The organism is Enterococcus sp. C46 (assembly GCF_040887565.1).
GTDB lineage: Bacteria > Bacillota > Bacilli > Lactobacillales > Enterococcaceae > Enterococcus_B > Enterococcus_B lactis.
Genome location: NZ_JBFOGA010000005.1, coordinates 56,229 through 113,899, shown reverse-complemented (window position 1 = coordinate 113,899; position 57,671 = coordinate 56,229). Strand labels below are relative to the sequence as shown.

52 protein-coding genes and 2 pseudogenes (2 of these 54 cut by a window edge) are annotated in these 57,671 nt (G+C 38.4%); 13 read left to right on the top strand and 41 right to left on the bottom strand.

The genetic code is table 11. The features are described 5' to 3' along the window. The 6 genes from AB3I27_RS09280 to AB3I27_RS09255 form a co-directional block, all read right to left on the bottom strand. A protein-coding gene (locus tag AB3I27_RS09280; RefSeq protein ID WP_368022981.1) for an alpha/beta hydrolase crosses the window boundary here: on the bottom strand, positions 1-758 show its 5' portion. It extends 190 nt beyond the left edge of the window; the window shows 758 of its 948 coding nt (coding positions 1-758); the start codon lies at positions 756-758; the stop codon falls past the left edge of the window. 172 nt (positions 759-930) lie between these two features. Beyond that, positions 931-2,175, bottom strand: a complete 1,245-nt coding sequence (glyA, locus tag AB3I27_RS09275; protein WP_002310116.1) for a serine hydroxymethyltransferase — start codon at positions 2,173-2,175, stop codon at positions 931-933. Between the two features lie 165 nt (positions 2,176-2,340). After that, complete coding sequence (locus AB3I27_RS09270; protein WP_002320384.1) at positions 2,341-3,366, bottom strand: L-threonylcarbamoyladenylate synthase; 1,026 nt, start codon at positions 3,364-3,366, stop codon at positions 2,341-2,343. Positions 3,367-3,559: 193 nt separating this feature from the next. Next, positions 3,560-4,399 (bottom strand): peptide chain release factor N(5)-glutamine methyltransferase, encoded by an 840-nt coding sequence (prmC, locus tag AB3I27_RS09265; protein WP_002310113.1) that lies wholly within the window; start codon positions 4,397-4,399, stop codon positions 3,560-3,562. After that, a complete protein-coding gene (prfA, locus tag AB3I27_RS09260) occupies positions 4,392-5,465 on the bottom strand; it encodes a peptide chain release factor 1 (RefSeq protein WP_002291519.1) in 1,074 nt (357 codons plus the stop codon). The genes prmC and prfA overlap by 8 nt, the downstream gene beginning before the upstream one ends. Before the next feature lie 2 nt (positions 5,466-5,467). After that, positions 5,468-6,052: a thymidine kinase gene (locus AB3I27_RS09255; RefSeq protein ID WP_002291517.1), complete on the bottom strand. Its 585-nt coding sequence runs from the start codon at positions 6,050-6,052 to the stop codon at positions 5,468-5,470. 319 nt (positions 6,053-6,371) lie between these two features. Between AB3I27_RS09255 and AB3I27_RS09250 the strand changes: the two genes are divergently transcribed. Further along, positions 6,372-6,974, top strand: coding sequence for a class I SAM-dependent methyltransferase (locus AB3I27_RS09250; protein ID WP_002314093.1), 603 nt, complete (start codon positions 6,372-6,374; stop codon positions 6,972-6,974). Positions 6,975-7,095: 121 nt separating this feature from the next. On the opposite strand, the gene lepB is transcribed toward AB3I27_RS09250, so the two are convergent. The 4 genes from lepB to AB3I27_RS09230 all read right to left on the bottom strand — a co-directional run bounded on the left by lepB (position 7,096) and on the right by AB3I27_RS09230 (position 9,944). Further along, entirely contained in the window at positions 7,096-7,665 is a 570-nt protein-coding gene (gene lepB, locus AB3I27_RS09245) for a signal peptidase I (protein ID WP_002316795.1), read from the bottom strand. Between the two features lie 173 nt (positions 7,666-7,838). Beyond that, entirely contained in the window at positions 7,839-8,606 is a 768-nt protein-coding gene (locus AB3I27_RS09240) for a DUF6681 family protein (RefSeq protein ID WP_002310109.1), read from the bottom strand. Beyond that, positions 8,603-9,082, bottom strand: coding sequence for a hypothetical protein (locus AB3I27_RS09235; RefSeq protein ID WP_002310106.1), 480 nt, complete (start codon positions 9,080-9,082; stop codon positions 8,603-8,605). Before AB3I27_RS09235 ends, AB3I27_RS09240 begins: the two co-directional genes overlap by 4 nt. 124 nt (positions 9,083-9,206) lie before the next feature. Then, positions 9,207-9,944 carry an epoxyqueuosine reductase QueH gene (locus AB3I27_RS09230; RefSeq protein WP_002310105.1) on the bottom strand — a complete coding sequence of 246 codons (738 nt, stop codon included), beginning with the start codon at positions 9,942-9,944 and terminating at the stop codon, positions 9,207-9,209. A gap of 160 nt (positions 9,945-10,104) precedes the next feature. On the opposite strand from AB3I27_RS09230, the gene AB3I27_RS09225 reads away from it, so the two are divergent. The 3 genes from AB3I27_RS09225 to AB3I27_RS09215 all read left to right on the top strand — a co-directional run bounded on the left by AB3I27_RS09225 (position 10,105) and on the right by AB3I27_RS09215 (position 13,771). Next, positions 10,105-11,505 carry a TrkH family potassium uptake protein gene (locus AB3I27_RS09225; protein WP_104760290.1) on the top strand — a complete coding sequence of 467 codons (1,401 nt, stop codon included), beginning with the start codon at positions 10,105-10,107 and terminating at the stop codon, positions 11,503-11,505. A gap of 222 nt (positions 11,506-11,727) precedes the next feature. Next, the gene (locus AB3I27_RS09220) at positions 11,728-13,080 is read left to right on the top strand and encodes a Mur ligase family protein (RefSeq protein WP_002314095.1); all 1,353 of its coding nucleotides are present in this window, start codon (positions 11,728-11,730) and stop codon (positions 13,078-13,080) included. Further along, positions 13,073-13,771 carry a type 1 glutamine amidotransferase gene (locus AB3I27_RS09215; protein WP_002310101.1) on the top strand — a complete coding sequence of 233 codons (699 nt, stop codon included), beginning with the start codon at positions 13,073-13,075 and terminating at the stop codon, positions 13,769-13,771. The genes AB3I27_RS09220 and AB3I27_RS09215 overlap by 8 nt, the downstream gene beginning before the upstream one ends. A 61-nt stretch (positions 13,772-13,832) precedes the next feature. Here the strand turns inward: AB3I27_RS09215 and AB3I27_RS09210 are convergent, their stop codons facing one another. From AB3I27_RS09210 to AB3I27_RS09200, 3 genes are read right to left on the bottom strand one after another with little or no spacing between them, the layout of a single operon-like run. Continuing rightward, the gene (locus AB3I27_RS09210; RefSeq protein WP_002343994.1) at positions 13,833-14,984 is read right to left on the bottom strand and encodes a mannitol-1-phosphate 5-dehydrogenase; all 1,152 of its coding nucleotides are present in this window, start codon (positions 14,982-14,984) and stop codon (positions 13,833-13,835) included. A gap of 12 nt (positions 14,985-14,996) precedes the next feature. After that, entirely contained in the window at positions 14,997-15,434 is a 438-nt protein-coding gene (locus AB3I27_RS09205) for a PTS sugar transporter subunit IIA (protein WP_002291499.1), read from the bottom strand. 14 nt (positions 15,435-15,448) lie between these two features. Then, positions 15,449-17,215: a PTS mannitol-specific transporter subunit IIBC gene (locus AB3I27_RS09200; RefSeq protein ID WP_002343993.1), complete on the bottom strand. Its 1,767-nt coding sequence runs from the start codon at positions 17,213-17,215 to the stop codon at positions 15,449-15,451. Between the two features lie 263 nt (positions 17,216-17,478). Between AB3I27_RS09200 and AB3I27_RS09195 the strand changes: the two genes are divergently transcribed. Next, on the top strand, positions 17,479-18,156 hold the full coding sequence (locus AB3I27_RS09195; protein ID WP_104760289.1) for an ABC transporter ATP-binding protein: 678 nt from the start codon (positions 17,479-17,481) through the stop codon (positions 18,154-18,156). Between the two features lie 2 nt (positions 18,157-18,158). After that, positions 18,159-19,285: pseudogene (locus AB3I27_RS09190) on the top strand (ABC transporter permease). Positions 19,286-19,394: 109 nt separating this feature from the next. Here the strand turns inward: AB3I27_RS09190 and AB3I27_RS09185 are convergent. From AB3I27_RS09185 to AB3I27_RS09145, 9 genes are all read right to left on the bottom strand, one after another. Then, positions 19,395-19,835, bottom strand: a complete 441-nt coding sequence (locus AB3I27_RS09185) for a PTS sugar transporter subunit IIA (protein WP_002287254.1) — start codon at positions 19,833-19,835, stop codon at positions 19,395-19,397. A 10-nt stretch (positions 19,836-19,845) separates the two neighbouring features. Beyond that, complete coding sequence (locus AB3I27_RS09180) at positions 19,846-21,879, bottom strand: BglG family transcription antiterminator (RefSeq protein WP_104760288.1); 2,034 nt, start codon at positions 21,877-21,879, stop codon at positions 19,846-19,848. 1 nt (position 21,880) lies between these two features. Then, on the bottom strand, positions 21,881-23,584 hold the full coding sequence (locus tag AB3I27_RS09175; protein WP_002320382.1) for a PTS transporter subunit EIIC: 1,704 nt from the start codon (positions 23,582-23,584) through the stop codon (positions 21,881-21,883). A 92-nt stretch (positions 23,585-23,676) separates the two neighbouring features. Then, positions 23,677-24,627 carry a mannose-6-phosphate isomerase, class I gene (gene manA / locus AB3I27_RS09170; protein ID WP_002314101.1) on the bottom strand — a complete coding sequence of 317 codons (951 nt, stop codon included), beginning with the start codon at positions 24,625-24,627 and terminating at the stop codon, positions 23,677-23,679. A 38-nt stretch (positions 24,628-24,665) separates the two neighbouring features. After that, complete coding sequence (locus AB3I27_RS09165) at positions 24,666-25,691, bottom strand: serine hydrolase (protein ID WP_002310087.1); 1,026 nt, start codon at positions 25,689-25,691, stop codon at positions 24,666-24,668. Between the two features lie 207 nt (positions 25,692-25,898). Then, positions 25,899-26,768, bottom strand: coding sequence for a VOC family protein (locus AB3I27_RS09160; protein WP_002310085.1), 870 nt, complete (start codon positions 26,766-26,768; stop codon positions 25,899-25,901). Between the two features lie 204 nt (positions 26,769-26,972). After that, the gene (locus tag AB3I27_RS09155; protein ID WP_002314102.1) at positions 26,973-28,865 is read right to left on the bottom strand and encodes an ABC transporter ATP-binding protein; all 1,893 of its coding nucleotides are present in this window, start codon (positions 28,863-28,865) and stop codon (positions 26,973-26,975) included. Next, positions 28,862-30,589 (bottom strand): ABC transporter ATP-binding protein, encoded by a 1,728-nt coding sequence (locus tag AB3I27_RS09150; protein WP_002314103.1) that lies wholly within the window; start codon positions 30,587-30,589, stop codon positions 28,862-28,864. The genes AB3I27_RS09155 and AB3I27_RS09150 overlap by 4 nt, the downstream gene beginning before the upstream one ends. A 15-nt stretch (positions 30,590-30,604) precedes the next feature. After that, positions 30,605-31,255: a TetR/AcrR family transcriptional regulator gene (locus AB3I27_RS09145; RefSeq protein ID WP_002310082.1), complete on the bottom strand. Its 651-nt coding sequence runs from the start codon at positions 31,253-31,255 to the stop codon at positions 30,605-30,607. Between the two features lie 204 nt (positions 31,256-31,459). Here AB3I27_RS09145 and AB3I27_RS09140 point away from each other — a divergent pair, with 204 nt between their 5' ends. Together AB3I27_RS09140 and AB3I27_RS09135 are read left to right on the top strand one after the other, a co-directional pair. Beyond that, positions 31,460-31,756 carry a rhodanese-like domain-containing protein gene (locus tag AB3I27_RS09140; RefSeq protein WP_002291478.1) on the top strand — a complete coding sequence of 99 codons (297 nt, stop codon included), beginning with the start codon at positions 31,460-31,462 and terminating at the stop codon, positions 31,754-31,756. A 189-nt stretch (positions 31,757-31,945) separates the two neighbouring features. Continuing rightward, entirely contained in the window at positions 31,946-32,566 is a 621-nt protein-coding gene (locus tag AB3I27_RS09135) for an NAD(P)H-dependent oxidoreductase (RefSeq protein WP_002310081.1), read from the top strand. Between the two features lie 88 nt (positions 32,567-32,654). On the opposite strand, the gene AB3I27_RS09130 is transcribed toward AB3I27_RS09135, so the two are convergent. Both AB3I27_RS09130 and AB3I27_RS09125 read right to left on the bottom strand, forming a co-directional pair. Further along, the gene (locus AB3I27_RS09130) at positions 32,655-33,821 is read right to left on the bottom strand and encodes an AI-2E family transporter (protein ID WP_002291475.1); all 1,167 of its coding nucleotides are present in this window, start codon (positions 33,819-33,821) and stop codon (positions 32,655-32,657) included. Between the two features lie 11 nt (positions 33,822-33,832). Beyond that, positions 33,833-34,186, bottom strand: a complete 354-nt coding sequence (locus tag AB3I27_RS09125; RefSeq protein ID WP_002291472.1) for a PTS glucitol/sorbitol transporter subunit IIA — start codon at positions 34,184-34,186, stop codon at positions 33,833-33,835. Between the two features lie 127 nt (positions 34,187-34,313). Here AB3I27_RS09125 and AB3I27_RS09120 point away from each other — a divergent pair, with 127 nt between their 5' ends. Then, positions 34,314-35,336 (top strand): lactonase family protein, encoded by a 1,023-nt coding sequence (locus tag AB3I27_RS09120; RefSeq protein ID WP_002310080.1) that lies wholly within the window; start codon positions 34,314-34,316, stop codon positions 35,334-35,336. 18 nt (positions 35,337-35,354) lie between these two features. Beyond that, on the top strand, positions 35,355-35,516 hold the full coding sequence (locus AB3I27_RS09115; RefSeq protein WP_002310079.1) for a hypothetical protein: 162 nt from the start codon (positions 35,355-35,357) through the stop codon (positions 35,514-35,516). Between the two features lie 256 nt (positions 35,517-35,772). Here AB3I27_RS09115 and AB3I27_RS09110 read toward each other — a convergent pair whose 3' ends face one another. Both AB3I27_RS09110 and AB3I27_RS09105 read right to left on the bottom strand, forming a co-directional pair. Then, positions 35,773-36,207: a hypothetical protein gene (locus AB3I27_RS09110; RefSeq protein WP_002310078.1), complete on the bottom strand. Its 435-nt coding sequence runs from the start codon at positions 36,205-36,207 to the stop codon at positions 35,773-35,775. A 109-nt stretch (positions 36,208-36,316) separates the two neighbouring features. After that, a complete protein-coding gene (locus tag AB3I27_RS09105) occupies positions 36,317-38,176 on the bottom strand; it encodes an LTA synthase family protein (protein WP_104760287.1) in 1,860 nt (619 codons plus the stop codon). Between AB3I27_RS09105 and AB3I27_RS09100 the strand changes: the two genes are divergently transcribed. Next, a complete protein-coding gene (locus AB3I27_RS09100) occupies positions 38,177-38,299 on the top strand; it encodes a hypothetical protein (RefSeq protein ID WP_002316803.1) in 123 nt (40 codons plus the stop codon). On the opposite strand, the gene AB3I27_RS09095 is transcribed toward AB3I27_RS09100, so the two are convergent. The 4 genes from AB3I27_RS09095 to AB3I27_RS09080 form a co-directional block, all read right to left on the bottom strand. Further along, positions 38,294-39,454, bottom strand: a complete 1,161-nt coding sequence (locus AB3I27_RS09095; RefSeq protein WP_002310075.1) for an NAD(P)-dependent oxidoreductase — start codon at positions 39,452-39,454, stop codon at positions 38,294-38,296. The two genes, AB3I27_RS09100 and AB3I27_RS09095, sit on opposite strands and share 6 nt — an antisense overlap. Before the next feature lie 306 nt (positions 39,455-39,760). Then, a complete protein-coding gene (gene araA / locus AB3I27_RS09090) occupies positions 39,761-41,185 on the bottom strand; it encodes an L-arabinose isomerase (protein ID WP_002291462.1) in 1,425 nt (474 codons plus the stop codon). Between the two features lie 15 nt (positions 41,186-41,200). After that, positions 41,201-41,899 carry an L-ribulose-5-phosphate 4-epimerase gene (locus AB3I27_RS09085; RefSeq protein ID WP_002320379.1) on the bottom strand — a complete coding sequence of 233 codons (699 nt, stop codon included), beginning with the start codon at positions 41,897-41,899 and terminating at the stop codon, positions 41,201-41,203. Further along, a complete protein-coding gene (locus tag AB3I27_RS09080) occupies positions 41,856-43,517 on the bottom strand; it encodes an FGGY-family carbohydrate kinase (protein WP_325908086.1) in 1,662 nt (553 codons plus the stop codon). Before AB3I27_RS09080 ends, AB3I27_RS09085 begins: the two co-directional genes overlap by 44 nt. Before the next feature lie 216 nt (positions 43,518-43,733). Here AB3I27_RS09080 and AB3I27_RS09075 point away from each other — a divergent pair. Continuing rightward, positions 43,734-44,477 (top strand): annotated as a pseudogene (locus tag AB3I27_RS09075) (MFS transporter); the annotation flags it as partial. Between the two features lie 158 nt (positions 44,478-44,635). Here AB3I27_RS09075 and AB3I27_RS09070 read toward each other — a convergent pair. From AB3I27_RS09070 to AB3I27_RS09035, 8 genes are all read right to left on the bottom strand, one after another. Beyond that, on the bottom strand, positions 44,636-45,715 hold the full coding sequence (locus AB3I27_RS09070; protein ID WP_002310067.1) for a GntR family transcriptional regulator: 1,080 nt from the start codon (positions 45,713-45,715) through the stop codon (positions 44,636-44,638). 85 nt (positions 45,716-45,800) lie between these two features. Further along, positions 45,801-46,760: a family 43 glycosylhydrolase gene (locus tag AB3I27_RS09065; RefSeq protein WP_025478093.1), complete on the bottom strand. Its 960-nt coding sequence runs from the start codon at positions 46,758-46,760 to the stop codon at positions 45,801-45,803. An 11-nt stretch (positions 46,761-46,771) separates the two neighbouring features. Then, the gene (locus AB3I27_RS09060; RefSeq protein WP_171025442.1) at positions 46,772-48,283 is read right to left on the bottom strand and encodes an alpha-N-arabinofuranosidase; all 1,512 of its coding nucleotides are present in this window, start codon (positions 48,281-48,283) and stop codon (positions 46,772-46,774) included. A 21-nt stretch (positions 48,284-48,304) separates the two neighbouring features. Beyond that, the gene (locus tag AB3I27_RS09055) at positions 48,305-48,868 is read right to left on the bottom strand and encodes a YesL family protein (protein ID WP_002316806.1); all 564 of its coding nucleotides are present in this window, start codon (positions 48,866-48,868) and stop codon (positions 48,305-48,307) included. A gap of 5 nt (positions 48,869-48,873) precedes the next feature. After that, on the bottom strand, positions 48,874-49,737 hold the full coding sequence (locus tag AB3I27_RS09050) for a carbohydrate ABC transporter permease (protein WP_002310062.1): 864 nt from the start codon (positions 49,735-49,737) through the stop codon (positions 48,874-48,876). Positions 49,738-49,750: 13 nt separating this feature from the next. Next, the gene (locus tag AB3I27_RS09045) at positions 49,751-50,647 is read right to left on the bottom strand and encodes a carbohydrate ABC transporter permease (RefSeq protein ID WP_002335207.1); all 897 of its coding nucleotides are present in this window, start codon (positions 50,645-50,647) and stop codon (positions 49,751-49,753) included. Positions 50,648-50,821: 174 nt separating this feature from the next. Then, entirely contained in the window at positions 50,822-52,111 is a 1,290-nt protein-coding gene (locus AB3I27_RS09040; protein WP_002310059.1) for an ABC transporter substrate-binding protein, read from the bottom strand. Then, positions 52,083-53,600, bottom strand: a complete 1,518-nt coding sequence (locus tag AB3I27_RS09035) for an alpha-N-arabinofuranosidase (RefSeq protein WP_222896921.1) — start codon at positions 53,598-53,600, stop codon at positions 52,083-52,085. The genes AB3I27_RS09040 and AB3I27_RS09035 overlap by 29 nt, the downstream gene beginning before the upstream one ends. Positions 53,601-53,796: 196 nt before the next feature. Here AB3I27_RS09035 and AB3I27_RS09030 point away from each other — a divergent pair, with 196 nt between their 5' ends. Beyond that, a complete protein-coding gene (locus AB3I27_RS09030; RefSeq protein WP_002310057.1) occupies positions 53,797-54,687 on the top strand; it encodes a transcriptional regulator in 891 nt (296 codons plus the stop codon). 74 nt (positions 54,688-54,761) lie between these two features. On the opposite strand, the gene nadE is transcribed toward AB3I27_RS09030, so the two are convergent. The 3 genes from nadE to AB3I27_RS09015 form a co-directional block, all read right to left on the bottom strand. After that, on the bottom strand, positions 54,762-55,586 hold the full coding sequence (nadE, locus tag AB3I27_RS09025; RefSeq protein ID WP_002310056.1) for an ammonia-dependent NAD(+) synthetase: 825 nt from the start codon (positions 55,584-55,586) through the stop codon (positions 54,762-54,764). Between the two features lie 11 nt (positions 55,587-55,597). Beyond that, positions 55,598-57,070: a nicotinate phosphoribosyltransferase gene (locus AB3I27_RS09020; RefSeq protein ID WP_002314112.1), complete on the bottom strand. Its 1,473-nt coding sequence runs from the start codon at positions 57,068-57,070 to the stop codon at positions 55,598-55,600. A 308-nt stretch (positions 57,071-57,378) separates the two neighbouring features. Next, a protein-coding gene (locus AB3I27_RS09015) for a DUF916 and DUF3324 domain-containing protein (protein ID WP_002310054.1) crosses the window boundary here: on the bottom strand, positions 57,379-57,671 show its 3' portion. It continues 736 nt past the right edge of the window; 293 of the gene's 1,029 nt are visible here — the last part of the coding sequence; its start codon lies off the right edge, out of view; its stop codon occupies positions 57,379-57,381.

Genomic DNA, 57,671 nt, shown 5'->3' with positions numbered 1-57,671 from the left:
CCTGTCAAAATCATTGCCGGAGGTAGATCTTTTAGTTCATTCAGTTCTGCTCTCAAAGGCGAAGCTGTGATCTCAGCACGCTCTTCCTCATTCGTCGTGTATTGATCCCAAAACCATCTCATTCCTTCTCTTGTCAAAAAATAGTTTTCTCCGAATTCATGATAGGAATCTGTATCAAAATCAGCGTTGGTAACTGGATAATACAGCAATTGTTTAGATATTGGGAGCCCTTTTCGTTCTTTTGTTAAGATCGTCATGACTGTAGCCATGTTACCACCAACTGAATCTCCTGCAACGATTAGATTCTCGAGATCCAGATTTTTTGACTTGGCTAATTTATTCAGCTGTTGCAACACAGCATAATTTTGTTCAATTGCTATTGGATATTTCGCTTCAGGTGATCGACTATATTCTGGAAAGACAACGACAGAATTCGTGCGGACCGAAAGTTCTCTGATCAATTTATCATGGGTTTGAGTACTGCCAAAGACCCAACCAGCTCCATGGATATAAAAAATAACTGGTAATTTATCTATATTTCCTTCCGGTCGTACAAAACGAATATTGATTTTTCCCCATTCGCCAGTATCTACCATCAAGTCTTCAATATCAACGGAATATTTGTTCACAGGTGATTCTTGTACTTCTTCCAGTAATGCTCTTCCTTCTTCCGGTGCTAGTTCATAGATTCGCGTATGAGGTGCATTTGCATCACTGAATGCTATGGCTTCCTTTTCTAACGAGATACGATCAGTCATGACTTTTCCTCCCTGAGATTTAATGTGAAGACTAAAATTACACCTCATATACTAGAGAGCATCATCAATATTGTCAAAGAATCCGTTTTCCATAAAAAAATAAAATAGAAAAAAACAGAAAAGTCCGGTATTGAACTTTTCTGTATTATTGTATTATATGGAATTTAAATTTTTATTTTTTATGCAATGGAAATTTTTCAGTTAATTCGCGTACACCTGTTTTGACTTCGTCTAATTGAGCATTGTCGCCTTTTGCTTGTAATGCTTTAACAACTAATTCAGCCACTTTTACAGCATCTTCTTCTTTAAGCCCGCGAGTAGTGATTGCTGGTGTACCGATTCGGATGCCGCTTGTTTTGAATGGACTTAGCGTTTCAAAAGGAATCGAGTTTTTATTTACCGTGATATTCACACTGTCCAAAATACTCTCTGCTTCTTTTCCATTTATACCTAACTCACGAACATCGATCAGCATCAGATGATTATCTGTCGCTCCTGAAATGACTCTTGTTCCGATTGCTTGATTGAATACTTTGACCATTGCTTTTGCATTGGCAATGATTTGTTCACTATATTCTTTAAATGCAGGATCTAGTGCTTCTTTGAATGCCGCTGCCTTCCCAGCAATCACATGCTCTAGAGGTCCGCCTTGAATACCAGGGAAGACCGCACTATTGATTTTTTTCGCTAATGTTTCATCGTTTGTCAAAATCATGCCGCCTCGAGGTCCGCGCAATGTTTTGTGAGTGGTAGTCGTTGTGATATCTGCATAAGGAACTGGATTAGGATGAAGTCCTGCTGCTACTAATCCTGCGATATGTGCCATATCTACCATCAGTTTTGCGCCTACTTCATCTGCGATTTCTCTGAATTTCGCAAAGTCGATCGTTCGTCCGTAAGCACTGGCACCTGCTACAATCAATTTTGGTTGATGTTTTCTAGCTAAAATACGTACCACATTATAATCAATAACTTCTGTTGTCGGATCAACACCGTAAGCAACAAAGTGATAGGTTTTGCCACTGAAGTTGACTGGTGATCCATGTGTTAGATGTCCGCCTGCGGAAAGATCCATTCCTAAGATCGTGTCCCCTGGTTCTACCAAAGCGAGATAAGCAGCCGTGTTGGCTTGAGAGCCGGAGTGAGGTTGGACGTTCGCAAATTTCGCTCCGAATAATTCTTTTGCACGGTCAATCGCTAAATTTTCAACGATGTCGACAAATTCACATCCTCCATAATAGCGATGCCCTGGATAACCTTCTGCGTATTTATTTGTCAAAATACTTCCTTGCGCAGCCATCACTGCTTCGGAGACAAAGTTTTCAGAGGCAATCAGCTCCAAATTATGTTCTTGTCTTTCTTCTTCTTTGGCGATCGCAGCCCAAAGATCAGGGTCAAACGTTTTGTAATCTACCACAAACAACAGCTCCTTTTTATTTTCCTACAATTTTATTTTTCCCATCAAAAACAAATTGCCAAATATTCGTATCTCTTCTATTTACACTTCGTTTTTCGTTCACTGATAGAAGATTTACTTGATAGCATTGTATCATACTAAAAGAATGCGGCAATAACCAATTGATCATTTTTCAAAATAATTTTGTCCAGCTGCTTTTTTCAAGCGATTCATATAAGCATTCCCCAATCCAGTTTCTGGATATACTTGTACAAAAATCAAATCTAACCCAAGTGTTGGTTCATCTAATCCTCTTAGACCTGCAAACAATCCTTTAGCCGCCGCTTCTACTGAGTTGTCGTTATACATATAAACAGCTGCAGTATCTGTCCGCACTTGATCCGAAATTTCGGGGCTTGCTATGACACCTACACGGATCTTCTTATTTTTTGCCCATTGAACTGCAGTTGACCAATCGCCCTCTCTGACCATCAGAACACGTGTATCGGGTGAGTAGTGCTTGTATTTCATCCCAGGCGCTTTTGGTGTTTCATTTTCTTTTACAAGATGCTGATCAATAGCAACAGGAGATTCGATGACTGCTTCGATTTGTTCTTTCGTTACTGCACCTGGTCGTAAGATCATAGGCATGGCTGTTGGATCACTTAAATCAAGAACAGTGGATTCTACTCCAATTCGCGTAGCTCCATCATCAATGATCCCGGTAATTTTTCCTTGTAGATCATGGAATACATGATCTGCAGTTGTCGGACTTGGTTTTCCCGACGTATTTGCACTTGGACCGACAAGCGGAACCCCTGAAAGTTCGATTACTTCTAGTGTTTTTTTGTTATCCGGCATACGAAATGCAGCTGTGGATAATCCTCCTGTTACAACTGAGGGCAAGGTATCTTTTTTGATTTTAAATATCAAAGTTAGTGGTCCAGGCCAGAAGTTCTTCACAATCTTCTCTGTTTCTGGATGAAAGTTGTCCACATACTCTTTTACTTGTTCAAAAGAGGCGACATGGACGATCAATGGATTGTCTTGAGGTCTTCCTTTTACAGAAAACACTTTCTTGACAGTATTTGGCAATAGAGCATTGGCGCCCAATCCATACACTGTTTCAGTAGGAAAAGCAACAAGTTCTCCTGCTTTCAGTGCTTTGGCTGCCTCTTTTAATTCAGTTTCATCATAACGTTTCGTTTCCACAGTTTATCCACAACCCCTTTTTCATACGTTCTTGTTTTATCCAACTTTATCCTCAAGTTTTCCACTGACTGTGGATCATTCGTTTGTCAATAGTGGATAAACTTGTTGATAAGCCAAAAAGTCGTTTACATCCTTGTCAAATTAGTGTTTTTTTATAATAAAAAAACAAATAAAAATTTTTTCATCCACAGCTTCAACTGTAGACTTGGATCATTCGTTCATTACCAAAAAGATCCTTTTTTATCGCCACTTTTTTATCTGGAAATGCTTGCTGGAATATTTTTTTTACTGCTTCACCTTGGCGAAATCCGATTTCTAAAAAAATCTTTCCATTTGGTTTTAGTACGCTTGGTGCTTCAACTGCTATTTTTTCATAAACAGCTAATCCATCGTTCTCCGCAAAAAGGGCCATCTTAGGTTCGAATGACCGGACACTTTCATCCATCAGTTCCCATTCATTCCGACTGATGTACGGCGGATTAGAAATAATCACATCAAATCGCCGATCCTGTACTGGTTCCAATGTATTCCCATGGTAAAAACTGATTTTCGTTCCTTCGTGCTGAGCATTTTCTTTCGCGACTTCTAATGCTTCTTCAGAAAGATCTACGGCAGATACATGCCAATTTTTTCTTGCTGCTTTCAAACTAATAGCAATCGCCCCAGTCCCTGTCCCGATATCTATCACTTCCAATGGTACATCAGGCGTCTCGTCTAAACACCACTCCACTAACTCTTCTGTTTCTGGTCGAGGAATCAGTGTTGCTTCGGTTACCTTCAACCGATGATCATAAAAATCTGCATATCCTAGCAAATACTGAGGCGGATGATCTGCAAGCAGAAGTCGCAGATCTGTTTCGATCAACTGTTGTTCTTCTTCTGAAATCTCTTCGTTCATATGAAGGAGCCAATCAAGTTTTTTCCATTGTTTTCGTTCCAAAAATAAAAATTGGATACTGTATGCTTCTTTTCCATGATCCTCTAAAAAAGAAGAAGCCCGTGACAGGACTTCTCGATAGGTCATTTTACCCATTTTGCATAGCTTCCAGTTTTGATGTTTGATCATACATGATCAATGCATCAACGATTTCATCCAATTTCCCTGCTAAAATCTGATCTAATTTTTGGATAGTTAATCCGATACGGTGATCAGTCACGCGATTTTGTGGGAAATTATACGTCCGAATCCGTTCTGAACGATCCCCAGTTCCGACTGCTGATTTTCGATTGGCATCATATTCACTTTGTGCTTCTTGTTGGATCTTATCATACACACGAGCACGCAAGATCTTCATTGCTTTTTCACGGTTCTTGATCTGAGAACGTTCATCCTGCATAGCAACGACGATCCCTGTTGGTAAGTGAGTCAAACGTACCGCAGATGCTGTTTTATTGACGTGCTGTCCGCCAGCACCTGAAGCATGATAGATATCTGTGCGGATATCTTTGTCTTCGATATCGATCTCTACTTCTTCAGCTTCTGGCATCACGACAACTGTCGCTGTGGAAGTATGGATACGCCCTTGCGATTCAGTTGAAGGAACACGTTGGACACGATGTGCACCACTTTCATATTTTAATTTCGAATAAACATTCTCTCCGGTAATCATCATAATCACTTCTTTGTATCCACCGATCCCGGTAACATTTGCTTCCATCACTTCTGTTTTCCAACCTTGTGCTTCAGCATACTTTTGGTACATATTGAAAAGATCACCCGCGAATAAGGCTGCTTCGTCTCCACCTGCTGCTCCGCGGATTTCCATGATGATATTTTTATCGTCATTTGGATCTTTTGGTAAAAGCAAGATCTTGATTTTTTCTTCTAAGACTTCTTTTTCTTTTTTTAACTCAGATAATTCTTCTTTTGCTAGTTCAGCCATTTCATCATCCAGTTTTTCACCAAGCAGTTCTTCTGTATCGGTGATCCCTTGTACTACTTCTTTATAACGACGATAAACTTCGACTGTTTCGCGCGTGTTTGCTTCTTCTTTTGAAAGCTGCATAAAGCGCTTTGTATCAGAAATCACTTCTGGGTCACTTAAAAGTTCTCCAAGCTCTTCATAACGGTCTTCAATTGATTGTAATTGATCGTACATGCTTATTCTCCTTCTGTAATCATTGATGGATGAAAGTAATGTTTTCGACAAACGGGGTAATAAGCTTCATTTCCGCCAATTTGCACTTGATCGCCTTCATAAACAGGTTTCCCATCAATATAATGTAAATTCATGATTGCTTTTTTGTGGCAGAACCAACAGATCGTTTTCATTTCTTCAATCTTGTCTGCGTAAAGCAATAAATATTTTGATCCTTCAAATAACTCGTTTCGAAAATCATTTTTCAAACCAAACGCCATAACCGGAATATCCAATTCATCCACGATTCTCGTAAAAGCAATGACATGTTTCTTTTTTAAGAACTGCGCTTCATCGATCAGCACACAATAGGGTTTGCTTTCCATGTTCTGAATCACGTCAAATACGTCTGTTTCTTCAAATATCGGCATTGCTTCACGTTTCAGTCCGATTCGGCTTGAAACAACGCCTAAACCATCTCTCGTATCAATACCGCTTGTCATCAAGACAACTGGTTTATTTTGTTCTTCATAATTATGTGCGACTTTTAGGATCTCGATTGTCTTGCCGCTATTCATTGCGCCATACTTAAAAAATAGTTGTGCCATGCTCTTTTCACCTTCCAGTTTGTTCCTATGGTATTATACTTGATTTTCAACATTTTTTACAGTGAGAATTTTCATCAAGCACAGATTATCGTTCAAATCCCTTGCTTACTTTTGTTCCAATTTTTTGACAAGAACTAAATAAGGCGATCCATTTATCTTATCTTTCTAGAAAAATTTCTGTCCTTGAAAATTCTTAGGATTTATAAAAATAAGTACATCTGCTAAATACTTTCTTTTTGAATTGAGTATAGCATGTTTTCTTTCTTTTCACGTGCTATAATAAGTTAAAATTCCAAAGTTTTATGTAAGGAGCTATTTGATGACAAAAAATATTTTTGATTCCATCGCTAATCATTATGATTCCCCTGACCGTCAAGCATTAGCCAAGATTATTCGCGAAGAACTAACAACTTATCTACCGCGCGACAGCCACCAAAAAGTCCTGCTGGATTACGGAGGCGGAACTGGGCTTGTGAGTTTACCGCTTGCGGAAAGATTCAAAGAACTGATCATTGCCGATGCTTCAGAAACTATGTTGAAAATGGTAGAAGAAAAGATCCAAGCAGCAGATCTGAAAAATGTCCGAACGATCCACGCTGATGCTTCTGTCGAATTTCCTGCTATCCAAGCAGATGTGATCCTTCTATCACTCGTACTTTTGCACATTCCTGATACGAAGACTATTCTCATGAAACTTTTCGAACTTTTAGCTCCTGGCGGTCAACTGATTATTGTAGATTTTGACAAGAATGAACAAATCAGTCATCCGAAAGTCCATAATGGCTTTATCCAAGAAGAATTGAACGATCGATTGAAAAAAACTGGCTTTGTCTCTACTGCTAGTCATACTTTTCATCGTGGAGAAAAGCTATTTATGAACAAAAACGCTTCGCTTTTCCTATCCATCAGCCAAAAAGCTTAAAAAGAAGCTGTGACAAAAATATGTCACAGCTTCTTTTTTCGTTTAAACGGTGTTCCAAAAGCAGTTTCTTATTTCTTGAAGCTGACCACTTCTGTCACAACCTCTTCTTTTTATTTTTTCATCAAATGATTTTGATTTCGGAAAGAGGCCAGTAGCGGAAAACAACTTTGCCTTGGATCATATCTTTGTCGACTAACCCAAACATTCGGCTGTCTTTTGAAATCAAACGGTTATCACCCAGAACAAGATACTTTCCTTTTGGCACAGTATATTCAAAATCGCTCGTAAAGGTAGAGGCACTTTCTGCTTGTGCTTGGAACCCTGAACTATAAGCATACTCTCCTTGTAACTTATCTTCTGAAAATTCTTTTTTGAACTTATCTAGATAAGGCTCATCATACTTTTTGCCATTAATGGTCAACTGGTCATTTTCCATCTTAACTGTGTCCCCAGGCATACCAATGATTCGTTTAACGATCATTCGTTCTTCATCCCCTGGTTCCTTCGTAGTAATGATGTCCATTCGTTCATAGTTCGAGATTTTAGATGAAATCAGTCGTTGTCCATCACTTAATGTAGGGTCCATCGAATGTCCGTTTACAGTGACTGGTGTAAACACGTACACTCTAGCTAATAAAATAGCCGCTAATACAAGGATCAGAATCCCCCAATTTTTCAAAAATTCTTTCACAGCTTACCTCCTACTTATATTTCCTCGTTATTTATTACATTTTTTTACGATATTTCATTGTACTCTCTTTATTCTACAATGTTTATAAATGAAAGGAAAGAATAAGTGACGTGTTCGTTCTATTTTTCTCGTTATATAAAAAAGGGGCATGACAAAAGTCATGTCACATCCCCTTATGAATGTCTTCTTCTTTGGCTCCGACTATAAACAACTTGTTCTTCTTGTGATTGTGCTTTTTTTGCAATTAATTTCAGGCGATAAGGCTCATGATAACGCAACCCGTCTTTTACAAAATCACCGCCAACGATGAACAATCCGACAGGTTCTAATGTGTCTTCTGTTGAGCTCAGCCGAATGGTCCCTACTTTTTCCATGTCCGAGTAGCTTCGTCCAATATTTAGAACATACTCTTTCTCTCCTGTTTTCTTGACATAGTAATAAGGATACAACGTATTTCTATCGACAAGAAATCCATCCATGCGACCGAGTTCATTTATTTTGATCTCACCATTTCCAATCAAGTACCGCATATTCTCGGCTAATTTCAATTGGTAATCTTCGTCATAAGAAACCATGACCTCTTGTGTATTCACTTTATCGATCGAATTTCCATTATTGATTGTTTCTTCTGTCTGGATGTTGAACGCTTCATCAGGCAAATACTTCACAAAAAGCTGTGTGACATCGGCTTTCGTGTTTTTATCTAAAAAGTAATAAAATACATTTAAAACAGTAAAATAAACAAGCACTAGAAATGCAAGTCCATATAAGAAAAATTGAAGATAGTTTTGGTTTTGCCAAAGTCCATAAACAATTCTCAATAAATAAAGCGTGGGGATCACACTTAAAATCGTATATCCACGGTTAAGATATTTAGGACTGATGTCTAAATAGCCAAGGAATTTATGCACCCCATTGATAAGGTCTAGTAAAAATGTCATTGAGAATCACCTGCTTGTTGGTTATACGTTTGGGTATTTCCTGAATCTTGGTTTTGCTGTGCTGTACGTGCTGCATCATCATTTTGCGTGTTATCATCTACAGTCGTACTGCTTGGTATCGTTTCGGAGCTAGCACTTGTATCCGGACTTGTACTTGGATTGGTTGAATCCGATGAAGTGCCATCTGGTACCGTATTGCTTGTTTCGCTTGAGCTGTCAGTTGTATATGTCTCATCATACGACGAACTAGTTGTTGTGTCGTCCCATGTACTTGTCGTAGTGGTTTCATTCAAACTTTCCGTTGTTGTTGGTTCAGATGTCGAGACTGAAGTAGTTGGTGTTGTTTCTTCTACAGTACTAGAACTTGAACTGGGTGCACGGTAGCTGGAACTATTCACAATACCTGTAGTAGTCGCGACAATCGTCGAGATTGTTAATACAGCGATTGGCTTCAAAATAGGTGCTACTTTTCGCATCTTATCTCTTCCTTCATTGAAATTTATTCTTGTTTTCTTACTTTACTACGGACAAATTATACAGTCTACCTTATTTCTACCATAAATTCTTTATTTTTTTCTTACGTTTTTCCGAAAGATTTCTTTAATTTTCATCAAAAACTACGGTCGATGTTTTTAAGTAAGCTTTTGCTTCCCGATTGATTTCTTTCAGATCACATCCTTGCTGCTTGGCAGCGAACACGCAACCACAATAACATTGGCGATAGATATCATACTCTTTGCACATTTGCAAAGAGCGTTCATAGCCTTTGTTTTTCTTGAAATCACTTGGCAAATATTGTGTCCCGTAAATCTTTTGGATATCCATTCCGATTTGATTGATCAAGGCTGCATTTTTCTTTGGTGAGATCGTCAGGGCACTTCCAAAGTAATCGTATCCTAGTTCTTGCGCTTTTTGCGCAACAAGATCTAATCGCATATTGAAGCATGCACTGCAGCGAGCACCACCTTCTTTTTCGTCTTCAAGATGGTTTGTTAAAACCATTTTGGTGAATTCACTTGGACGGTATTCATCAACAATCAGCGCTACATGATGGTCAGTTTTCTCATTAAATTGGTCTACAAATCGTTTTTGTTCATGTAACCTCCGCAAATACTCACTTTTAGGATGGATATTCGAATTTGAAAAAAATAACGTGATATCTGCATATTGAGACATGAATTCCAACGTGTGCGTACTGCAAGGAGCACAGCATGTATGTATTAATATCTTAGGCTTTACTTCTTCTTTCTCCCATTGCATGATCATTTTTTTTAGAACTGTATCATAATTTATTTTTTGATTTTTCATTTTTTCTACGATTTGTTGGGCATTGATCAATTTGTTATTCCTCCTCCTTCTTTTTTCTAGGATTTGCTTTATTATAAGCCATTTCTATTTTAATCGAAAGCTGTATTGTTATCTGTTCAATAATTTCTTTGAGTATTCCTGATTCCCCTTGTATACTGGTAGAAACGACTATTGTCAGGAGGATAGTACTGTGCATGTTGATTTATTCTTTCGAAGGCTGCAACGGCGAGGACAGAAGTTTGCTGCTAATCATTTCTCATCGATCCAAATCATCGTTTTTTATTATATATTGATGACGGTCTTATCACTCGTTCTATTTTATCTGCCGATTTTTCGCGAACCAGATAGCCATGTTTCTTTTGTGGACATGCTGTTCATGGCAATCAGTACAGTGAGCGTGACTGGACTATCGACTTTTGATCTCAATTCTGTGTTCAATGATAACGGCATTATACTGCTGGAAATATTATTTCAAGTTGGTGGTTTGGGGATCATGATGATTTCTACTGCTTTTGTCATTTTTTCTAAACGACGAATCACATTGAAACAGCGGCAGCTGATCATGACGGATATGAATCAACCGCGTTTGTCTGGTATCGTCCGACTGATCCGGATTACTTTTGCTATTTTAATCTGGTTTCAATTACTTTTTGGGACATTCTTTTCTATTTATTTTTATTACAGAGGCTATTTTGATCGTTGGCGTGATGCCGTTTTTTACGGTTTTTATCAGGCGATATCGGCTGTCACGAACTCTGGATTTGACGTCACTGGGGATTCCATCAAGCCCTTTGCACATGACTATTTTTTCTTAATCCTAATCATGTTTTTGATTTTTGTCGGCGGAATTGGTTTTCCTGTATTGATGGAGTGTCGGGAGTGGCTATTATATAAACGTTCCAGTGCAAAGCTTCCATTTCGTTTTTCCTTGTTTACCAAATTGGCTGTGTTGGCTTTTGTCATCTTGTTTGTTTCGGGAACTATCTTAATTTATCTATTGGAAAAGGACCATTTATTCCAAGATTCCAGTATGAGTGTCAAATGGATCAATTCGATGTTTTATTCGATTACGACTCGTAATGCCGGTCTCCAGATTCACGATTTGGGTGATTTTCAGATTACGACACTGATCATTTTTTCTTTACTGATGTTTATCGGATGCAGTCCTAGTTCTGTAGGAGGCGGGATTCGAACAACTACTGTAGCAATCATCGGTTTGTATCTATACTCCTTCCTCAAGAGTGAAGATAATATCAATATTTTTGGACGGAGAATCGATCAAGATGATGTGCGAAAGTCAGTCGTTGTCTTTATGCTTTCTCTTGGTATGTGTTTCTTTTGTATCGTTTTTTTATCTGCTACAGAGGAACAAACACTGATCTCGATCATCGTCGAAGTAACTTCTGCTTTTGGAACAACTGGTTTGTCCTTAGGGATTACCGGCGACTTGTCTGTTGTAGGGAAAATCACGATTGCTGCCCTGATGTTTATTGGGCGGATTGGAATGCTGTATACATTGATGCTGTTCGTACCAAAAGAAACCCGAGATCTGGGCTATGAATATCCAAGTGAGAAAATCATTATTGGTTAATAATGAAAAGACCGATGAAGAGTAATAATAAAATCACACCAGCTTGAAACAATCATTTTGTTTCAAGCTGTTTTTTTTTAAATCATGCGGTTTTCTCCGATTTCATGCACTTTCAGCCGTAACTTTTTCTTAAGAATAAGAAAAGCAATTTAACCTTTTTTTCAACATATGGTATGATTAGTTGAATTTATTCGTCAGCAAATCGTTTTTGGAGGTTACATAATGGGAATACGCAGTCATTTTGCGATTGCAGTTGGGAAAACGTCGCAATGGGCATTAAAAACTTTTTTTAAAGGCGGATCAAGTTTACCAGGTAAACTAGCGCTGAAAGTCGATCCACTTATATTGGATAGCTTGGCAAAAGACTACCAAGTCGTCGTTGTTACCGGAACAAACGGTAAAACATTGACTACCGCTTTAACAGTCAATATTTTGCGCCAGCAATTCGATGAAGTTCTAACCAACCCTACTGGTGCGAATATGGTACAGGGAATTGTATCGACTTTCTTGCAGGCAAAACCAAAAAAAGGACAGAAAAAATTTGCTGTCCTAGAAATAGATGAAGCAAGTTTGAGCAAAGTCACAGAATATATGAAACCAGAACTATTTTTATTTACAAATATTTTCCGTGATCAAATGGATCGGTATGGAGAAATTTATACGACCTATAAAATGATTGTAGACGGTGCCGCAAAGTCACCAAATGCAACGATTATCAGTAACGGTGATTCACCGATCTTCAATTCGATCGAAACAGTTAATCCTAGAAAATATTATGGCTTTGACCATGAAGAAGATCGTGAACAAATGGCGCATTACAATACAGACGGTGTCTTGTGTCCGAATTGTCATCACATCCTGCATTATAAAATGATCACTTATGCAAACTTAGGAAAATATTACTGTCCAAATTGTGACTTCAAACGTCCTGAACTGGATTACCGATTGACTGATATGGTACGGATGGACAATGTTTCAGCAGATTTTGTGATTGATGGTCATGAATATGGAATCGAAGTTGGTGGTATGTATAACGTCTACAACGCTTTAGCAGCTACTGCAGTGGCGGAGTACTTCAATGTCGATCCTGATAAAATCAAACAAGGTTTAGGATATGACGAGAAAGTGTTCGGCCGACAAGAAGTCATCAATATCAATGGAAAGAAATGTACATTAGTACTTGTCAAAAATCCTGTAGGCATCAATCAAGTAATCGATATGATTGGTCTAGCTCCTTATCCATTTTCTTTAGTAGCTTTATTGAATGCCAATTACGCAGATGGAATCGATGTCAGCTGGATTTGGGATGGTAATTTTGAAAACTTTGCCGATATGGATATCCCAGCCGTTATTTCTGGAGGAGATCGTCATACAGATATGACTTTACGTCTGAAAGTTGCCGGGATTCCAGAAAATAAATTGACAGAAACAAAAGAATTACCAGAAGTAATCGAAAAAATCAAAGAATTGCCAACTGAACATGTCTATATCTTAGCTACTTACACTGCTGTATTGCAGCTACGTAAAGAACTAGCGGCTCAAGGATTTATCAAAGGAGGAATGAATCATGGCTAATTATGAACTCAATATCGCCCACCTTTATGGAAATTTGATGAACACATATGGTGATAACGGAAACCTTTTGATGTTGAAATATGTAGCAGAAAAAATGGGGGTTTCTTGCCATACGGAGATCGTTAGTATACATGAACCTTTTGATGCTAATAAATATGACTTGGTTTTCTTTGGCGGTGGTCAAGACTTTGAGCAACTGATCATTTCAAAAGACATCCAGAAAAAGAAAGATTCTTTGATCAACTATATCGAAAATGATGGTGTCATGTTAGCCATTTGCGGTGGTTATCAATTGCTGGGTCACTACTACATGGGAGCCAACGGAGAAAAGATCCAAGGTATCAGTGCCCTGGATCACTACACATTAAGTCAGGAAAACAACCGGTTTATCGGTGACATTGTCATCCATAATGAAGAATTCAATGAAACTTATTATGGATTTGAAAACCACAATGGTCGGACTTTCTTAGGTAAAGGTGAACGGCCTTTGGGGAAAGTGGTACAAGGTCAAGGGAACAATGGGGAAGATCAATCCGAAGGTGTCATTTACCGAAATGTCTTCGGTTCTTATTTCCACGGACCTATCCTTGCAAGAAATGAGAAATTAGCAGCTCGCTTGATTCGCCTAGCTTTAGAACAACGTTACGGTGAAGAGTTGGACCTGCCCTATCTTGAAGGACAAACAGCCTAGTTATTCGAAAAAGGGGAATGTGACAAAAGTTGCGTCACATTCCCCTTTTTCGTATCCTATTTTAAGCGACTTGCTTGGCATAACGGTTCACGTTTTGCTTGATATTCCCGATTGTTTTCGGATCATTGATTCCTGTGACTTCTTGGATCAATTGTTCTAAGTTTTCATGGATCTTCATTTCATGCAGTTGACGGCTTTGTTCATCTTCAGGATCATAATAATTAAAAATAATACCCATTGTTGCCGTCAAATGTGGACAAGTCAAGTTATGTTCTTGCAGTTCTCTCATTGGCCGTGTAAACCGTTCTTGATAACCTAACTTACGTAATGGTGTCCGAGCGACACGTGTGATCGCATCAGAGATATATTTGTTTTGGAAACGATGGATGATTTTTTCAATATACGCATGATGCTGCTCTGAATCAAACCCCCATTTGGCAATCAGCAAACTTCCTGTTTCCTGCAGAACTGATTTTAATTGTGCTACAACTAACGCATCTTGCATTGCTTCATCAATGGTCTGGTAACCTAACAAGGCACCTGTATAAGCGACAGTCGCATGACCAGTATTGACACTAAATAGTTTGCGTTCGATATATGGTTCTAGATCATCTACATATAAAACCCCTTTTAATTGGATTTCTTTATTTTTTCTTTGGCTATCGTCAATGACCCATTCCTTGAAAGGTTCTACTTGGACGAATAAAGGATCTTCATGGTGTTGTAATGGGACGATTCGATCGACTGCTGCATTTGGAAAGCCGATATATTTGTCAGTAAATGATGTTTCTGGAAGATATTTATACACTTCTTTTTCTAGAAATGCTGAACCACCAATCATGTTTTCACAGGCAATGACATCTAAAGGTGTTGCTTTTCCTTCCATTTCTCTTGCTTGGATACCTTTTGCAATCAACTCGGCAATAAAAGGTAAGATATTCGGGCCAATGGCGGTAGTGACTAAATCTGCTTCAGCGATTTCTTGGATTACTTTTTCTGGATTTGTTTGATTGTTGATTCCTTTGACATTTTTCACAGTGATTCTTTCTTTTGATTCATCTGCTAATTCGATTTCGTATTCTTTTCTTTCATTTAAAGCATCAATGATCGTGTGATTCACATCTACGAAAGTAATCTCAAATCCATTAGTTGCCAAAATTTCTCCAATAAATCCTCGACCGATATTTCCTGCACCAAAATGTACTGCTCTCATTTTTCTCTCTCCTTAAGCAATTGCTAGATTTTCCGTTACTTCTTCTTTGCTGAGCGCGTCTGCTAGTTGGACAACATTGTCCATATCACTGCAATAAAGTGCGATTTGCTGTACAAGTTGCAGATGCTCATCGCCGACTCCTGCTATACCGAACAAAACAGTCGCAATCTTTTCTTCTTCTTCCGTACCAAAATTGACACCGTCTGGCACCTGTACGACACAAATGCCGGATTTTTTCACATATTTTTTTGCTTCATCTGTTCCATGAGGAATCGCGATAAAATTCCCCATGTAAACAGATAACATGTTGTCTCTTTCTACCATGGCATCGATATATTCCTCATCAACGCATCCTGCTTCTACAAGCTTTTGACCGCAATAGCGGATCGCTTCTTCTTTGGTTTTAAATGATCGATTGAGTTCGATCATGTCGAATGGCAAACTTTGCATGCTGTTTTCCTCCCTTAAGCTGTCTGTTTCAAATATTGTGCAATTGATTCAAATTTTTGTGGGTTGACCATGCTATTAACCGATAAATGAATGGATTGCGGTGCAGCCATCTGTGCTTTTTCTGCTAAACTTTCTTTGGCTACGATCAGTGAATCAGGCTCCCCTTTTAACTCCTGGATGTTGACTTTTCGTAACGGGATAGTTAAATGGTTCTTGTCTAATATATCTTTGAGCACAGTCATTCCCATTGTTGCTGATCCCGAACGATCATCGTGGACAAGTAGAATCTCTTTGATTTGTTTGATGTTTGCTGAAAGAAACTCTTCTGTTGGCTCGTTCTTAGTTTCAGAAGTTGATGGTTCCTGTTTGCTGCTCAATTCTTGAATGATTTCATCATATCGAGGTGAATTCAAAAAGTTTTCTACTGAAACAAAACGCGCGTTCGGTGCTTTTTGTTTTGCTCTTTCTTGTAGTTCGACCTGAGTAACGATCAATGTATTCGAGTCATCTGTCAGTTGGCTGATTGCTTGGTTAGTCACCGTTTGAGGCAAGTCTGCTTCCTGTACTTTTTTTCTCAAAATCGAAGCGCCCATCGCACTTGATCCCATCCCTGCATCACAAGCAAAAATGATTTTTTGTACGCCAGATAGCGCAGTTCCTTGAGGAATACCTTGGGAACCTTTAGATGCTTGTTTAGCTACTTTTGTCTCTTGCACAGACTTTTCAAAGTCTTCATTTGTATCTTTCGCATCCGCTTTCAAAATCACTGCAGAAATACCGAATGAAACAGCTGCGGCAACAATCACGCCCAAAATAACAGGAAGGTAAGAATTGAACGGTGTCATCGCTAGAATCGCAATGATTGATCCTGGAGAAGCTGGCGCTCTTAGTCCAGCATCCATCAATTGGAAAATGAAACTTCCTGACATTCCTCCGCCTATAACTGATAAGAATAATAACGGTTTCATCATGACGTAAGGAAAATAGATTTCATGGATCCCACCTAAAAAGTGGATGATCATAGCACCTGGTGCTGAAGATTTTGCTGCTCCTTTGCCAAACAAAGTAAAAGCAAGTAATACGCCAAGTCCTGGACCAGGATTTGCTTCAAGCAAGAATAGAATAGATTTTCCTGCATCTGCTACTTGTTCAGTTCCTAATGGTGTCAAAATCCCATGATTGATTGCATTATTCAAAAATAAGATTTTTGCTGGTTCAATAAAAATACTTGTCAATGGAATCAAATGGGCAGATAAAATGATCTCTACACCTTTTGCCATTGCTTGAGTCAATGTATCGACAACTGGACCAATCGCAGAAAAACCTAATAACGCTAATCCAAAACCGATAAGACCTGCTGAAAAATTATTGACCAACATTTCAAAACCGGATTTGATCCGTTTTTGGAACAGCTGATCAAATTTCTTGATAGCATATCCACCAAGAGGTCCCATGATCATCGCACCTAGCATCATTGGAATATCTGTTCCGACAATCACACCCATCGTTGCAATTGCTCCCACAACTGATCCGCGGTCACCAGCAATTACTTTTCCGCCAGTATAGCCGATCAATAAAGGAATCAGATAAGTTAGCATCGGGCTTACCATGGTAGCGAAAGCTTCATTTGGCAAATACCCATCTGGGATAAATAAAGCCGTTAACACACCCCAAGCAATCAGTGCTCCAATGTTTGGCATGACCATGCTTGATAAGGTACTGCCTAATTTTTGTACCCTCGCTTTTAGCGAAATGTTGTTTTTGGGAATCATCCGTTCCATTTTGTCTCTTCCTCTCTCCTTTTGATACTCTAATTGTATCCGCTTACCAAAAAGAGAAATAGTCGTACTTTGGCACGAAACTTTGTGCCAAAGGTTTGAGGATATCAGCAAAATAAAAAAATTTTGGGATCAGCAAACTTTACTTTTAAATAAACATGTTATTTTAACTTTTTTATAATATGTAAATAATAACTTTTGTCAGCATTTTATTTGGATGCTTTTTGTTTTATTATGATATTAAAATTTATATTGGAGACCTATCTATGACATTACTGATCAAAAACATGAACATGAAACGTGGTAAAAAACGTGTGATTCGACAATTGGATCTTTTAGTAGAATCAGGAGAAGTAGCTGCTTTGATTGCCCCGAACGGATTTGGCAAAACAACTTTGCTGAATGGCATTGCCCAACTGCTGCCAACAACTTATGATCAATTGTCCCTTCACAACATCTCTCCTACTGCTTATACAGATTATCGCCGGTCTTTCTTTTTTCTAGAATCAACGAATCAGTTATCCGACTATCTAACGGCTGTTGATTATTTGACTTTGATCAAATACTATTGGCAGAGCAAAGTAGAATGCCAAACTGTTTTCCAACGATTGAAGATGACTGAGTACCTTACTTTGCCGATTGGAAAAATGTCTCTAGGAATGAAACAACATGTCTTGCTTGCTGCTTACTTGATCAGTGATTCATCTGTCATGTTATTCGATGAACCGTTGAACGGGTTAGACCCAGGAAGTATTGATATCTTGAATAGGCTGATCAGACAATGGCAGGAAGAGGGGAAGACGATTCTTCTTTCTTCCCACGCTATCGCGAATATCCAATCGTTTTGTTCTAAAGCATGTTTTCTAAAAAATGGAGAAATCGTCACAGAATCCTCAAATATGGAAGAGATTTTAGCTATTTATCGTCAATTGTATGAGGTGTAACTATGACTTTATTTACATTTGAACGCAATCTCTTACTAAAAAACAAAGTAAACTTTTTATTCCCTCTATTGTTGATCGTGCTCTTTGCATTCCCACTTTTTTTGATCATGAACTTGCTTATACAGAATTCGATGAACTGAATCATAACTATGAAGAGACGCAACGTTTGATTGAAACGTTGAAAGAAGATGAGAATGAGAAAGAATTTGTGGAAAGTTTAGAGAAAAGCAACAAACTGATCGAAGCAATTTTACGTGCAAAAAACACAGGGAATGTCCAGGAAATGGTCGAAGCAACTTATCATTATGAAAAAGATATACTGGGCCGGCTGATTTCTGGTCAAAGACAAGGACTTCCAATCATTGAACAACAAAAACGTGTAGAGTTGCTCCGTTATATGAAAGAACATCAGATCCAAAGATATTCAATTTTTGACTTGCCAGCGCACCTCCCTTTAGCGAATTACTACGAAAATATTTTTTCAGGAATGATTTCTAGTTTTTTGATTTTATGTATAACCGCCTTGTTTCTTTCCTCGATCATCTCTTATGAAAAAAGAAAGCAGGTAATCTCTCTAGTCAATCTATTACCGGATAGTATGGTAAAGAAACATAGCATCCGTTTCACCGTTTATTATGGTGCAGCTATGCTAAGTCTCGTGATTCCATTTTTGTTCGTCTCTATACTAGTAGTAATCAAAAATGGTTTGGGCGACTTCCGTTATCCTGTAGGAACGATCATTGGTCAGGAGATACGAATCCTTCCGATGTATGCATATCTTTTCCAGAGTTTTCTGTTCTTGTTGTTGTGGGTGTTCTTTTTAAGTACGATCAGTTTTCTTCTATCTGCTTTATTTGAACATTCTCTAGTCAATCTTTTAGGTACACTTCTTTGTCTTTTCTTAGCAGAGTATCGCTTGTTTTCTTCGATTGGATGGATAGAATCAATCAGTCATTACTTGCCAACTTCTTATGTTGATTTTCAAAATGTGATCGTAGGAGGAGATATTTTCTCTCCACTAGCTTCAGAACAGGTTACTTTCATGAATGGTATCTTGACACTTGGTACATGGAGTATTGTTCTATTATTCATAGGTATGTGCGCTATCTATATAAAAAAGAGTTATTAAAACACAAAAATAATAGGAGCGGTGACAAAAATCTTGTCACCGTCTCCTATTTTTCACTTGGTTGAAGTTATTACTTGATGCAAGGCATCTTTTTTACTGAGAACATTGGTTATATATGTCCATGTTCAAAAATCATTTGGACTTCTTCAATGGTTTCCGCATCACTGAGTGCCATTACTTGGTCGATGTCTGAACAAAAAAAGGCTAAATCTTGTAGCACAGCTAACTGATGTTCTTTTTTTAAAGCCACTACAAATAAGAGTGTCGCGATTTTTGGTTCCTCTTTTGTTCCAAAGTCCACACCATCAGGTACTTGGACTAAATAGATCCCTTCTTCTACTACTTCTTCATCTTTGTCAGTCCCATGTGGCAAGGCTACGAAATTCCCGATATAGACACTCGCTTTTTCTTGTCTTTCGATCATTGATTGGATATATGCCGGTTTGATTCCCCCTTGTTGGGTCATCCACTGGCCGATCTCGGTCAACGCTTCTTTCCAATTTTGATAGGATTGATCGAGCAATATTTTTTCTGCTGGTAGCTGGATCATCTTTTCACCCTCATTTCTTTATTTCTTCAATCAGGATTTTCGCTAACAATTGATAAACGATTTCTTTATTTCCTGAGCGGAAGATCTCGGTGTTCAAATCGTTCATGATGATTGCTCCACTGATCTTTCCTAAAAGAATCCCGTCTTTTTCTTGGATTGGCGAAGGCGCCAGCATAACTAACATACGGGACAAATCGACTGGCTGTCTATCCATCCCGTCAATTGTCAACGGTTGTTTCAAATTGAAAATACAAAAGATCGGTTTAGAAACCAATGAGCTGGATGTATGGAATAACCCCATATTTGTATGAGGAATTCCGATAGGTGCTTGTCCATATCGCTTAAGCAGTCGGCGATGAACCACCTCTTCATCTGTTACTAGTCCTTCAGGAAAATAAGGAAATAAACTGCGAATCGTTTCAGAGACCGTATTAGGATTATCTAGTTCTTGAATAAAGAAACGATCAAGTAATTGATTGATTTGCTCCATGAAATGCATCGTTTCCTCATAAGTATCTTCTAGCATCCACTCGTTATTGCTGTTATACGTATTCTTTTGCCTTTTTTTCTTCTCAATATGCGAAAAAGCTTCTTTTAGCTGCTTGACTTCATCTTCTAGCAGTAGCGGGGAGACTAAAATATATTTTCCATCATATCCTGGTAGAATAGATGTAGAAATAACAATATCATATTCTTCTTGTAAATCAATTTTTTTCAAATCAGCGATCCGATAGAAATGAATCTGTTGAATGAAAGGAAAATACCGTTTCAAACGCAGTTCCAACATGCTAGTAGAAGCTAAGCCGCTTGGTGAGAATCCTGCGATACTGATATCGCTTTCTTTCGGGCTTCTTTCCAATGAATTTGCAAAATGAAGGACCATATATGCGATCTCTTCTTCTGATAATTTCTTTTCTTGAAAAATCCGCTCTACTGCTTTGCGGATTGCATTGGCAATTTCCTCATATTGAACCATGATTTTTTCTAAAATCGGATTAGTCAGTGTCTCTTCTTGTAAAACGGCTCTTGAAAACACACCAGACAAATGGGTCAAAAGCATTTTGTACAAGGTTTCATCTTCATAAAAATGGACATTCGTCTCTTCACTTACTTCTTGAATCAGTTGTTTTACTAAATAAGCAAGCTGTGTATCGAACGTTTCTTCAAAGAAATTCTGATCAAATGAGTTCGTGAAGTCATTTAATAATCCTGCAAAAAAGACGATCTCATTTACTGGGTAAAGTTGTTTTGTCTCAGAAGCAATCCGTGAGAATAATCGTTTAGCGGTCTGAAGCAATTCTTTGTTTGCCAGACCATTATACGTCTCATTTGTCAGTAAATGATTTTTCGTTACACGATCCATCGTCAATGTCAGCATCAAAACCAAATGTTCAAGTTTTCTATCACTTAGATTAGTCTTTTTTTGGATCAATTCTTCCCCGACTACTTGGCGTGCAAGAGACAGATGTTGCGGATCAACGAATCGAAAAAAGTAATTCAGCGATGAATCAAAAGGAATACTATGAAAAAGTTCATATTCATTGATTTCTAATTCTAATACATTCGCTGTTAGAAGCCGACGGTATTTTTCCGGTCCTACGATCTCATATCCTTGGTTCCGAATGATTTCCAAAGGCAGTTGGCGGATACTTTCTTCCAACTGTTTGATATCTGCATAAAAAGTAGTATTACTGATGCGGTATAATTCCATAAAATGAGCAAGACTCAACGGTTCTGTCGTTAGTAACAACTCGGCTAAAATTGCGTGTTGGCGTTTAGCAGTAGGCAAATCATCGCTTTTCCCCTCTGTATTTTCTTTTAATTGCTCCATTACTTCTTCCGATGCCTCAATGACAAACGAACCTCTTGCTACTTTTTTCAACGAAGCATTTACCGATTTCAATGAGACTTCAAGATTATCTAATTCGCGGTAAATGGTCCGCTTGCTGACTTTCAATAAATTCATCATTTTTTGGATAGTCACAGGTGAGGGACTGCTGAGAAATTCTGCTAATAATTGTTTTTCTCTGGGCGATAAGTACATCTTATTTTTCTCCCTTCACAAGTTTTTCGTATTCATTCGTAGCTACCCAATGTTCCACTAGGACTAGCTGAGGGATCTTTTCTTTTAGCTGTTCATTTACAGCTAGTTCTCTTTGGGCGATATAAATCGTTTCTTCTTGGATTTTGAGCTGTTCGATTGGTTCCTTTAAGATAACAAACTGTTTTTTCTCTTTTTTTGCTAATTGACTTAAAATCGCCATGCCCATGGTTTGTGAACCACGTCTATTATTTTTATACAAAAACACAACGTTGACGGGCGACTTTTTCTGTTCTATTACTTCTACTCTCTCTTTTTTTTCTTTCCAATTTGGTTCGTGGATTGCTTTTTTTATTCGTGACAGCAAGATATCTGTTTCCAAAAAGTGATTCAATACGAAAATTTGACTTTGAGGTACTTTTTCTCTTGCAAGATCCGCTAATTCATGTTGGACGATAACAAGCTGATTTACTTGATTGTTCAATTCATAGACAGAGCTGTATCCAACAGCGAGATCAATTTTTTCCGCTGCTAATTTTTTCTTCAGCAGGGCAGCTCCCATAGCGCTTGATCCCATGCCTGAGTCACACGCAAAAACGACAGAATGAATGGTAGATAGTTCCAAAATTTCTCCCCTTTCTTTGACCGTGTTGTCTCCTTCTTCTTTTTTCGGTAATTTCAATAGCAGCGTTGCACAAATGAAGGTCACAAATGTACTGATTGCTATCCCTATACTTACCCCAGCTAGTTGCGGATAAGGCGTATTGGCAAAAATCACGAGTAGTGACCCGGGCGATACAGGAGTAGCTAATCCCGCATCTAACCATTGGAATATCAACGTGCCACTTGCTCCACCAACCATTACAGCTAAAAATAGATACGGTCGCAGCAAGACAAATGGAAAATAGATTTCGTGAATCCCGCCAATCGCATGGATCATCAATGCTCCACTCGCATTTACTTTTTCCTGTTTTTCTGCAAAACAAAGGATAGCAAGTAAGATCCCTAAACCAGGTCCCGGATTTGCCTCCATCAAAAACAGGTAAGAGTACCCGACTGTTTGTGAGAATTCGATTCCTAAAGGTGTCAACACACCATGGTTGATTGCATTATTAAAAAATAGTACTTTTAGAGGTTCTAGGATCAAACTGACAAGCGGCAACAGATTCATTTTGACTAGCCAAGACACGACGGAGACAAGCAACAGGTGGAAACTATTTAAAGCTGGCTCAATAAAAACGATTCCAATTATACAAATAATACTACCAATCAGCCCTACTAGTAAGTTGCTGACAAGCATTTCATAACCACCTTTGAATTTCGCATGAAATCTAGAAACAAATTGTTCATACGAGATGCCGGCAAGCGGCCCTATAATCATCGCTCCTACGATTTGCGGGGCATCGGAACGAGCAATCAACCCTAAAGAAGCGATTGCGCCCGCGACTGCTCCTTTTTGTCCCCCTACCGATTTTCCGCCTGAATAGCTGATCAAGATTGGTAAAAGCAGTTGAATCATCCAGTGGCATACCTCTTCCAACGTGGCGTGCAAATCGCCAGACACACCTTTCATTACTAATGACAAGATTCCCCAAGCAATAAACAGACTTAGGTTTGGCATGATCATCTCATTCAAGTGGTGTCCGGCTTTTCTCAGTTGTTTCGTAAACACTCGACTGTTGCTGTTTGCTTTCCATTTGTATTCCATCTTTTTCACCATACTTCTATTTATTGATAGACGGATTTTATGTAGAAAAAGCAGCAAACGAAAACCGTCTGCCGCTTTCAGCTATCTGGGAACTATTTGCCTGGTTCAGACGCAATGATTGCTAGTTCACCTTGGACCGTCCACTCAGAAACGCCACTTGGAATGATACAGCTTGTTCCTTTTTCTAATGGATATGTTTTTCCGTCAACAACAAGGTCTCCTGCTCCTTCAATCACTGTCATCAACGTATAAGGGGCTTGTTTTTTGAAAGATGCGATTCCTTTAATATCCCACTCATATACATTGAAAAACTCAGTTTCTAAATAAGTGACGATCGATGAATTCCCTTTTCGAACTTCTTTGATTTGTAGTTCTGGTGTTTTGGCAGGGACAGTTGTTACATCGATCGATTGTTGGATATGCAGCTCTCTTGTTTGTCCTTGCGCATCTTTTCTGTCGTAGTCATACACGCGATAGGTCGTATCGGAGCTTTGTTGTGTTTCTAAAATCATGATCCCTTTACCAATAGCATGGATCGTTCCGCTTGGTACATAAAAGAAATCACCTTTTTTAACTGGTACTTTCTTCAAAAGATCATCCCAGCGCCCATTTTTGATCATCTCAGCTAGTTCTTCTCTTGTCTTTGCATGATGACCGTAGATGATTTCTGCACCAGGTTCAGCATCGATGATATACCAGCACTCAGTTTTTCCTAATTCACCTTCATGTTTCATCCCATAGGCATCATCTGGATGTACTTGTACAGATAGATCATCTTCTGCATCTAAGATCTTGATCAATAATGGAAACACTGGTTCTGAAGGATGGCCAAACAATTCCTTGTGTTCTGACCATAGTTCATCTAATCTTTTCCCTTTGAATTCGCCATTTTCTACTACACTGACACCATGAGGATGCGCACTGATCGCCCAATCTTCTCCGATTTTATCGTTAGGGATATCAAAACCGAAGACTGAACGTAAGCGGCTTCCTCCCCAAATTTTTTCTTGAAAAACTGGTTTTAAAAACATAGGTTCTTGCATAATTCAAACTCCTCTCATTTTTCATAGCTATTATAGCATTATTTCTGTAATACCGCTTTCTCTTTCAAAAAATTTTCAACAATTTCATCTCGACATATGAGATACTCCGCACGATGATCGACAGGATGTACGCGATTAGACAAAAATATCAACGCTTCTTGTGTTTTTATATCAATCAAGAAAAACGTACCTGTATAACCAGTATGAAAAAGAATCGCATGACCGTCTCCTACATCTTTTTTTAAATCCCACCCTAGAGAACGATAGCCATTTCTTTCTGGAGTTTGATCTTGTAGCAAAGAATCAATCGTTTCTTCTTCTAAAAACCGACCATTACTGATTTTTCCCTTGTTCAAATACATTTGGACAAAAGTAATGCTGTCGTTCAAATCGATAAAGAGCCCAGCATTTCCTGCATGTTCAGCTAAAACTCTTGCTTTCGGATCATGAGTTTGTCCACGCAAAACCTCACCCGAAGGCAGTTGTTCTGTGGGAACGATTTTTTTGGAAGGAAAAGGAAGAAATAAGCTGTTCATCATTTCTAATGGTTCCAATACTTGTTCTTGAAAGATTTCCACTGCAGTTTCTTGGTAAATTTTTTCCAGCATCAATCCAAGAAGAATCGTTCCGGCATCTGTATATTTTACTTCTTTTCCTAGTTGCTCACCTGGTTCTAGCTTCAAATAAGCGGCAATCAATTCTTCCTGAGATAGCTCATCTCTGTTTGGTATCCATGTTTTGATATCAGAAGTATGTGTCAGTAAATGACGCAAAGTGATTGTCTGATTTTCGAATTCAGAAAGATATTTATGCAGTGGTTGATCGAGTTCTATTTTTCCATCTTCTAATAGACGCAAAACTAATGAAGTGGTTGCAACGACTTTCGTCAGTGATGCTGCATCAAACAACAGATCTTCTGTCATCGGCTGTTTTTCAGGAACGACTTGGGCAAAGCCAGCTGTAAATGATTCTACTTGATTTTCTTTGATGAAGGCGGCTGCTACACCTGGATAAAATCCTTCTTCCATTTTTTTCAAAATAAGCTGTTTCGTTTGTGGGTACATCTTTTTCTCCTGCTTTTCTGTCAGATTCTTACAGTCCAAGCTTAAAGCTTAATCTATGAGGAATCAACCTTTTTACACAAAAAAACTGCGCGGAAAACCACGCAGTTTCATTCGGTATACTGTTTGCTCTTTCTATCTCTAGAACAAGTGATAGTATGACCGTTCATAAAATGACGAGACATGCGACAATCGTTAAGAAAGAAAAAGTTAAGCGTCGCATCGAATGTCAGTTTTATTCTTTTCTTTTGGCTCACTGACGAACCACCATTCGATTCCTATGGCATCATAGATTGTGAGTACTGTATGCTTTTTGTCCAAGAAGAAATCGACTGATAATTGCTGCAAGTGAGCAATCAGTCCTTCCATGCTTTCAGTATCAATCATGAATTTCAGAAAATCAAGTCCAATCACTTCATCTGTAGGCAAATCGATGGCACCACCACTTGCTTCTGTCAATCCAACATGGAAGTCTCCTTCATTCAATACATGGATGCCCTCTTCTTCATTATGTACCTTCAAACCAAGGACACGATTAAGAAATTGGCGTTCTTTTGCTAAATCAGTAACATTTAAATGGATTTTTTCAAAATAAGATCCTGCTGATAGTTTACTGAATTTTTCTTCAGATTTTCTTAACAACGCTTCTTGATCCATCGTCTCTGGAACTTCTCTTTGGTCATTCTTATTCTCTTCATGGTAAATTTCTAATTCATTCTCTTCTGGGTCTACGAGTAAAATCCCCATACGTCCATGATCTTCTAAAGCTTCTTTGATTGGATAATTCATTTTACGAATACGGCAAAGAATATCTGCCAGTTCTTCTGTGCTAGGGATAATCAATGAGAAACGGTTCAGCTTTTTGATCTTCCCCATGTGATCATTCGCTCTAGGACTTTCTTCCAGCAGCAACATTTCACTTCCAGCTTCTTCTGTTCCTAAAATGGCTAATTCGTTTTCTTCTCTTTTCAAATCAAAGCCAACAACATTCTTGTAAAAATCAATCATTTTATCTCGGTCTTTCACCCGAATGGCTACACTTTTTAAATAGGTGGCAGCCCCCAATTGAAAATCTCTCATATTTCTTGCTCCCCTCTACGTCAAGCTTTATTTTAACGATGGATTCTTCTTCTTTCAAGCAATAACTTTGTTTTTGTTAAAAAAAGTGTGAGAAACTTCGCATTTTACTTGTTTTTTGTAAATAAATGAGTAAAAAACCACATGAAACTCATTTTCTTGAAATGTGCTTCATGCGGTAAAGAAAAATAATAAATTTGTACGTTTCTATGAAGCTTCTTCTTCAGAAAACTGACTGTTATAAAGATCTGCATAGAATCCGTCTTTTTCCATCAATGTATCGTGGTTTCCAGTTTCTACGATCGAACCATGATTCATCACAATAATGTTGTCTGCATCGCGTATTGTAGACAAGCGGTGAGCGACAACAAAACTTGTTCGGTTTTCCAATAGGCGGTTCATCGCTTTTTGAATCAGTATTTCTGTTCGTGTATCTACACTAGATGTTGCTTCATCAAGGATCAGGACATCCGGATTTGCTAAGAATGCCCGCGCAATAGTGATCAGCTGACGTTGCCCTTGCGAAATATTGCTTGCATCCTCGTTTAATACAGTGTTATATCCTTCTGGCAATTTACGAACAAAATCATCTACGTGAGCGGCTTTAGCAGCTTCAATGACTTGTTCATCTGTTGCATCGTCGTTCCCATATTTGATATTGTCATAGATACTTCCTGTAAACAGCCACGTATCTTGCAGTACCATTGAAAACTGTGCGCGCAATTCATCACGTGAAAGGTCACGGGTATCTACACCATCGTAACGAATACTGCCTCCAGAAACATCGTAGAACCGTTCAAGAAGGTTGATCAGTGTCGTCTTTCCTGCACCGGTTGGCCCTACAATAGCGACCATCTCACCAGGTTTGACATCCAAGTTGAAATCAGTCATTAGCAAGTTATCTGGTGTGTAGCCGAATTGAACATTTTCAAAACGAACTTTGTATGGTGTATCTTTTTCTTCTGGAAGGCCAGATTTTTCATTGGACATCTCTTCTTCATCCAACACTTCAAATACCCGTTCGGCTGAAGCAACCGTTGATTGGATAGTGTTCATCAAACTTGCAAGTTGAGTGATTGGTTGAGAGAACTGTGTCGTATATTGCAAGAATGCTTGAACATCCCCTAATGTCATGTTCCCATTTGCAACTTTTACTCCGCCTAGTACAGCGACGAACACATAGCCTAGATTTTTAACGAAATTCATCAACGGCATGATGATTGCCGAAATAAATTGAGCTTTCCAACCAGCGGCATACAGATTCTGATTTTCTTTTTCAAATACTTCCTGATCTTTTTCAGTATGATTGAATGTTTTAACGATCGTATGACCACCATATGTTTCTTCTACTTGGTTATTCAATAAACCTAAACTTTTTTGCTGATCTGCGAAAAACACTTGTGATCTTGGCGCAACGACCATAACGATGATCAAGCTTAAAGGGATCATCAATAACGCGACTAACGTTAATTGCCAGCTGATTGAAAGCATCATCACGATGACCCCGATCAATGTGACTGCACTAGTTACAAATTGAGTCAAATTTTGTTGCAGCGTGCTTGCGATGTTATCCATATCATTGATTGCTCGAGACATGATATCGCCATTTGTATGTGTATCATAATAGGAAATCGGTACACGATTCATTTTGGCTTCCAAGTCATGACGCAACTCATAAACTGTCCGCTGTGAAACACGTGTCATAATAAACTGCTGTAAAAAGTTGAATACAGCTGAGATCAAATACATCACGATTACTGTTGCAATGATTTGCGCAATTTTATCAAAATCTATCGGAAATTTTGTTACTTGTTGCCCTTGTTGCATCTGTTGCGCGCCAGCCATTACACCTTTGAATATTTCTGTAGTTGCTTTCCCCAAAACTTTTGGTGTTTGGATTTGGAAAATCACGGCTGCTATTGCTAGTACAAATACAGCGATGATTGCAACCATACGTTTAGACATATAGCCAAACAATCGGCGTACTGTTCCCCAGAAATTTTTAGGCTTTTCCCCTTTTACACCGAGATTCCTGCCAGGTCCGCCGTGTCCTGGACCGCCTGCTGGTCCGTGAGAGGGACGTGTGTTTGTTTTACTCATGCTAAGTCCTCCTCTCTTAGTTGTGAATGAACGATTTCTTGATAAGTTTCATTTGTTGCCAATAGTTCTTCATGTGTTCCCTTGCCAACTAGTTTTCCTTCATCTAGCACAAGGATCATATCTGCATCCATTACTGTACTTACTCGTTGAGCAACTAAAACCGTGATACTTTCTTTCATATTCGTTTTCAATGCTTGGCGAAGATTGGCATCCGTTTTGAAATCCAATGCTGAGAAGGAATCATCAAACACATAAATGTCTGCTGTTTTGACTAATGCTCGTGCAATTGCTAGACGCTGTCTTTGTCCGCCGGAGAAGTTTCCTCCTCCTTGTTCCACATGGCTATCTAATCCATCTTCCATCTCTGAAACAAAATCTTTAGCTTGTGCGATTTCTAACGCTTTCCAAATCATTTCATCTGTTGCATCCGGCTTACCATACTGCATATTGTCTCGGATCGTTCCAGAGAAAAGAACTGCTTTTTGAGGAACAAAGCCCATTAGCTCCCGCAAATTATATTGAGTCATTTCACTGATGTCCGTTCCGTTTATTTGGATCGAACCAGATTCGATGTCATATAATCGGGGGATCAAATTGACTAAGGTCGTTTTACCTGAACCAGTTCCTCCTATGATTGCGACGATTTCGCCTGACTTAGCTTGAAAATCAATATCTTCCAATGCAAGTTTTTCTGCTCCATGATATCGATAATTGACATGATTGAAGGCCAATGTTGCTTCTTTTCCAGCAAAAGAAACGGTTTTAGGATTTTCAGGGTCATGGATACCGATTTTTTCATCCAACACCTCATTGATACGATCAGCTGAAGCTTGTGCACGAGGTACCATGATAAAAATAGCGGAAAGCATCATAAAGCTGATCAAGATCTGCATCGCATAAGTCATAAATGCAATCAGATTACCGACTTCCAAGGTCATATCTGCTATGTAGTGTCCACCAAACCAAGTGATTGCTACGTTTGTACCGCTCATGATCAATGTCATCATCGGCATCATCAATGCGACAATCGTATTAACTTTGATTGCTGTATTTGTATAATCTTTATTCGCTAAATCAAAACGATTTTCTTCAAAGCGTGTCTTATCGAATGCGCGGATGACTCTGACACCTGTCAACCCTTCTCGAAATACCAAGTTCAAACGGTCAGTTTTCTTTTGCATGCTTTTGAATAATGGAACAGCAAAATACATGATTCCACCAATCAAAATAATCATTACTGGGATGACGACTAAGAAGATTTTTGTCAACTGATGATCTTTTTGATAAGCAAGTATGCTTGCGCCAATCAGCGTGATTGGTGCATTGATCATCATACGTAAAAACATTTGTGTGACCATTTGGATTTGAGTCACATCATTGGTTGTTCTTGTGATCAAAGAGGCCGTTCCATATTTGTCAAACGCATCTTTTGTCAGGCTCTCTGATTTTTTATAGACATCCGTACGCAATTGCTTACCCAGTTTCTGTGATTCTCGAGTAGCAAAAAATGTATTTGCAATAGCAGCTAAGATACTGATCAAAGAAAAACCGATCATCACAAAACCTGTATGCCAAATATAATCGACATCTCCTTGCGCTACCCCTTTATCAATGATATTGGAGGTAAGTGTCGGCAAATATAAATCTGCCAGTACTTGGATCACCATGAAAACTGCAGCTGCAATTGCTGAAGTCAAGGAGATCCGTTTTACGATTTTTAGCATCTAGTTCCCTTCTTTCTATTTATATACTCCGTTTTTCAGCCAAGAAAGTTTCAAATTGAATTCACTGATTGCTTGCTCTACTGAGTAATCTTCAGATGTTGAAAATAAGCGATACGAATGCGCAATTGTTGTAAATACAGTATTCATCACTAATTGGATCAGTAATTCCAATTCATGATCATTTTTTACTTTCAGCTTCGTCCGATCAATCAATTCAAGCAACTCTTTTGCATCTTGTTTGTGTTCTTTATGTGGATCGTGAGGCGATTTTTGGCGACTCGTATGAGGAGCGACTTTTCTTGAGGCACGGTAATCCATGTTCATAAACAAGTTACGATAAAAAGAAGCATTCTCACCTTCCAAAATCTCATAAATCATTTTAGAAAAATAGGATTCGAATCCTTTGAATAGATCACCATCGGATTCTTTCATTAGTTGCAACATATCTTTAGAGCTGTCACGTCTCATTGTCTCAAAGTAATAAAAATAAAGATCCTCTTTATCTTCAAAATACTGATAGAAACTGCCTCTAGGGATATCCGCTAATTTGACGATATTAGCAATCGAGGCTTCTTTCAAAGGTACTCTAGAAAACTCGATTCTCGCCGCTTCAATTAACCTTTTTTGTTTTTCTTTCGGCAAATGGAAAAATGTCTGTGTCGGCATATGGATCCTCCTTTCTTCTAAGATGACACATTGTCATATGACGCTATGTCATTATAACACCTCCCACCTGTTTCGCAAGACATTTGCATAGTTTTTTTTCATTATTATCCGATACATTAAAAAAGTGATAAGAGGAATCCTTCCATTTGAATTAATGAGAGCTGCCCATTAAAATAGCCACATACTAAACAAAGGATGAGATAAATGGCCCAATCAATTAGTGTCCAAGACTTCAATAAATTGCCGCTCGATGCTGACAGCATCGTTTTAGATACAAGAAATACTTTAGATTACACAAAAAAACACTTAAGCCACTCGCTTTCTATCCCCGCTGCTATCTTGCCAAGACAATTAAAAAATCTAGATCCAAAAAAACTTTATTATATTCTAAGCTATACAGGCAGACGATCAGAAGCATTAGCCGATCAACTTACTGCTAGCGGATTTCGTGCTGTTTATATCATTGGTGGGATGGAAGCTCTTCAGTCAAGCGTTGCTTGAACATTGCTTGTTAGATTCAAAAGAGGCTGTGACAAAAATCGTGTCACAACCTCTTTTATATCCTGTCTTTTTTAGTTATTTATTCTTCAACCTTATCAATATGACTTGATAGCCTTTTCTTTTTCGAGTAAACTGATTTTGTTAGTCATAGTTATAACAATCATAGCAATAAAAGGAGAAGGTAAGCATATGGCATCTGTTTTAGTAGTCAAAGGTCATCCCCTAACTGCAGAAGAATCACGTACAGTTAAGGCGTTGACGTCTTTTTTAACAAGTTATAAAGAAACTCATCCAGATGATGAAGTGACTGTTTTGGAACTTTATCGCGATGATATTCCAGAAATCGATGAAGAATTATTATCAGGTTGGGAAGCATTACGTGCTGGTGCAGAATTCACTTCCTTATCAGAAAGTCAACAACAAAAAATCGCTCGTTTCAATGAATTGACAGAGCAGTTCCTTGCTGCTGATAAAATCGTTATCGCAAACGCCTTATGGAATCTAAATATCCCAACAAAATTAAAAGCTTGGTTCGATACTGTCAATGTAGCTGGAAAAACGTTCCGCTATACAGAAAACGGGCCAGAAGGATTAGTGACAGGTAAAAAAGCGCTGCACATCCAATCTAACGGCGGTGTATACAACGGACAAGACTTTGCCTCTCAATATGTAAAAGGTATTTTGAACTTTGTAGGCATCAATCAAGTAGATCAACTATTCATCGAAGGAATCGATTATGACCCTGACCGTGCAGATGAGTTGATGCAAAATGCATTAGATAAAGCTGCTGCTTTAGGTAAATCATTTTAAAATTGAGGTAAATGTATATAAAAGAGACAGAGGGAAAAATCTTCAAAGCAACATTTGTGCTTTGGAAATTTTCCTCTGTCTCTTTTTGTTATTCTTTCTGCTTTTTCAACGGATTTTCTTCATAAAGAGAAGAAATCGTTGTGTACCATTCAAAAACATGAGTAATCACTACTTTAGCTGCTGCATAAACAGGAATCCCTAAGATCACACCAACGATCCCAAACAATTTCCCTGACGTCAGCAGAACTAATAAGATCGTTACTGGATGGATTGCTAACTGATTTCCCAATACTAACGGAGAGATCAAGCGTCCTTCTATTGTCTGTTCTACTGCAAAAACGATTAGTACCTTGATGATCATGAATGGACCTGCCACAATAGCTAAAAAGATGGCTGGAATCATTGCTAAAAATGAACCTAAGTATGGGATCAGATTTAAGAACCCTGCAATGATCCCCAACGTGACAGCATATTCTAGACCAATGATTGCAAAACCAATCATAAACATGATTGCCACAGCAAAAGCCACAGTTAGTTGCCCTCTTATATATGAAGAAACTTGACTATTCATTTCACTCAGCACATTCAACGTCGGTTTTTGCATGCGCGTTGGTAAAAACTTGACGAAATAAGGGGCTAATCGCTTACCATCTTTCAATAAATAAAATAAGATAAACGGCATCGTCAGCAAAGCTACTAAAATAGTCGCTACCGCACCAACAAAACTCCCAAGACTCTGAACTGTACTCTTAGATATGTCTTGGATCATATCACCTGCTGAATTCATGAACTTATCACCTGCTGTTTCTAACTGTTCACGAAATTGGTTGAACAGCGGGTCTCTCAAGATCTCGGTCAATTTGTTATCGATCGTATCAACGTATTGAGGAAAGTTACTGATAAAGCTGACTGTTTGTTCCTGGATCTTAGGTATGATCACTACGCTTCCCCATACGATTAATGCAACGACCAAAACAAACAGCCCAATGATACTATAGAGCCTTGGTACTTTTCGCTTCTCAAAGTAATCAACTACCGGATTCATCAAGTAATACAAGATGCCTGCCAGAATAATAGGTAGTCCTACGATTGCTAAAAATTGCCAGATCGGTGCAAACAAATAAGAAACTTTTGTAAATAAAAAGACGATCAGCAATATTAACAATACAACAAGTAAAGCTGTGACCACTTGATTATTTAAAAACCAGCGCCAAAACCAAGACACCGGTCTGTTCTTCTTATTTTTCCCTTCCATAAGTCCTCCTGTTAGTTATAAATAATTTGGCTTCCCAAACCAATAGCAGGCAGTTCATGCGGATGGAGATAGATTCCGTTTGCAATTTGTCCTTCTTCTGGACAGGTATCAAAAATCAATGATACGTGAGCTACCGTCTCTAAATTTCCATTGGCCATCGGACCGACATAATCGATCGTATACGACTGATCATCAAAAGTAATCGTTCCGCCTGCTTTCAAAGAAAAAGGTTCGTCTTTCGACACCTCTTGAATCACCGAATATTTTCGCAAGGCAGCTGTTGCTGTTTTATCGAACAAAATCAGCATCGGTTCTTCCTTGTTTATTGCTTCTGTTCCAATTTCTGTAATCGTTGCCTGAATCATCGCACTCTCTCCTTTACTTGCTTTCAAAAACAGTATAACACATTCTCATTCTTTAGCCGTGGGGAATAATTATGTGATAGAATAAAAACGAAAACTATTTCATTACCATTAGGAGGAATCAGCTCATATGATCGAAAAGATAATTTTAGGAACCTATACACGCCGCGAAAGCAAAGGAATCTATACGATCGATCTTGATACAGAAAAAGAAGAATTATCCAGTCTTTCATTGGCTGTTGAAGAGAACAGCCCTACTTACCTAGCAAAAAGCAAAGCTGGCAATCTTTACACGGTTACCAGTGTAGACGGATTAGGTGGTGCCGGTGCGTACGACAAGGATTTTCATTTTTTGAATGCGGTAACAGAGTCTGGGGCTCCTTTATGTTATGTAGCGGTTGATGAAACACGGCAATTGCTCTATGGGGCCAACTACCATAAAGGCGAAGTAAATGTCTATCACCTATTAGGAGATGGCGAGCTGAAAGCAGCGGATTCAGTATTCCATCAAGAAGCGACAGGCCCTCATAAAAACCAAGATCATGCGCATGTCCATTATACGGATCTGACTCCTGACCAACGATTAGTCGTGTGTGATCTTGGTACAGATCGTGTGTATACTTATGATGTGTCCGAAAACGGCAAATTGAATCTTGTAACTACCTTCACTGCAGAGCCAGGAACAGGCCCTCGCCATCTCGTCTTTCATCCGAATGGACAATTCGCCTATTTATTTGGTGAATTAGACAGCACAGTCCGAGTGCTTTCTTATGATAAAGAAACAGGTGATTTTGAAGAATTACAGAAAATATCGACCTTGCCAGAAGAATTCGACGGTGAAAATGGAGGGGCTGCTATTCGCATTTCCAATGATGGCAAGTTCCTTTACGCTTCTAATCGGGGACACAACTCGATTGCCGTATTCGCAGTTTCCGAAGATGGTTCTCACATCCAAAATAAACAAATCATCTCAACAGAAGGCGATTTCCCTCGCGATTTCGCACTAGATCCAAGCAATGGTTTTGTCGTATGTGCTAATCAGAATACCGATAATCTGACATTATACCGCCGTCATCCTGAAACAGGATTACTGGAATTATTGCAAAAAGATGTCTATGCACCAGAATGTGTCTGTGTTTATTTTGATCGTTAGCAAGAAAAGGAGAATAAAATGAATCAGCAAGACGTATTAGACAGGTTGCGGGAAGAACTGAATATTCCTTTCTTTGATGGGAAAATCGAAGATAAAGAGTATAGCGAAGAGGAATATCAGAAACTCAAAGCCGATTTACAGAACTACTTTGAACAATATGTACGGAATGTAGAAAACTAATCAACCTTCCATACTATCTGAAAAGGACATCAGCGCAAGACTTTTTCGTCTGTTCTGATGTCCTTTTCTATAAATAAAAAAACCGCCGAGTTGGTTAGACTCTGCGGAAAAGGAGTATTTACTCAATTTTGAGTAAGTACAAGGTTGTTGGTTATAGGTATGTTCTTATCATAAAGGATTTTGTTCACTCTATCATAAAGACAATATTACATTTATATTAGATAACTCTAGTTTTTATTGTCATCAAATTTTTCTTTTATTTTTTCAATAACAAATTAGTCATTTTTTGGATGGCAGCTGTCAATTGGTCAGTCGCTTGGTCTTGTTTTGCTTCAGATGTATTGAATAAATCTTTATCTACCCCTGACTCAAGATCAATACTTTGAATCATTTCTTCACAGCCTGCTACATATGAAAGATAAGCTTTTTCAAAATTTTTATGAATGCCCATTGCTTTTGCTGGTGGGCGCAATGTACTGACTTTCTTAAGCATTGCCCGATATTTTTTTGTTCCTTCTTCAAATAACTGGACGGTCTCTTCAAGAGTCGATCTGTCCAGTTCACTTGTTTTTCCTTCATCGATTGCGTTTCTGATCACTTCATATTTCGGATGCATTCCTTCTCCGATTGCTTCGGTTTCCTTGACGATTTGATCGATGGACTGCACATAATAGCCAATATTCGGTAACATATTTGTTTTCCTACTTTCTCCATTGTTGTTATTATTTATTCTACTTGTTTTTATCCTCAAATGACAAGTACTTGAAAAAATTTAATGGTTTCTATACAGCTCGCCATTCTTATTCGTGCTCAAAGAAACCATCTGCTAAACTATATTGTTTCCCTGCGACAATGTCATATTGGATCAATTGATATTCGTCGTAAATCTCTTGTTGCGAGCGATTGAATTGCGCTTCTTTATACCACTGTCCGTTTTGATAGTACAGTTCTCGTTCAAACGCCGGAAGTTCTTGTTCTAATGATAAAAGCAGCTGATAAAAACCATTCGTTGTCTGATTCGTCTGTTCCATTAGATTCGCTACAAAATAAAAAGGACTGGTTATTGCATCTTGAGTCGTTTTCTTTTCTAATTTTCCTTTACTGTCAAACATCAAGAATTGTGTTTCATGCAATGTTTGTTTATCATTTTTGGCTTGGATGGTATCTGAATAGATCCCTGGCAGATGATCCCCCCAAAAAACAACTAGAGTCCTTCTAGAAAGATTCTTCAGTTCTTCCGTGAATTGCTTCAGTGCCGTGCTGCTATAGGAAATATCTTGCAGATAATTCTCTAAGTCAAGCGTCCCACTTCCATCTGAAATCTCTGCAGAATAGCCCAGTCTATCATACTTTCCATTGTAAGGCATATGTGTCTGCATCGTGACTAAATGAATGAACTGAGGTGTTTTTTCTTCCTTGAGAAGTGTCATTACTTCTTTGTAAGCTGACTCATCAGAAATATATGGATTATTCTCTATCGTATCCGTGTAGGTCATCGTACGCTCGCTGATGAACTGGTCAAATCCTAATGTCTGATAAACATCCTCTCTTTTATACATCGAAGTATTGTATGGATGGATCGCTGTCGTCTGGTATGATTGTGCGTTTAACGCTGAAACGATAGAAGGAAGCTGATCCATTTTTGGCACTAGCATCGTGTAAGGAGTGGTGAGTTGCGCATTAAACAACGCCATAGAAAAACCAGTCAATGCTTCGAATTCGATATTTGCTGTTCCACCGCCATAGTTTTGAGAAAGCATATTGCCACTATATGTTTGATCAGCTACTTCATAATAATCTGCCAATGGCTCACCAGATACTTCTACGCCGTTTAATCGACTAGGATCTGAGAAACTTTCACTCATTACGAACACGATGTTCGGCGACTCTTCCTCTACAGCTTTATTTTTTTCATCGGCTATCTTCTGGTATTTTTCAGTGATTTCTTTGATCTTTGCTTTCGAATATCCTTCAGGTTCATCCATTGGTTCTACCTTCAGATTGTACAAAAACCCACCGATAAAACCAGTGTTATAGTAGTTCATTTTCTGGCTGTAAGGTATCCATAGTGCCGTTTTATTATATGCTTTTCGCAACAAATTATCGGGATTGTTGAAATTACTGATATACCCTAGCAGTCCAATTGCCACAAGCAGTGTCGTTAATCGGATCAATTGGAATCGCCTTCCTTTTTTCAGGCTTCGAAACATGTACCAGCAGAACAATCCTAGCACGGTTCCTGCGGCAGCTAAGATCACTGTAAACAGCATATTGCCGGTCATATCTTTCAGCAATCCGATTTCAGTGATCATCTTCAAATCGTCTGGATAAATCGGTTCTTGCCGATAACTCATTTTCATATAATTTGCAAAACCTAATACACCGATGGCTACGACATACGTAAGGGAACCTAAAGGGACAGATCCTGCTAGTGCAATCAGAAAAATAAGAATAATCAGCAAGACGAAACAGGCTAAGAAGAATTTTTCCGTATGCCAAGAAAAAGCAAATCTCAACGCAAGGTCTACGGATAGATCATTTTGACACCACTGCAAAAATAAATTACTAAAAACAACAAGAAAAAAGATACTGATGATCGCTACTGTTCCTTTTAAAATCTTTTTCTGTTTGGTTGAAAGTCTGCTTATATATCTTTTCAAATGCTTGCTCCTTCATTTCTATCAACAAAAGAATGTTGTTTCTCTTATTTTAGTTGTACGAAATTCGAAAGTAAAGAACGAAAAGAAGAATTAATGAAATCCAAATATTCTCTTTCTTTATGACCTTTCTGGTTTCTTTAATAAGCGGACTTTTCGTACTCCAGAAATTTTTTCTAGCTGTTGTTTCACTTGATTGAGCTGTTCAAAATCAGTACTGTCTATGTCAATCAATATGTAGACATGCTCATTCTTATGATTACGCGATATATCTGCGATCACTAGCTCGTTCTTATTCAGCAGAGAAAATATCTCTGCTAATATATTGGTTTTCTTTTGATAAAATATAGTGAATCGAAACGGCGCTTGGAAAAACATTCGTGCGGATGGATAATTGACCGCTTCTCTAACCGTACCGAACAAAAGATAATCTTTTAAGGCTTCAACTGCCAAACGTCCGCTGTCTGCCAAAGCTTCCTGAGTCGATCCCCCTAGATGAGGCAACATAAGTATACGGTCATTTTCTAAGAACTCTTCTTCTGGGAAATCAGTCACGTATTTGGCCAGATGTTGTTTTTCCAATGCTTGCATAACAGCATATTTATCAACGATTTCACTTCTTCCTACATTGATAAGTACAGCATCTTTTTTCATTTTTTCTATATTCGCCTGATTGATCAATCCTTTTGTATCTTCTGTCAACGGCAGCATGACTACGATGTAATCCGAGGTAGAAAGAACTGTTTCTAAATCTGCTTGCCGAACATAATCCAACTGGGCATCGCGGATAGAATAACCCAAGACATCCATCCCTAAGCCATAGCAACTTAGCGCTACTTTTGTGCCTATCGCGCCAAGACCAAGAAGACCGATGGTTTTGCCTTGCAATTCTCGTCCCACATAAGTACTTCTTTTGTTTTCTGCCTGTTCTAAAATATTAGGACCTGTTAGTGTTTGTACCATACGACTTGCTTCGATTATCGGACGGGAAGATAAGAGCAAACAGCACAAAACAAGCTCTTTTACTGCATTAGCATTTACGCCTGGTGTATTCATGACGATCGTCCCGTTTTCAGAAGCTTTTTCAACGTTGATCGTGTTCACCCCAACACCAGCTCTTGAAATTGCTAGCAAATCTGGTGTAAGCCATTCATCTTTCACTTTCGTACTACGAATGACTATTCCTTCGGCTGGCAAATCATCTATTATTTTGAAATATTCCCCTTGTAACTTTTCTATCTCTTGTTCTGGAATAGCATCAATCAAATGAACGTGATACATAAAACCCCCTCCTTACTAACAAGTATCTCGAAATTACTGCAATTAGACAACTGTTTACCATTTGACTTCCTAGAAGCAAAAATAGCAGCTAGAGCAGAGTAGGCTTAGCGATAAAAATAAGGCCATGGCAAGTTACTGCCATAAGCCTTATTTTTGAGAGCAAAATATTGTGGGTGAGATTTCTTGATAAATGGTGTTCAGTTAGCTAACATTGATAATAAGACAAAATTTCAAAAAAGTTGAAAAGCAAATTTCGTCAATCTCTTCTTTTTTCTTAAAACTAAGCGGCTTTTTCACAACCTCTTTTTATCTAATAACAACGGTTTCCAACTCAACTAATTTTGCCCATGTTTCAATTTGATCTGTTGTTAGATTTAGCGAGACAACGGTATGATGACCGCCACCTGCCTGAATCCATGAATGGACACCTTCATGGAAATTCGGTTTAGTTTTCCATAGCACACGTGCAACAGGCAAATTAGGTGCTTCAGTTGTGGGTTCAAAGGCTTCTACTTCATTGATCAGCAGTTTATAATGCGTACCGAAGTCTGCCATCGATACGACTACCCCTTCTCCTGCTTTCCCATCAAATACAAGACGCGCCGGATCTTCTCTATCTCCCATTGATAAAGGAGAAACAACGATTCTTGGTTTCGTCGCAGCAAGCGTCGGATCTACTTCCATCATATGGGATTCCAAGATTGCTTCTTGGCCACTAGCTAGCTCGTAAGTATAATCTTCCATGAATCCTGTATCTTTTCCTCGAGCCATGATTTTCAGCAACCGATCAATCGCTGCAGTTTTCCAGTCGCCTTCCCCAGCAAAACCGTATCCTTCTGCCATCAAACGTTGTACAGCTAGTCCAGGCAGTTGTTTCATTCCATAAAGGTCTTCAAAATTAGTCGTAAAAGCGTTATAGCCTCCTTCTTCTAAGAAACGGCGAATACCGATTTCCTGCTGAGCTTGTACTTTTACATGTTCTTCCCATGTCTTTTCTTCATAATCACCATAGTCGAAGGTATACAATTCCTTGTACTCTTCAAATAATTGTTCGACTTCTTCGTCTGATACGCGATCGATTACTTGTACAAGATCTCCGATACCAAAATAATCAACAGTCCAACCAAATTGAATCTGTGCTTCCACTTTGTCTCCTTCTGTGACACCCACGTTTCTCATGTTGTCACCAAAACGAGCCACTTTTATTCCAAAACTTTCATTATAGGCTACTGCAACATCCATCCAATCAGCAATCTCTTTTTGAATCTCAGGTCGTTTCCAGTAGCCAACGACGATTTTATTTTGTTTATTTAATCGAGCATTGATGAACCCATATTCGCGGTCACCATGAGCGGATTGATTTAAATTCATGAAATCCATATCGATCGTTTTCCAAGGAATGCTTTCGTTATATTGCGTAGCTAAATGAAGCAATGGTTTTTGTAGAAGCTTTGTCCCACGGATCCACATTTTTGCTGGTGAGAAAGTATGCATCCAAGTGATCACACCTGCTACTTCTTCTCGATAATTGACCTCTTTCATGATTTTTGTGATCGTGTCAGCGGTAACTGCTAATTCTTGAAGGCGGATAGGATAAGGCAATTGGCCGTTTTCATTCAATTCATCAACCATTTCTTGTGCATGTTTCTTTACTTCTCGCAGTGCTTCTTCCCCATATAAATGCTGTGATCCTACAACAAACCAAAATTCTTTTTCTCCAATATTCAACATAATTAGCCACTCCTTTTATTTGTGTTGTCCGTAATACGCATTTTTTCCGTGTTTTCGTAAATAATGTTTATCTAAAATCCGTTGAGGCAGCTCTTCTGAAAATGAATTAAGCTGTCTGGTAAATAAATTCATCTTGCATACTTCATCTAGTACGACTGCGTTCATTACTGCACTTTGCGCATCTTTCCCCCAAGTAAATGGACCGTGTCCGTGTAAAAGTACCCCTGGAATTGCTAAGGGATCAATTTTGCGTTCTTTGAATGTTTCTATGATAACTTTTCCTGTTTCATATTCGTACCCGCTGTCGATTTCCTGTTGTGTCAAAAATCGAGCACAAGGTACCGATCCATAAAAAGTATCTGCATGCGTCGTCCCCATCGCAGGAACATCCAATCCTGCTTGTGCCCAGATCGTCGCCCATGTCGAGTGAGTATGGACGATTCCTCCGATTTGAGGAAATGAACGATATAAAACAGCATGAGTAGGCGTATCCGAAGAGGGATTGAGTTTACCTTCAATGATATGATTGTCCAAGTCCACAACGACCATGTCGTCTGCTGTCATCTCTTCATAACTGACCCCGCTAGGTTTGATAACGAAATATCGTGTTTCAGGATCAAAAGCGCTCACATTTCCCCATGTATATTTGACAAGTCCGTGTTTAGGCAAGTCAAGATTTGCTTGGTATACTTCTTCTTTCAGTTGTTCCAGCATTTTCTATCACTCCTTTTTCTTGCAATTGATGAATCGCTGTTTTTTCAATGTCGATCCCCTCACGGTAACGACTCATAAATATCTGATAGCCTGCTATTTCTTCTGCTGAAGGTGTGATGGTGATTCCTTGGTCTTGTCCAAACACGTCTTCTGCCAAGAAGTTTTCTAAAGATTTCCCATGCTGATCTATCATATAGGCTGCTAATAACGCGATCCCCCACGCTCCACCTTCTCCGGCTGTGTCCATCACTGTAACTGGTGCCTCCATAGCAGATGCTAGAATCCGCTGTCCAGCTTCTGGTGTTTTAAAAATCCCCCCATGCCCCACTAAACGATCAATTTGGACATCCTCAGATTTCAATATATCCATTCCGATTCTCATTGCGCCAAAAGCACTGGCTAAATGGATTCGCATGAAATTCGCTAAATCAAAACGGCTACCTGGTGTACGTACAAATAATGGCCTTCCTTCATTTACTCCTGTAATGTTTTCACCGGAAAAATAACCATAAGAAAGTAATCCCCCGCAATCCGTATCGCCTTCTAGCGCTTTATTGAATAATACCGTGAATAATTTATCTCTGCTTATCTCCATACCCAAAGAATTGGTAAATTCTTCAAAAATACTGACCCAAGCATTGATATCCGAAGAGCAGTTATTCGTATGAACCATGCCTACTAGTTCTCCTGAAGGTGTAGTGACCATGTCGATTTCCGGATGGACATTTTCTAGTTCTTTTTCTAATACGATCATAGCGAAGGCGGAAGTACCAGCCGAAATGTTCCCTGTGCGTTTGGCTACACTATTCGTAGCGACCATACCGGTTCCTGCATCTCCTTCTGGCGGACAAATCGGGATTCCTGGCTTCAGGTTTCCCGTAGGGTCAATCAGATAAGACCCTGATTCGCTTAACTTGCCAGCTTCTTTTCCTGCTACTAGAACTTTAGGCAAAATGTGATCCAAATCAATCGCTACATGCTCTTTTTCGACTAACTGACCAAAAATATTTTTCATTTCTTGATGATAGGTTTTCGTTGAAGGATCGATAGGAAACATGCCTGATGCATCTCCTACGCCTAGTACTTTCTCACCAGTAAGCTGCCAATGAACATATCCTGCAAGCGTTATCAAAAAATTAATTTCTCTCACATGTTCTTCTTTATTCAAGATAGCTTGATACAAATGAGCGATACTCCATCTCTGCGGAATATTGTATTGGAATTTTTCCGTTAATATTCGTTCTGCTTCTTCAGTGATTGTATTCCGCCAAGTACGAAATGGTACTAGTAACTGTTCCTTGCTATCAAAAGCTAGATAACCGTGCATCATTGCACTGAACCCAATCGACCCGATCGTTGTAAGATTCTCGCCATAGATTTCGAATACTTCTGCTGCCATTTTTCGGTAACTGACGCGCAGTCCTTTCCAAATATCTTCTAATGAATAGGTCCAGATACCATTTTCTAGTTTGTTTTCCCACTCATAACTACCAGCGGCAATAGGAGTAAAAGATGAATCAATCAATACAGCTTTGATTCTAGTTGATCCAAACTCAATTCCTAAAGATGTACGACCATCTATGACATCTAACATACTTTGCGCATTTACTTCCTTCATAATGATTTAACTCCCTCCTTCTCGTCAAACCTGATCAAACCGTCTTTTTTAGTAGCGCTTACAATGATTATTGTATACTTTTGTACGTACATGTCAAGTGGTTATTTTCAAGAATATAATAAAAAACGCTTGTTTTGTACGTACATAAGTTATAGAATGAGATTGCTTACAAAATCTGATCAGCCGCCTTCTCGAAATTCTAGAAGGAGAGAATACGAAGCTGAACAGGAATTCGAACAAATCCAGCTGAATGTCAAACAAGAAAAGACAACCGTAACTTCTTGGCATACTTTGTTTTTAGAAAAGTATCGTTCGTTAGTTATTGCCGGTATTGGTGTAGCAGTATTCCAGCAATTTCAAGGAGCTAATGCTATTTTTTACTATATTCCGCTGATCGTAGAAAAAGCGACTGGGCATGCAGCGAGCGATGCATTGATGTGGCCGATCATCCAAGGAATCATTTTAGTTGCTGGTTCTTTGCTCTTTTTGGTTATTGCAGACAAGTTCAATCGGCGAACTTTATTGAAAATAGGCGGTAGCGTGATGGGACTTTCTTTCATCCTACCAGCTGTTTTAGGAACTGTACTGGATGCTCATACAAATTCGTTGTTAATTCTCTTGTTTTTATGTATTTATGTCGCATTTTATTCTTGCACATGGGCTCCACTGACATGGGTAATCGTAGGCGAAATATTCCCATTAGCTGTCCGCGGGCGAGCATCTGGCCTAGCCTCTTCTTTTAATTGGATTGGTTCTTTCCTAGTCAGCTTGCTTTTTCCTGTGATGACTGCTTCTATGTCTCAAGAAATCGTTTTCGGTATTTTTGGGATCATCTGCTTTTTAGGAGTTTTATTTATTCAAGAGATCGTACCGGAGACTCGTGGGAAATCTTTAGAGGAAATCGAACAAAGTGCATCTAAAAAAACTTATCCTAAACGTATTTCTATCCATCATTCTTAAAGTGGTCGTGACAGAAGTGGTCAGCTTCAAGAAATAAGAAGGAACCGCTTAGTTTCGAGTCACAAGGACCAAGTTCAAAAAATAGTTTCTCATGTTTGATGATTTTTGTCACAGCCCCAAATTGATATAAAAAATAAGAGGCGGTAAAAACCCGTCTCTTATTTTTCGTTTTCTTTTACTGTTTCCCGTTCAACTAGTACAGGCTCATAAAGAATATTCGGCTGTACCTGTCCTTTTTCAATCGTTGTGACGATCCACCGTGCGGCATCTTGTCCCAACTTTTCTTTTGGATGAGTCAATGTTGTCAATTTTTTATTTCCTAAATGGCTTAAAGAAGAATCGTCTGTTCCTACGATCGATAGGTCATCTGGAATATGATAGCCATTTTCTGTCAACTTATCTAGCAATAAACTAGCTATTTGATCGTTATAGCAAATGATGCCATCTAAAGCTTGTTCTTCTTTCAACCGTTGTACTGTTTTTTCAGCAATTGTTTCTCGTGTTTCCGTGGTGAAAGTAATGATATCTTTTGTCAAAAATCGCACATTATACTGTTCACACGCGCTGATAAAACCTTTCATCCTGTATTTTCCTTGAAGATCGTCGATTTTTGTGATGAACAACAGACGTTGATGTCCTTTTTTTATCAAATATTCTGCTGCCATAAAACCGACTTTCACATCATCTAAACAAATATAAGAGGCATTTAACTCTTCATAAGCAGCATTGATCATCACCATCGGAATGCCTTTTTCTCTCAAAGCAACATAAAGTGCTAAGTTTGGGTTATACTGATTACTTTTCGTAGGCTCAACGATTAAACCATCTACTCCATAAGCAATCATTTTCTTCAAACACTCTTTCTCCAATTCGTGATCGTTATTCGTACTGGCTAAAAGCAATGAATACCCAGATTCTCGTAATTCGTTTTCGATTCCTCGGATAATCGACGGAAAAATATAATCAGAGAGATATGTGGTGATGACACCGATCGTTTTTGTTCTGTTCAATGGTGTTTTTTCTTTCTTATAGCTGTCATCTACATATGTGCCCGATCCTTTTTCTTTACGCAGATAGCCCTCATTTACCAACACAGCGATTGCTTGCCGAATCGTATGTCTGCTGACGGCATATATTTCTTGCAGCTTGAATTCTGAAGGAATGGTTGTATTTACTTCGTATTCCTCATGAAGGATCTTTTGTTTTATCTCATCTGCAATGTCTTGATATTTTGCCATTTACCTTGCCCCTTTTTATTTGTACGTACATATATCATAACGAGTCTGCAAGGTTTATTCAAGCAAAAATCAAGGTTTCTTGTTCTCATAAGTCATACGGTACAGGTTCACCAAATTCTGGAAATCCTTGCTCATTCCACGTAAAGCATTGCGCGTTCGCGTGCCGATTGGGATTGTCTAATGGATCCCCTTTTTGGTTCTTCTCTGGTCGAGCATGATAAATCAAAATATCAAAGCATCCATCTTCTGAAAGCGTAAACGAGTTGTGACCAGGCCCAAATTGCTTATTTTTTTCAGAAGAAACGAATACTGGCTCCGATAATTTATGCCATGATTCATTTAATAAAAGATTCTTGTGCTCATCAGCCCACAGCAGACCCATGGCATAGTTTTCATCCGTTGCACTACCAGAATACGTAATGAATATTTTCCCATTACGAGTAAGGACTGCTGGACCTTCATTTACTGAAAAACCCCGTTTTTCCCATTCATACTCAGGTATAGAAAGGAGGAGTTGCTCTCCCTTTAACGTCCAAGGATTAGCCATTTCGGATAGATAAAGATTAGAATTCCCAGCAATTTCAGGATCTTGTTGAGCCCACACGTAATATAGCTTTCCCTGAGAAGAGAAAGTTGTTCCATCTAAACTGAAAGTTTCCCTTTTCGTTTTTATTTGTCCCTTTTCTATCCAATCTGTATTCATTGGATCCATATGCTGATTTTCAAGTACGAACATGCGGTGATGATGGGATTCATCACGTATGGTTTTATGATTGCTTGCAGCAAAGTAAATGTACCATTTTCCATTGATATAATGGACTTCAGGTGCCCAGATCAATTCACTCATCGGTCCTTCTTCATGAGCCTGCCATACAATCAGGCTTTCAGCATGTTCTAATTCATTCAGTGACTTTGCCCTTCTTAATTCAATCACTTGGTAGCCGGGAACCGATCCTGTAAAATAATAATAACCATCTGTATGTTTATATACCCAAGGATCTGCCCGTTGCTGAACGATAGGATTATTATAAAGTGTCTTCATCATAACAAATTTCCTCACATTTTCTTTATTCTAATTACATTCCAAGAGTATTTTTCTATCCCTACATTTAACTCGTCATGTTTTTCTATTGAAAAATAGTTTATTTCAGGTTTTATCTTTTCTGGTTCTTCACGTGTATTTTTGTCCAATAGATCACTACTGGTCAATGTGTAGTGCTCTCCTTGATCTAGCAAATTAAAATCATGTTCAATCGTTACATTTTGTTGTTCATTAGTGCGATTAATCAAGAAAATAGTCAGTTGATTGCCGTTATCTACGACCACACTGTCTACATAAGGAACTTTTTTTATCTTTTCACAATCATAAACAGGGCAAATGATTTGTTGTTCCAATACTTGACCTTTAGCATATTTCGATAAGTGTTGCATCACATAGTAAGTTGGATTCTTCCATGCTTGGCCTTTAGCATCTGTTAGTATTAAAGGTATTGTGTTTACTAACAATGATTGACAACTAATCTTTACGCGATCTGCATGTCGTAAAATAGCCAATCCTAATGAACCAAATAATAATGTATCCTCCATAGTAAAGTAACACCAATCAATGGGACTACCGATTTCAAAATCCCTGTGTCTTTTTTCCGGTTGGGCATGTACGTTCCATTCATCGAACGCTAGATACATTGTTTTCTCACTTCTCAAATATCCTTTTACATAATCACAAGTAGCAACGATCTCTTCAATTTGACGATCGAATCGATAAGCTTTTGCCAGGTATGTCGCTGTATCATCACGCTCATTTTTAGGAGGTTTAGTCAAGTCTTCTTCATCATACTTGTCAATATAGTTATGCAAAGCTAAATAATCTACGTTCTCATATGCTTCTTCTAATGCGATACGATCCCATTCAGGGTACGATGGTAAACGTGGCGTAGAGCTTCCAACTAAGATTGTTTCAATTGAATCATCTACTAACTTCATGACTTTCGAGGCTTCATTTGCTAACCTACCATATTCATAAGCACTCTTAGCACCCACTTGCCATGGCCCATCTAGCTCATTCCCTAAACACCATAATTTAACGCCAAAAGGTTTTTTTTGCCCGTTTTTTATTCTCAAATCACTCCAGTAGGTTCCTTTTGGAAAATTACAATATTCTACTAAATTTTTTGCTTCATCGATTCCTTTTGTTCCTAAATTCACTGTGAATATCGGTTCCGCTTGTACATGACTGATCCATTTAAAAAATTCGTGGATTCCAAAAGAATTTGGTTCTATACCTCGCCATGCTAAATCAATCTTTTTTGGTCGCCGTTCTTTCCTACCTATAGTATCCAACCAATCATAACCAGATGTAAAGTTCCCTCCAGGATAGCGAATGACACCTAATTCCAATTCCTTTACATAAGAGAGGACATCTTGTCTAAACCCGTCACCATCAGCTGTTTCATGGCTCGGTTCATAAATCCCTGTATAGACGACACTTCCCATATGTTCAACAAATGAGCCAAACAGCCGAGAACTGATCTCTCCTACTGTAAAATCCTCTCTGATTTTTACTTTTATTTCTTCGTCCAACAGCTTTCCCTACCTTTCATTTCCTATAGTCAAGATAATAGATACAAGTTTCCAAACGCCACCAGCAAAGATAAAAATAAACGGAGGAAAAAGAAATATGAGTAGTACAAAACCTAATAACAAAGCGCAACAAAGAATATTTCTCAAAAAATCAAAAAATACTTTCCATGTACTTTGTTCAAAAATTTGTAGAAACGAAGTATCTTTATTTTCAGAAATCACATATACCCAGGATAAAAGAAACATGGAATAAATAAGTGAAACTACATATCCACTAATTGAAAGTCCGATTGTCTGTTCTTCTAATAATTGATTAACAAGAAAATAAATAACGGTCGTTAACATACTAAGGAACAAGTTCTTACCAAAATGTTGCTTCATTCCTTGAAAGAAAAAATAAATGATGTGTCCTGATTCCTTACCTTTCCATTGCGCCATTACATAAAAAACAGCACATGTAGCAGGCACGATAGTAATAACCGGCAAACACACGATTACCCAGAGAATTCCTAATAAGATGTAATCAGAAACCACAATCAACTGTCCATAAAATTTTGTCTCAACTATTTTCATCTTCCTCACTCTTTCATTCCAGACATAGCTGTTCCTTGAACAAAATATTTCTGTGCAAAAATATAAACCACTAGTAATGGCAACATTGAAATAACCGTTCCAGCCATTACAGGTCCATAGAAAGAAATGTTCTGCCCCGTAAATAAAGCTAGCCCTGCTGGTAAAGTTCTCATTTTTGAACTACTTGTCAATATCAATGGATAAAGCAAGTCATTCCAACTATTCATCAGCGTGAAAATCCCTAATGATAAAAGAGTAGGTTTGCTCAATGGCAACATGATTTTCAAAAAAATATTAAACTCACTTAGTCCATCAATGCGTGCTGCCTCTTCCAAAGAATCTGGTAAAGTGATAAAAAAGGAGCGCATCATGAAGATACCAAATGCAGTTGTCATACGAGGAATGATTAAACCTGCATAAGTATCAAGCATGCCAAGCAAATTGACTTCAATAAATAGAGGAATCATGAAGACTTGGAATGGGATCATCATTGTCAGTAAAACGAAATAGAACAAAACTGATTTCCCTTTGAAACGCATACGAGCAAATGCGTACCCCGCAAGAGAATCAAAGAATACAGAAGTAATCACTGTCCCTCCAGCAAAAATTACTGTATTTTTGATGTAATCTAATAAAGGGATCGTTGTCCAAACCTTAATATAGTTATCTAGGGTATAGCTGTCTGCAAATATTCTAGGCGGAAATGAGATAATGTCTTTTTCGTGTTTAAAAGAAGAAATAATCAGCCACAAAAAAGGAAAAGCAATAACAAACAATATAATTAGCATACTAATCGTTCGAATGATTTTTTTACCACTAACTGCTTTCCTCTTATTCACAGTAACTGTAATCGAGCTTTCTGGTGCCATACAGAGTTCCCTCCTATTTCATTTGTTTTTCTTTCCGTGACATGTACACATTAGTGGAGATAGCTATAGTTGCAACAATGATAAACAAAACCGAAGACAATGCTGATGCATAGCCCAATTCATAAGGTGCTGTAAATCCTCGACTGTAAATATATTGAACAGCTGTTTCTGTCTTAAATTGTGGGCCACCAGCGGTTGCAACATATACTTGGTCAAACACTTGCATCGAACCAATCAGATTCGTTAAAACACAAAAACCTAAGGAGGGAACGATCTGAGGTAGTGTAATGTTAAAAAACTGCTGCCGATTTGTTGCACCATCCATTTGAGCAGATTCATACAAAGAGGGAGAGATTCCCTGAATAGCAGTCAAGAGAATCGTCATAGTAACACCAAAATTCTTCCAAACAGTCATGATGGCTACAGTTGGCATGGCAAGAGTTGGATCGCGAAAAAATTGAGGAATCGGCAAGCCGACTTGTGAAAACAAGTAAGGAATCGCCCCTACATTCGGATCAAGTAACATAGAAAAAATAATCGCAATTGACGTCAATGAACAAATAACTGGAATGTAAAACGTTGAACGACAAAACCGATTGAATCTGGTATTTTTAGATAATGCTACTGCTGCTAATAAACCAACGATAATTTGTGTTGGCGTTTCAAGTACGGTAAAATATAAAGAATGAATCAACGAATTAACTGCTCGTTCATCACTAAATATACGTGTGAAATTTTCAAAACTTACAAAATTTCTTGATGTAAAGAAAATATTCAAATCTGTAAAACTAATAGCAAATGTTCCTAAAAGCGGTATGACAGTAAATAATAATAAAACTAAAAAAGATGGAGTCAAAAACAAATACGCAGCACGTTCAGGGCGATTCCAATATTTGGTGAATCCGTTCATATAGTCCACCTCATCTTTCATTTTGATAAAATATACGAGCTTGGTTTAATCGAATCTGAATAAGATATCCGAACGATCGCTGTGATTTCTGCAATAACACCTATCTGCAAACACTACGTCGATCATTCAGATATCTGTATCTTGTTAACAGTCTATCCTATATAAAGGTCTGTACTATTTTTGCAATAATTGATTGATGGCATCATCTGCATCGTTCATGAGTTTCTCAGGGTCTTCTCCCGCTAATAATTTTTCAATCAATGGGTTGATGATATCGTTATTAATCGCAGAGATTTGGGTAAAACCTGGTAAATATGGCTCTGCATAGTCCATTTGTTTCGATAATTCAGAAACAATAGGATCATTTTTGACTTCTTCATCTTTTGCTACTGAATCCAAGTAGGCAGGAAACCCATTTTCGATACTCCATTTTTTACCAATTTCAGTTGTATTCCAATATTTCAAAAACTCATAGATAGCTTCTTTTTTATTATTATCTGTACTTGCCGGAATGGCATATCCTACGCCATCTAAAATAGCTGTTTTTTTGTCCGAGTCACTCCCTTGTGGTAAGGTAGTCACATTATAATCAATCTCGTTTGCTTTCAATCCGTTATTTAACCATGGCCCATTGATTTCAATGGCTAGTTGACCAGCATTCATTAAATTGTCCATTTCGGCGCCAGAAATCGATTCTGGGCCAGTCTTGTCTACATGAATCATTTTTTGGATCGCTTTTAACGTTTTAAGGTTCTCAGGAGAGGCAAATTCAGACTTAGTATAATCATCGTTCACTAATTTACCGCCATTTGCTAACATCCAGTTATATAATGGTGCAGTTCCATCCTTATTGAAGACAAAACCTGATACATTTTTACTACTATCAGTTAATTGTGGTGCCATTTCTGTCAATTCTTCCCAAGTAGTAGGTGGTTGTTCAGTGTCTAAACCAGCTTGTTTAAACAAATCATTATTCCAATACATATACATTCCTTGTACCTGCATGGGGACAAAATACTGTTTACCTTCTACTTGACCTAATTCAACAGCCGTTTCTTTAAAATCAGATTTATCTACTCCATCATATTCCCAGAAATCGTCTAATGGTTGTACCGCTCCGTTTTCTACATACTGTGCAAAATCTGGATAATTTAATGCAATAAAGTCAGGTGCCTTTTTAGAAGAAATCGCTGTAGGAAGTTTTTCATTCAAATTGGCCCAAGTCATGATATCCATTTCAATTTTGATGTTTTTATCATTTGTTTTATTAAATTCATTAACGATTTCTTGCAATATTTCCCCATCAGATGCAGTAAACCCATTCCAAAAAGTCAAAGTCACTTCTTTATCAGAATCAGATTCTGCTGAACTTCCGCCACCACAAGCACCTAAAATACCTGTTGCAACTACCAATAAAGAGCCAATTAACCATTTTTTACCTTTCATTTTTTGTTCCTCCTTCATCTGATAAATAACATCTGACTACATTCCAAGATAGTGGTTTCAACAAACAATTGATTTTCCCATCTTCAGCTTTTACATTCGTTGAATGACTTGGTTTTACTTGTTCACTTTTAGGAAGATTGGTTGCTTTCGTATCAAACCCACTCATTTCAGAAAAATCAATCACTCCTGCTACTGATAATTCAGACAAGCGAACAGTTAGATTCATTTCTTCTTCTCCACGGTTAACTGCAAATATGACAAGTTCTTTGTCATTTATTACTGCTACACTTTCTAAATACGGCACTTCTTCAAAATCTTCCGTCGCATAGTTTGCTGAATGAATTTGTGGGCTTAACACCTCTCCTTGTCCATACATAGCAGCTTGCATAAATGGATAATAAATCGTCTGTCTCCAAGCTTCTCCGTTTGTTTCTGTCCTGATTGGTGCAATAACATTTACCAATTGAGCAAGACAAGCTATCTTTACTCTGTCTGCATGTTTCAATAAAGTGATTAATAGACAGCCTAATAGTAATGCATCTTCAAAATTATAGTTATCTTCTAGTAAAGGAGGAGCAATCTGCCAAGGCGCTGCTTGCTCATCTTGTTCCGCTGAATGATACCAAATATTCCATTCATCAAAGGACAGGTTGATCTGCTTCTTACTATGTTTCTTCGCCTTGATTGTATCGCACATCGCTGTCACTTCAGAAATGAACCGATCCATGTCCAAGGAACGTGCAAGATAATGAGAAAGATCATTTTTTTGGTTGCCATAATATTGATGAAGAGACAAATAATCTATTTGATCATATGCTTGATCAAGGACTGTTAACTCCCAATCACCAAATGTAGGCATTTGCCGATTAGAACTTCCGCATAAAACCACCTCAATTGAATCATCTACGAGTTTCATCGCCTTAGCCGTTTCCGCTGCTAACCGTCCATATTCTTCTGCTGTTTTATGACCAATCTGCCAAGGACCGTCCATTTCATTCCCTAAACACCATGTCTTAATTCCAAAAGGGCTCTCTTGACCATTCAAACACCTTAAATCACTCCAATAAGTTCCTTTAGGAAAATTACAATATTCGACTAAATTACGAGCTGCATCTACCCCACGAGTACCCAGATTGACAGCCATATTGATTTCGGCCCCTACATGCTGACACCAGTTATAAAATTCATGAATCCCAACTTCATTCGTTTCAATTGTCCGCCAAGCTAAATCCAACCTTTTGGGTCTACTTGCTATGGGACCAATACTGTCTTCCCAACGAAATCCTGACACAAAATTTCCACCAGGATATCTAATCATGGGAATGTTCAATTCTTTTACTAAGTGAATGACGTCTTGGCGAAATCCACTTTCATTAGCTGATGGATGATCTGGCTGATAAATCCCTTCATATACCGCTCGTCCCATATGTTCAATAAATGAACTATACAACCGCGGATCAACTTTGCCTACACGCTTGACACTACTAATCAACATTGTGGCTTCCATAACTGACCTCCTTTAATTTATACATGAATAATACACCCCGTTGAAAGCGTTGTCAATAATAAAAATGTTAAATCTATTTATTTTTACCCATTATAATTAATGTAAATATTAATCATGATTAAATCAAATAATTCAATATAGCTTTCATTAATAAATATGTTAATATAGAAGAAAAACCTTTTAAGCGGTGATATATATGCAACTACAAATAAACGAGGAATCCTTACCGGTATATGAAGCATTAGCTAGCAAGACAAGAATCAGGATCATTCAGTTGCTTTCCAAAAAGAAGATGAATGTCAAAGATTTGGCAAAAGAACTTGGAGTAAGCAGCGCGATCACGACGATGCACGTGAAAAAGTTAGAAGAAGCGAACATCATCAAAACAGAGAAAATAGGACAACAAAAAATTTCGAGCCTTCGTGTCGATAAAATAGATATCAGTTTCCCAGAAAAAATATTCAATGCTTTTGACACGAAAGAAACATCGATACCTATTGGTCACTATACGAATTATGCAATTGAACCGACATGTGGTTTAGCGACGATCCATGACTTTATCGGAAAAGTGGATGAACCACGCTATTTTGTGGATCCTCGAAGGATGGATGCTCGTATCCTCTGGTTTACCAGCGGGTTTGTCGAGTATCAGTCACCTAATTTTTTGAATGCAGAGGATACATTAGAAATGTTGGAAGTTTCTGTGGAAATTTCTTCTGAATTTCCTTTTTCAAATGACAATTGGCCTTCCGATATCACTTTCAGCCTAAATGGCGTAGAGCTAGGAACATGGACGAGCCCTGGAGATTTTGCTGATATCCGCGGGAAATATACGCCTGATTGGTATCCAGATAATCTTAATCAATACGGCTTGCTGAAGACGATCCGAATCACCAAACATTTGACAAATATGAATGGGGAACCTTTGTCAGACATCACGATCAACGACATCCCTAAAGATCAAGATACTTGGCATTTGCGAATCGAAGTGAAAGAAGATGCCGAACATGTAGGTGGCTGTACTTTATTTGGTAAAGGATTCGGTAATTACGACCAAGATATCAAATTAAAAGTTTACTACAGCTGATAGTTTTCTTTTCTATTTTATAAAGCAAAAACAGCCAATCCCTATGAAGGGACGGCTGTTTTTTTATTTTATTGTTATTTCCAAAAATCATCCAAAACAGAAATTGGCAAATGACGTTTATGCTGCGTCTTGTTCCACCACGCTTCGATTTTTTCTTGTGCTTGAGCGGGAACTTCTTTTCCTTCTAGATAATCATCGATTTCGTTATACGTAACACCTAGTGCGACTTCATCCGCAATCATTGGTTTTCCATCTTCAAGATCTGCAGTCGGAATTTTTGTGTATAGCTTTTCCGGTGCATTCAATGCTTGAAGCAATTGTTTCCCTTGCCGTTTGTTCAAACGGAACAATGGTAAGATATCGGCTCCTCCATCACCAAATTTCGTGAAAAAACCAGTGATGTTTTCTGCAGCATGATCTGTCCCTAATACAGCTCCTGCTCTTTCTCCGGCTACGGCATATTGTGTAATCATTCGTTGTCGTGCTTTGATATTTCCTTTGTTAAAATCGCTGATTTCCACACCTGCTTCACTTAATACTTGTACTTGTGCATCAACAGCAGGTTTGATATTTACTCGCAGACTAACATCGGGCTGGATAAAGTCAAGAGCAGCTTTTGCATCTTCTTCATCTGCTTGTTCACCATAAGGAAGACGAACAGCGATAAATTGATAGCTTTCATCTTTCGTTTCTTCACGCATTTCTTCCATCGTTAGTTGCGCCAAACGACCTGCTAAAGTAGAATCTTGACCACCGCTAATACCTAATACAAAGGTTTTAAGAAACGGATATTTTTTCAAATAAGCTTTCATAAAATCAATACTTTTACGAATTTCTTCTGTTGGATCAATTGTTGGTTTGACACCTAATTCATGGATGATTTCTGTTTGCAGGCTCATTTATTCTCCTCCTATGCTTCTGTATGAAGTTCTGCTACACTTTTTTTCATTCGTTCCATCGTAGCCATTTTATGGTTCCAGCATTCAGTAGATAGATCGACCGGATATTTTTGCGGATTCAAGTCTCGTTTGTACTCTTCCCACAGTGAATCTAGATTTTCTTTTGTATATTCTTTGATTTCGTTTAGCACGGGTAGTTCGTATACTCTTTTTCCTTCGATAAAGATATCTTGTAAAACGGGGCGAGCGGTAAAATCCCGAACAGTTTTATTGATAAACGTATGCACTGGATGAAACATAAAGATAGCTTCTTCTTCTCGAGGATCCTCATCCCATAATGTGACATAGTCTCCTTCAGATTTCCCATCAGAGTTTCGAGTAATACGCCATACTTGTTTTTTTCCTGGAGTTGTCACTTTTTCCGCATTGCTTGATAACTTGATCGTATCCACCATATTTCCTTCGCTATCTTCGATTGATACTAGTTTGAATACTGCACCAAGGGCTGGCTGATCATAAGCGGTGATCAGTTTTGTTCCGACACCCCATACATCAATTTTAGCTTTTTGCATCTTTAAATTCAAAATCGTTGCTTCATCTAAGTCATTCGAAGCATAAATTTTTGCTTCTGTAAATCCAGCTGCATCTAATTGTTCCCGAACACGCTTAGATATATAGGCCATATCTCCACTGTCGATACGTACGCCTTGGAAGTTGATTTTATCACCTAATTCTTTTGCTACGCGGATTGCACTTGGCACACCTGATTTCAACGTATCATAAGTATCGACTAAGAACACACAGTCTTTATGGGTTTTAGCATACGCCATAAATGCTTCATAATCATTTCCATAAGATTGGACTAACGAATGCGCATGAGTCCCACTAGCTGGTATCCCAAATATCTTTCCAGCACGTACATTGCTTGTTGCATCTGCTCCGCCGATATATGCCGCTCTAGTTCCCCAAACTGCCGCATCCAATTCTTGCGCTCGTCTAGTCCCAAATTCCAAGAGCGGATCTTCTCCGATCACAGATTTGATGCGAGCTGCTTTTGTCGCGATCAACGTTTGGAAATTGACCATATTCAACAGTGCTGTTTCTACTAACTGACAATGTGCCAAAGGACCTTCCACTTGGATCAATGGTTCATTTGCAAAAACTAATTCACCTTCACGAGCAGAACGAACCGTTGCTTTAAATTCAAAATTTTGTAAATACTCCAAAAAACCCTCAGGATAGACTTCTAAGCCACGTAAGTAAGCAATATCGGAATCACTAAACGTCAGATTCTCTAAATAATTGACTAACCGTTCCAATCCTGCAAAAACCGCGTACCCGTGGCTAAAAGGCATTTCTCGAAAATAACATTCAAAAACAGCATGTAAATCAGCTCGACCTAATTCCCAGTATGTCTGCATCATATTGATTTGATATAGATCCGTATGCAGCGTCAAACTGTCGTCTGGGTAAGTATTATTCATGTTGTATTACTCCTCTTGGCAAGTTTTCATTTCCTACCCATTATAACAAAAAAAATTGATAGGAAAAGAAATCTTCATTATTTTCTGAAAAAGAGGTTGTGAAAAAGCTGTCCTGCATCAAGTAATAAGAACAGCCAAACAAAAATAGCTCCTCCTATTTTTCGTTTGGTTGGGCTTATTACCGCAGATGCAAGCTTTTGAGCACCGTTTATCCGGAAAAAAGGGCTGCGACAAGACTTTTGTCACAGCCCCTACTCTTAATTTTGCTACTTCTTATAAACCAGATTTCACTTAATATTCGATATGAATCACCTTCTGCGGAATTTCTTTCCTCTGCGATATACATAGAAACCACCGACTAAAAGAACCGCTGCTAGGGCCCCGATAATGATATACAACAAAGAATTTGTATTATTTTCTACAGTAAAAACCTCATGATTGACTGAGTTTGCTTGTTCTTTCGTAATCGTAAAGTCTTTTGTCAGCAACCACTTTTGCCCTGTCTCATCTTGTGCTTCGACTAAAAGTTGATAATCCCCCGATTCTAAAGGTTTCGTATTTCCAGCTTCCCCATGATAAATAGGCATAGCAAAAACTGATT

Excerpts from the sequence above, each read along its gene's own strand:
- prmC (WP_002310113.1), bottom strand. The coding sequence starts at position 4,399 with ATGGGTAAAATGACCTATCGAGAAGTCCTGTCACGGGCTTCTTCTTTT.
- prfA (WP_002291519.1), bottom strand. The coding sequence starts at position 5,465 with ATGTACGATCAATTACAATCAATTGAAGACCGTTATGAAGAGCTTGGA.
- AB3I27_RS09255 (WP_002291517.1), bottom strand. The coding sequence starts at position 6,052 with ATGGCACAACTATTTTTTAAGTATGGCGCAATGAATAGCGGCAAGACA.
- AB3I27_RS09250 (WP_002314093.1), top strand. The coding sequence starts at position 6,372 with ATGACAAAAAATATTTTTGATTCCATCGCTAATCATTATGATTCCCCT.
- AB3I27_RS09240 (WP_002310109.1), bottom strand. The coding sequence starts at position 8,606 with ATGACATTTTTACTAGACCTTATCAATGGGGTGCATAAATTCCTTGGC.
- AB3I27_RS09235 (WP_002310106.1), bottom strand. The coding sequence starts at position 9,082 with ATGCGAAAAGTAGCACCTATTTTGAAGCCAATCGCTGTATTAACAATC.
- AB3I27_RS09220 (WP_002314095.1), top strand. The coding sequence starts at position 11,728 with ATGGGAATACGCAGTCATTTTGCGATTGCAGTTGGGAAAACGTCGCAA.
- AB3I27_RS09215 (WP_002310101.1), top strand. The coding sequence starts at position 13,073 with ATGGCTAATTATGAACTCAATATCGCCCACCTTTATGGAAATTTGATG.
- AB3I27_RS09210 (WP_002343994.1), bottom strand. The coding sequence starts at position 14,984 with ATGAGAGCAGTACATTTTGGTGCAGGAAATATCGGTCGAGGATTTATT.
- AB3I27_RS09205 (WP_002291499.1), bottom strand. The coding sequence starts at position 15,434 with ATGCAAAGTTTGCCATTCGACATGATCGAACTCAATCGATCATTTAAA.
- AB3I27_RS09200 (WP_002343993.1), bottom strand. The coding sequence starts at position 17,215 with ATGGAACGGATGATTCCCAAAAACAACATTTCGCTAAAAGCGAGGGTA.
- AB3I27_RS09195 (WP_104760289.1), top strand. The coding sequence starts at position 17,479 with ATGACATTACTGATCAAAAACATGAACATGAAACGTGGTAAAAAACGT.
- AB3I27_RS09185 (WP_002287254.1), bottom strand. The coding sequence starts at position 19,835 with ATGATCCAGCTACCAGCAGAAAAAATATTGCTCGATCAATCCTATCAA.
- AB3I27_RS09180 (WP_104760288.1), bottom strand. The coding sequence starts at position 21,879 with ATGTACTTATCGCCCAGAGAAAAACAATTATTAGCAGAATTTCTCAGC.
- AB3I27_RS09175 (WP_002320382.1), bottom strand. The coding sequence starts at position 23,584 with ATGGAATACAAATGGAAAGCAAACAGCAACAGTCGAGTGTTTACGAAA.
- manA (WP_002314101.1), bottom strand. The coding sequence starts at position 24,627 with ATGCAAGAACCTATGTTTTTAAAACCAGTTTTTCAAGAAAAAATTTGG.
- AB3I27_RS09165 (WP_002310087.1), bottom strand. The coding sequence starts at position 25,691 with ATGTACCCACAAACGAAACAGCTTATTTTGAAAAAAATGGAAGAAGGA.
- AB3I27_RS09160 (WP_002310085.1), bottom strand. The coding sequence starts at position 26,768 with ATGAGAGATTTTCAATTGGGGGCTGCCACCTATTTAAAAAGTGTAGCC.
- AB3I27_RS09155 (WP_002314102.1), bottom strand. The coding sequence starts at position 28,865 with ATGAGTAAAACAAACACACGTCCCTCTCACGGACCAGCAGGCGGTCCA.
- AB3I27_RS09150 (WP_002314103.1), bottom strand. The coding sequence starts at position 30,589 with ATGCTAAAAATCGTAAAACGGATCTCCTTGACTTCAGCAATTGCAGCT.
- AB3I27_RS09145 (WP_002310082.1), bottom strand. The coding sequence starts at position 31,255 with ATGCCGACACAGACATTTTTCCATTTGCCGAAAGAAAAACAAAAAAGG.
- AB3I27_RS09140 (WP_002291478.1), top strand. The coding sequence starts at position 31,460 with ATGGCCCAATCAATTAGTGTCCAAGACTTCAATAAATTGCCGCTCGAT.
- AB3I27_RS09135 (WP_002310081.1), top strand. The coding sequence starts at position 31,946 with ATGGCATCTGTTTTAGTAGTCAAAGGTCATCCCCTAACTGCAGAAGAA.
- AB3I27_RS09130 (WP_002291475.1), bottom strand. The coding sequence starts at position 33,821 with ATGGAAGGGAAAAATAAGAAGAACAGACCGGTGTCTTGGTTTTGGCGC.
- AB3I27_RS09125 (WP_002291472.1), bottom strand. The coding sequence starts at position 34,186 with ATGATTCAGGCAACGATTACAGAAATTGGAACAGAAGCAATAAACAAG.
- AB3I27_RS09120 (WP_002310080.1), top strand. The coding sequence starts at position 34,314 with ATGATCGAAAAGATAATTTTAGGAACCTATACACGCCGCGAAAGCAAA.
- AB3I27_RS09115 (WP_002310079.1), top strand. The coding sequence starts at position 35,355 with ATGAATCAGCAAGACGTATTAGACAGGTTGCGGGAAGAACTGAATATT.
- AB3I27_RS09110 (WP_002310078.1), bottom strand. The coding sequence starts at position 36,207 with ATGTTACCGAATATTGGCTATTATGTGCAGTCCATCGATCAAATCGTC.
- AB3I27_RS09100 (WP_002316803.1), top strand. The coding sequence starts at position 38,177 with ATGCTTGCTCCTTCATTTCTATCAACAAAAGAATGTTGTTTCTCTTAT.
- AB3I27_RS09095 (WP_002310075.1), bottom strand. The coding sequence starts at position 39,454 with ATGTATCACGTTCATTTGATTGATGCTATTCCAGAACAAGAGATAGAA.
- araA (WP_002291462.1), bottom strand. The coding sequence starts at position 41,185 with ATGTTGAATATTGGAGAAAAAGAATTTTGGTTTGTTGTAGGATCACAG.
- AB3I27_RS09085 (WP_002320379.1), bottom strand. The coding sequence starts at position 41,899 with ATGCTGGAACAACTGAAAGAAGAAGTATACCAAGCAAATCTTGACTTG.
- AB3I27_RS09080 (WP_325908086.1), bottom strand. The coding sequence starts at position 43,517 with ATGAAGGAAGTAAATGCGCAAAGTATGTTAGATGTCATAGATGGTCGT.
- AB3I27_RS09070 (WP_002310067.1), bottom strand. The coding sequence starts at position 45,715 with ATGGCAAAATATCAAGACATTGCAGATGAGATAAAACAAAAGATCCTT.
- AB3I27_RS09065 (WP_025478093.1), bottom strand. The coding sequence starts at position 46,760 with ATGATGAAGACACTTTATAATAATCCTATCGTTCAGCAACGGGCAGAT.
- AB3I27_RS09055 (WP_002316806.1), bottom strand. The coding sequence starts at position 48,868 with ATGAAAATAGTTGAGACAAAATTTTATGGACAGTTGATTGTGGTTTCT.
- AB3I27_RS09050 (WP_002310062.1), bottom strand. The coding sequence starts at position 49,737 with ATGGCACCAGAAAGCTCGATTACAGTTACTGTGAATAAGAGGAAAGCA.
- AB3I27_RS09045 (WP_002335207.1), bottom strand. The coding sequence starts at position 50,647 with ATGAACGGATTCACCAAATATTGGAATCGCCCTGAACGTGCTGCGTAT.
- AB3I27_RS09040 (WP_002310059.1), bottom strand. The coding sequence starts at position 52,111 with ATGAAGGAGGAACAAAAAATGAAAGGTAAAAAATGGTTAATTGGCTCT.
- AB3I27_RS09035 (WP_222896921.1), bottom strand. The coding sequence starts at position 53,600 with ATGGAAGCCACAATGTTGATTAGTAGTGTCAAGCGTGTAGGCAAAGTT.
- AB3I27_RS09030 (WP_002310057.1), top strand. The coding sequence starts at position 53,797 with ATGCAACTACAAATAAACGAGGAATCCTTACCGGTATATGAAGCATTA.
- nadE (WP_002310056.1), bottom strand. The coding sequence starts at position 55,586 with ATGAGCCTGCAAACAGAAATCATCCATGAATTAGGTGTCAAACCAACA.
- AB3I27_RS09020 (WP_002314112.1), bottom strand. The coding sequence starts at position 57,070 with ATGAATAATACTTACCCAGACGACAGTTTGACGCTGCATACGGATCTA.